Source organism: Actimicrobium sp. CCC2.4, from assembly GCF_034347385.1.
In the GTDB taxonomy this organism is placed as follows: Bacteria; Pseudomonadota; Gammaproteobacteria; order Burkholderiales; family Burkholderiaceae_D; genus Actimicrobium.
Genome location: NZ_CP133777.1, coordinates 3,620,348 through 3,678,018 on the forward strand (window position 1 = coordinate 3,620,348; position 57,671 = coordinate 3,678,018).

The 57,671-nt window shown below is 62.4% G+C and carries 45 protein-coding genes (2 of these 45 running past the window's edge); 26 read left to right on the forward strand and 19 right to left on the reverse strand.

The window, feature by feature from the left end:
- On the reverse strand, positions 1 to 409 hold the 5' portion of the coding sequence (locus RHM62_RS16715; RefSeq protein WP_322123176.1) for a lysophospholipid acyltransferase family protein. Its footprint begins 194 nt before the window's first position; only the first 409 of its 603 coding nucleotides appear in the window; its start codon is at positions 407 to 409; the stop codon falls past the left edge of the window.
- 262 nt (positions 410 to 671) lie between these two features.
- Between RHM62_RS16715 and RHM62_RS16720 the strand changes: the two genes are divergently transcribed.
- Positions 672 to 2,582 (forward strand): diguanylate cyclase domain-containing protein, encoded by a 1,911-nt coding sequence (locus RHM62_RS16720; RefSeq protein WP_322123177.1) that lies wholly within the window; start codon positions 672 to 674, stop codon positions 2,580 to 2,582.
- Here RHM62_RS16720 and RHM62_RS16725 read toward each other — a convergent pair.
- Positions 2,572 to 3,864: a M23 family metallopeptidase gene (locus RHM62_RS16725; RefSeq protein WP_322123178.1), complete on the reverse strand. Its 1,293-nt coding sequence runs from the start codon at positions 3,862 to 3,864 to the stop codon at positions 2,572 to 2,574. The two genes, RHM62_RS16720 and RHM62_RS16725, sit on opposite strands and share 11 nt — an antisense overlap.
- Positions 3,865 to 3,995: 131 nt before the next feature.
- Between RHM62_RS16725 and RHM62_RS16730 the strand changes: the two genes are divergently transcribed.
- Genes RHM62_RS16730 through RHM62_RS16745 form a run of 4 tightly spaced genes read left to right on the forward strand, consistent with a single transcriptional unit; the run spans position 3,996 to position 8,760 of the window.
- A complete protein-coding gene (locus RHM62_RS16730; protein WP_322123179.1) occupies positions 3,996 to 6,188 on the forward strand; it encodes a type I secretion system permease/ATPase in 2,193 nt (730 codons plus the stop codon).
- On the forward strand, positions 6,172 to 7,569 hold the full coding sequence (locus tag RHM62_RS16735) for an HlyD family type I secretion periplasmic adaptor subunit (protein WP_322123180.1): 1,398 nt from the start codon (positions 6,172 to 6,174) through the stop codon (positions 7,567 to 7,569). The genes RHM62_RS16730 and RHM62_RS16735 overlap by 17 nt, the downstream gene beginning before the upstream one ends.
- Before the next feature lie 39 nt (positions 7,570 to 7,608).
- Positions 7,609 to 8,460, forward strand: a complete 852-nt coding sequence (gene asd / locus RHM62_RS16740) for an archaetidylserine decarboxylase (RefSeq protein ID WP_322123181.1) — start codon at positions 7,609 to 7,611, stop codon at positions 8,458 to 8,460.
- A 9-nt stretch (positions 8,461 to 8,469) separates the two neighbouring features.
- The gene (locus tag RHM62_RS16745; RefSeq protein ID WP_416172336.1) at positions 8,470 to 8,760 is read left to right on the forward strand and encodes a 2Fe-2S iron-sulfur cluster-binding protein; all 291 of its coding nucleotides are present in this window, start codon (positions 8,470 to 8,472) and stop codon (positions 8,758 to 8,760) included.
- 101 nt (positions 8,761 to 8,861) lie between these two features.
- Here the strand turns inward: RHM62_RS16745 and RHM62_RS16750 are convergent, their stop codons facing one another.
- On the reverse strand, positions 8,862 to 9,587 hold the full coding sequence (locus RHM62_RS16750; protein WP_322123183.1) for an LrgB family protein: 726 nt from the start codon (positions 9,585 to 9,587) through the stop codon (positions 8,862 to 8,864).
- Positions 9,584 to 9,916, reverse strand: a complete 333-nt coding sequence (locus RHM62_RS16755; RefSeq protein WP_322123184.1) for a CidA/LrgA family protein — start codon at positions 9,914 to 9,916, stop codon at positions 9,584 to 9,586. The genes RHM62_RS16750 and RHM62_RS16755 overlap by 4 nt, the downstream gene beginning before the upstream one ends.
- 112 nt (positions 9,917 to 10,028) lie before the next feature.
- On the opposite strand from RHM62_RS16755, the gene RHM62_RS16760 reads away from it, so the two are divergent.
- The 4 genes from RHM62_RS16760 (at position 10,029) to RHM62_RS16775 (ending at position 16,575) form a co-directional block, all read left to right on the forward strand.
- Positions 10,029 to 10,727, forward strand: coding sequence for a cytochrome c4 (locus RHM62_RS16760; RefSeq protein WP_322123185.1), 699 nt, complete (start codon positions 10,029 to 10,031; stop codon positions 10,725 to 10,727).
- Positions 10,728 to 10,735: 8 nt separating this feature from the next.
- Positions 10,736 to 12,001 (forward strand): cytochrome c, encoded by a 1,266-nt coding sequence (locus tag RHM62_RS16765; RefSeq protein WP_322123186.1) that lies wholly within the window; start codon positions 10,736 to 10,738, stop codon positions 11,999 to 12,001.
- A gap of 61 nt (positions 12,002 to 12,062) precedes the next feature.
- Positions 12,063 to 16,067 (forward strand): Pls/PosA family non-ribosomal peptide synthetase, encoded by a 4,005-nt coding sequence (locus tag RHM62_RS16770; protein WP_322123187.1) that lies wholly within the window; start codon positions 12,063 to 12,065, stop codon positions 16,065 to 16,067.
- On the forward strand, positions 16,036 to 16,575 hold the full coding sequence (locus RHM62_RS16775; protein WP_322123188.1) for a 4'-phosphopantetheinyl transferase family protein: 540 nt from the start codon (positions 16,036 to 16,038) through the stop codon (positions 16,573 to 16,575). The genes RHM62_RS16770 and RHM62_RS16775 overlap by 32 nt, the downstream gene beginning before the upstream one ends.
- Here the strand turns inward: RHM62_RS16775 and RHM62_RS16780 are convergent.
- The 11 genes from RHM62_RS16780 to RHM62_RS16830 form a co-directional block, all read right to left on the reverse strand.
- Entirely contained in the window at positions 16,572 to 17,747 is a 1,176-nt protein-coding gene (locus tag RHM62_RS16780) for a hybrid sensor histidine kinase/response regulator (protein ID WP_322123189.1), read from the reverse strand. The two genes, RHM62_RS16775 and RHM62_RS16780, sit on opposite strands and share 4 nt — an antisense overlap.
- The gene (locus tag RHM62_RS16785) at positions 17,744 to 18,586 is read right to left on the reverse strand and encodes a CheR family methyltransferase (RefSeq protein WP_322123190.1); all 843 of its coding nucleotides are present in this window, start codon (positions 18,584 to 18,586) and stop codon (positions 17,744 to 17,746) included. Before RHM62_RS16785 ends, RHM62_RS16780 begins: the two co-directional genes overlap by 4 nt.
- Positions 18,583 to 22,056: a response regulator gene (locus RHM62_RS16790; protein WP_322123191.1), complete on the reverse strand. Its 3,474-nt coding sequence runs from the start codon at positions 22,054 to 22,056 to the stop codon at positions 18,583 to 18,585. Before RHM62_RS16790 ends, RHM62_RS16785 begins: the two co-directional genes overlap by 4 nt.
- A gap of 122 nt (positions 22,057 to 22,178) precedes the next feature.
- Positions 22,179 to 23,114: a pseudouridine synthase gene (locus RHM62_RS16795; protein ID WP_322123192.1), complete on the reverse strand. Its 936-nt coding sequence runs from the start codon at positions 23,112 to 23,114 to the stop codon at positions 22,179 to 22,181.
- Positions 23,111 to 23,956 carry a rhodanese-related sulfurtransferase gene (locus RHM62_RS16800; RefSeq protein WP_322123193.1) on the reverse strand — a complete coding sequence of 282 codons (846 nt, stop codon included), beginning with the start codon at positions 23,954 to 23,956 and terminating at the stop codon, positions 23,111 to 23,113. The genes RHM62_RS16795 and RHM62_RS16800 overlap by 4 nt, the downstream gene beginning before the upstream one ends.
- A 118-nt stretch (positions 23,957 to 24,074) precedes the next feature.
- Positions 24,075 to 24,839: a hypothetical protein gene (locus RHM62_RS16805; protein WP_322123194.1), complete on the reverse strand. Its 765-nt coding sequence runs from the start codon at positions 24,837 to 24,839 to the stop codon at positions 24,075 to 24,077.
- A 12-nt stretch (positions 24,840 to 24,851) separates the two neighbouring features.
- Positions 24,852 to 26,807, reverse strand: coding sequence for an EAL domain-containing protein (locus RHM62_RS16810; RefSeq protein WP_322123195.1), 1,956 nt, complete (start codon positions 26,805 to 26,807; stop codon positions 24,852 to 24,854).
- Between the two features lie 31 nt (positions 26,808 to 26,838).
- Positions 26,839 to 27,546 (reverse strand): transglutaminase-like cysteine peptidase, encoded by a 708-nt coding sequence (locus tag RHM62_RS16815; protein WP_322123196.1) that lies wholly within the window; start codon positions 27,544 to 27,546, stop codon positions 26,839 to 26,841.
- Positions 27,547 to 27,704: 158 nt separating this feature from the next.
- Positions 27,705 to 29,060 (reverse strand): TolC family outer membrane protein, encoded by a 1,356-nt coding sequence (locus RHM62_RS16820; protein WP_322123197.1) that lies wholly within the window; start codon positions 29,058 to 29,060, stop codon positions 27,705 to 27,707.
- Between the two features lie 273 nt (positions 29,061 to 29,333).
- On the reverse strand, positions 29,334 to 29,696 hold the full coding sequence (locus RHM62_RS16825; protein WP_322123198.1) for a hypothetical protein: 363 nt from the start codon (positions 29,694 to 29,696) through the stop codon (positions 29,334 to 29,336).
- A complete protein-coding gene (locus RHM62_RS16830; protein ID WP_322123199.1) occupies positions 29,686 to 32,523 on the reverse strand; it encodes a retention module-containing protein in 2,838 nt (945 codons plus the stop codon). Before RHM62_RS16830 ends, RHM62_RS16825 begins: the two co-directional genes overlap by 11 nt.
- A gap of 233 nt (positions 32,524 to 32,756) precedes the next feature.
- On the opposite strand from RHM62_RS16830, the gene RHM62_RS16835 reads away from it, so the two are divergent.
- Genes RHM62_RS16835 through RHM62_RS16845 form a run of 3 tightly spaced genes read left to right on the forward strand, consistent with a single transcriptional unit; the run spans position 32,757 to position 34,694 of the window.
- On the forward strand, positions 32,757 to 33,182 hold the full coding sequence (locus RHM62_RS16835) for a CopG family transcriptional regulator (RefSeq protein ID WP_322123200.1): 426 nt from the start codon (positions 32,757 to 32,759) through the stop codon (positions 33,180 to 33,182).
- Positions 33,183 to 33,194: 12 nt separating this feature from the next.
- Complete coding sequence (locus RHM62_RS16840) at positions 33,195 to 34,340, forward strand: PHB depolymerase family esterase (RefSeq protein WP_322123201.1); 1,146 nt, start codon at positions 33,195 to 33,197, stop codon at positions 34,338 to 34,340.
- A gap of 27 nt (positions 34,341 to 34,367) precedes the next feature.
- A complete protein-coding gene (locus RHM62_RS16845) occupies positions 34,368 to 34,694 on the forward strand; it encodes an NIPSNAP family protein (RefSeq protein WP_322123202.1) in 327 nt (108 codons plus the stop codon).
- 18 nt (positions 34,695 to 34,712) lie between these two features.
- On the opposite strand, the gene RHM62_RS16850 is transcribed toward RHM62_RS16845, so the two are convergent.
- A complete protein-coding gene (locus RHM62_RS16850; protein ID WP_322123203.1) occupies positions 34,713 to 36,080 on the reverse strand; it encodes an NAD(P)/FAD-dependent oxidoreductase in 1,368 nt (455 codons plus the stop codon).
- A 167-nt stretch (positions 36,081 to 36,247) separates the two neighbouring features.
- Here RHM62_RS16850 and RHM62_RS16855 point away from each other — a divergent pair, with 167 nt between their 5' ends.
- Genes RHM62_RS16855 through RHM62_RS16865 form a run of 3 tightly spaced genes read left to right on the forward strand, consistent with a single transcriptional unit; the run spans position 36,248 to position 41,804 of the window.
- Entirely contained in the window at positions 36,248 to 37,303 is a 1,056-nt protein-coding gene (locus RHM62_RS16855; protein WP_322123204.1) for an efflux RND transporter periplasmic adaptor subunit, read from the forward strand.
- Entirely contained in the window at positions 37,300 to 40,416 is a 3,117-nt protein-coding gene (locus RHM62_RS16860; RefSeq protein WP_322123205.1) for an efflux RND transporter permease subunit, read from the forward strand. The genes RHM62_RS16855 and RHM62_RS16860 overlap by 4 nt, the downstream gene beginning before the upstream one ends.
- The gene (locus tag RHM62_RS16865) at positions 40,413 to 41,804 is read left to right on the forward strand and encodes an efflux transporter outer membrane subunit (RefSeq protein WP_322123206.1); all 1,392 of its coding nucleotides are present in this window, start codon (positions 40,413 to 40,415) and stop codon (positions 41,802 to 41,804) included. Before RHM62_RS16860 ends, RHM62_RS16865 begins: the two co-directional genes overlap by 4 nt.
- Positions 41,805 to 41,920: 116 nt before the next feature.
- Here RHM62_RS16865 and RHM62_RS16870 read toward each other — a convergent pair whose 3' ends face one another.
- Both RHM62_RS16870 and RHM62_RS16875 read right to left on the reverse strand, forming a co-directional pair.
- Positions 41,921 to 43,246 (reverse strand): dicarboxylate/amino acid:cation symporter, encoded by a 1,326-nt coding sequence (locus tag RHM62_RS16870; RefSeq protein WP_322123207.1) that lies wholly within the window; start codon positions 43,244 to 43,246, stop codon positions 41,921 to 41,923.
- Between the two features lie 112 nt (positions 43,247 to 43,358).
- Entirely contained in the window at positions 43,359 to 43,805 is a 447-nt protein-coding gene (locus tag RHM62_RS16875; protein WP_322123208.1) for a DUF2721 domain-containing protein, read from the reverse strand.
- A 186-nt stretch (positions 43,806 to 43,991) separates the two neighbouring features.
- Between RHM62_RS16875 and RHM62_RS16880 the strand changes: the two genes are divergently transcribed.
- From RHM62_RS16880 to kynA, 11 genes are all read left to right on the forward strand, one after another.
- Positions 43,992 to 44,774 carry a 3-hydroxybutyrate dehydrogenase gene (locus RHM62_RS16880; protein WP_322123209.1) on the forward strand — a complete coding sequence of 261 codons (783 nt, stop codon included), beginning with the start codon at positions 43,992 to 43,994 and terminating at the stop codon, positions 44,772 to 44,774.
- A 191-nt stretch (positions 44,775 to 44,965) separates the two neighbouring features.
- Positions 44,966 to 47,056, forward strand: a complete 2,091-nt coding sequence (locus tag RHM62_RS16885) for a CHASE domain-containing protein (RefSeq protein WP_322123210.1) — start codon at positions 44,966 to 44,968, stop codon at positions 47,054 to 47,056.
- Positions 47,057 to 47,449: 393 nt separating this feature from the next.
- Positions 47,450 to 48,094, forward strand: a complete 645-nt coding sequence (locus RHM62_RS16890) for a response regulator transcription factor (protein WP_322123211.1) — start codon at positions 47,450 to 47,452, stop codon at positions 48,092 to 48,094.
- 599 nt (positions 48,095 to 48,693) lie between these two features.
- Positions 48,694 to 49,518, forward strand: coding sequence for a Crp/Fnr family transcriptional regulator (locus RHM62_RS16895; RefSeq protein WP_322125434.1), 825 nt, complete (start codon positions 48,694 to 48,696; stop codon positions 49,516 to 49,518).
- 376 nt (positions 49,519 to 49,894) lie between these two features.
- On the forward strand, positions 49,895 to 50,125 hold the full coding sequence (locus tag RHM62_RS16900; RefSeq protein WP_322123212.1) for a hypothetical protein: 231 nt from the start codon (positions 49,895 to 49,897) through the stop codon (positions 50,123 to 50,125).
- A gap of 98 nt (positions 50,126 to 50,223) precedes the next feature.
- Positions 50,224 to 51,414 carry a sensor histidine kinase gene (locus tag RHM62_RS16905; RefSeq protein WP_322123213.1) on the forward strand — a complete coding sequence of 397 codons (1,191 nt, stop codon included), beginning with the start codon at positions 50,224 to 50,226 and terminating at the stop codon, positions 51,412 to 51,414.
- Between the two features lie 11 nt (positions 51,415 to 51,425).
- Positions 51,426 to 52,178, forward strand: coding sequence for a LytTR family DNA-binding domain-containing protein (locus tag RHM62_RS16910; RefSeq protein WP_322123214.1), 753 nt, complete (start codon positions 51,426 to 51,428; stop codon positions 52,176 to 52,178).
- Positions 52,179 to 52,259: 81 nt separating this feature from the next.
- Positions 52,260 to 54,233, forward strand: coding sequence for a bifunctional diguanylate cyclase/phosphodiesterase (locus RHM62_RS16915; RefSeq protein WP_322123215.1), 1,974 nt, complete (start codon positions 52,260 to 52,262; stop codon positions 54,231 to 54,233).
- On the forward strand, positions 54,230 to 54,865 hold the full coding sequence (gene kynB / locus RHM62_RS16920; RefSeq protein WP_322123216.1) for an arylformamidase: 636 nt from the start codon (positions 54,230 to 54,232) through the stop codon (positions 54,863 to 54,865). Before RHM62_RS16915 ends, kynB begins: the two co-directional genes overlap by 4 nt.
- Positions 54,862 to 56,112, forward strand: coding sequence for a kynureninase (kynU, locus tag RHM62_RS16925; RefSeq protein ID WP_322123217.1), 1,251 nt, complete (start codon positions 54,862 to 54,864; stop codon positions 56,110 to 56,112). The genes kynB and kynU overlap by 4 nt, the downstream gene beginning before the upstream one ends.
- 7 nt (positions 56,113 to 56,119) lie before the next feature.
- Positions 56,120 to 56,956, forward strand: a complete 837-nt coding sequence (gene kynA, locus RHM62_RS16930; RefSeq protein ID WP_322123218.1) for a tryptophan 2,3-dioxygenase — start codon at positions 56,120 to 56,122, stop codon at positions 56,954 to 56,956.
- 130 nt (positions 56,957 to 57,086) lie between these two features.
- On the opposite strand, the gene RHM62_RS16935 is transcribed toward kynA, so the two are convergent.
- On the reverse strand, positions 57,087 to 57,671 hold the 3' portion of the coding sequence (locus tag RHM62_RS16935; protein ID WP_322123219.1) for a hypothetical protein. 165 nt of this gene lie beyond the right edge of the window; the window shows 585 of its 750 coding nt (coding positions 166-750); its start codon lies beyond the right edge, outside the window; it ends in the stop codon at positions 57,087 to 57,089.

Consider the following 57,671-nt stretch of genomic DNA (forward strand, 5'->3'; position numbering starts at 1 on the left):
TGTAATAAAAGCCGGTCTTCCAGTGCGTGACTTTATTGCGGGTTCCCTCCGGCGGCACAATCACGGCCAGTTGCTCGCTGCGGGAAAACGCCTCGATGGTCTCCTGCACCAGATTGCCAGCCTTGCTGCGATCGACCGCAATGCCTCCCAGCCAGCGCATCACCGGTCCGAGCGGCCCGGTAAACAAGCTCGCTTTTCCCATCCAGTAAATCCGCAAACGCAGCACCGCGCACACCATCAGCGTCACCGGAAAATCCCAATTACTGGTGTGTGGTGCGGCAATCAGCACGAATTTCGATGCTGCCGGAGCCGTACCTTCTACCTTCCAGCCCATCAGCCTGAGGCAAACAACCGAGATCCAGCGCAGCAAAATGTGAATGACGGGCGTCTCGAAAATCGTGGTGTGCATGGCGAACCGGTAGAAAGAATGGTTGTGAAATAGAAGTCTCGGCGACTTTCTGACGAGCAAGAGTGTATGTGAGTAAATACCATTAGACAACATTCGTCTGCGAGCAACATGGCGATTTACCAATTCACGACAGTGCAACAGAATAAATTAACTGTTAGTTACATGGTGTTATGATTTTCATCAACCTTTGGTGTCGCGGCAATGCGGTGCTATGCGACTTCCAGCAATCTCTCGCGCATGACTTTACGGAGACATCAAGCCCATGACACAGCAAAAAGTCCCCCCCGCATGGACGAAACCACCCTCCCGCGTTGCGTTCATCAAAGGCAATCTGACAGCGATACTGGTCTGGCCTGTCGGTTGTCTGACATTAGCGATAGCGATCTGGGTCATCACCCTGTCGATCATTCAATCCGATCATGAATTTATAGAACGTAATGCCCGCAAAAATGCGTCGTACATCGCCACATCCTTTGCACAGCAATTGACACGCTTGCTCGATCAGGCGGATCAGACCGCCATCCATTTGCGTCTGGACTGGCGGCAAAGTAATGGCCGCCTGAAACTCGACACACTGCAAGGACAGGGCCTGTTCCCGCACAACGGCTTGCTCTCTGCAACGATCCTCAATCGTCAGGGTGACGTCGTCACCAGCACCCGCAACATAAAAACAGGCGTGAACGTGGCGCAGATGGCGTACTTTCTGACCCAGCGTAATGCTACCGAAGACCAGCTTCACATCGGCCCGCTGATGTCCGGAGGCTTGTTCGACAAACCGACGATACAACTGTCACGCCGCTTGCAAGATGCCAGCGGCGCGTTCGATGGCGTCATCGTGATCTCGGCCGAATCGGCTTACTTCACCGCGTTCTTTGATAGCGCCAGCCTGGGACAGGCTGATTTGCTGGCAGTGATGGACAAAGAAGGCGGGATGCGCGGTTCACGCATCGGCAATACGTTGTATCCGGCCGATAGCCCGGCAATCCGCAAGATGCCGATGCTGGTACCGGCACAGCGCGGCGTCATCGTCGCCTCCGACAACACCATCTTTGCCGATGGCGAGGGCCGCTATCTGGCATGGCAAGCACTGTCCGCCTACCCTTTTGTCACCTTGATCGGCCTGTCGGAACAGCAATTGCTGGCACCCTATGTCGATACCTGGGACACCTATCGACAAGGGGCGATGATTGCGTCGATTTTCCTGCTGGTATTATCCCTGATTGGCATCGTCATGTCAGTGCGCATGGCACAGCGACATTATCAATCAGAGGAAATCAAACGCACGTACCGGATCGCGACCGAGGGTGGCAACGAGGGTTTCTACATGCTGCGCGGGCTGTTCGATTCCGAACAGCATCTGACTGACTTCCTGATTGAAGATTGCAACGAGCGCGGTGCGTTGTTAATCGGCAAGACACGCGAACAACTCATCGGCTCCCGTTTTACCGAGCATAACGAGGGCATCCACCAGAAAATCATGCTCGGCGTATTTCGCAAGGCCATGCAGAGCGGCTTTTACGAGGATGAATTCGAAGTGATCGACGATAGTCCGCTGCATGGCACCTGGTTACATCGTCGCCTCGTCAGGGCCGACACAGGACTGGCGATGACACTGCGCGACATTTCTGCGCTCAAGAATCACAACACGGAGCTAACCCGTGTCGCCAACGAAGATGCACTCACCTCGCTGCCAAGTCGTCACTGGCTGACCAGTTTCCTGCCCGCGGCCATCGAGCGCAATGCCAACGCCGGCACCATGCTGGCCCTGCTGTTCGTCGACCTCGACGGCTTCAAGAGCGTCAATGACACGCTCGGACATGCCGCCGGCGACGAATTGCTGCAGCAAGCGGCCAAGCGCCTGCAATCGGTACTGCGTCCGGGCGACCATGTAGTCCGGCTGGGCGGCGACGAATTCACCGCCATTCTCGAACCCATCATGTCCGAAAACGACGCCACCCGCGTCGCCGTGCGTATCGTCGAAGCCTTCAACCGGCCGTTCGAATTAAGCCAGGGAATCAAGTCGGTTGGCACCTCAGTGGGCATCAGTTTGTTTCCGCGTGATGGCCAGGAATCAGATGCCCTGCTCAGGAACGCCGATATCGCCATGTATCGCGCCAAGTCGGAAGGCAAAAACCAATACCGGATGTATGAAAAAGAAGCGGCTAGCGCCTGACGAAATGCGAGCGGGTCGAGGCCGACAATTGCGTCTCGTACCAGTGCACCAGATGATCGAAGCGTTCCAGCTGATTTGCCGGCAGCGATGCTTGCACACTGCGCAACAAGGCCGGATCGAATGGCCGGCCCAGCCGGCGTAACTCATAGTGCAGATGCGGCCCGGTCGCCAGTCCCGTCATCCCGACCGTCCCCAGCAAGTCGCCCTGGCGCACCGCCATGCCTACTTTCAAGCCTTTGCTGAAGCCTTGCAGATGGCCGTAATACGTCGACAAGTCATCGGCATGCCGGATCAGCACCAGATTGCCGTAGCCGCCCCGCACACCGGCAAACTCGACCACGCCATCGGCCGTGATCCGCACCGGCGTGCCGGCCGGCGCGGCAAAATCAATGCCGGTATGGGCGCGCCAGGCTTGCAGGATCGGATGGAATCGTGCCACCGAATAGCCCGAAGTCATCCGTGAAAACACGATGGGCGATTGCAGGAAAGTCTGTTGTACCGGATGGCCATCGGCACTGAAATACGGCCGTTCGCCGGTGCCCGCGCCATCAAACAGATACGCCGTATGCGTGCGCTGCGGCGTTACCAGCCGGGCTGCCAGAATGCGACCCGGTCGGCCGATCTGCCCCTCATTGAATTGCATTTCGAACAGCACCGTGCCCTTGAATCCTTGCGTCAGGTCCCGGTGAAAATCGAGCTCGCCCGAGAACAGCGCCACCAGCTGATCAACGATTTCTTCCGGCAAACCGATCGTATCGGCCGCCATATACAGTGCGCCGCCGGACAGCGCCGGTGGTTCGTCACCAGCCTTCGTCGCTTCGCGGATACGCAGCTCGCCACCGATCATCGTCGCCATCCGCATCTGGCGCGCCGACACCGAATAGAACACCGCCAGCGGCGTATGGAGTTCGCTCCATTCGACCCATACCTTGCTGCCGCGTACCGGACGCTGCGGCCAGTCGCGCGTAGCCGCCTGCATCAGGCGTGACGTCCAGGCATCAGCCGGTGCATGAAGACGCGCCAGGATGGTTTGCCAGGTGTCGTTCTGCGCCACCAGCATCGGTCCGCTCCAGGTCGATGCGCGGCCATCGGCTTTCGGTATACCGTCGTAGACGAAGTCCTGCGGTGCCGCTGCCGTCGGGCTGCCGGCACGACCGCCGGCCAGGCCGAACGACACCACTTCAAGCACAGGCTCGGGCGCCGCGCGCACCGCACCGGCGAAGCAGCAAAATAAAAACAAGACAAACGCCAGTTTGATGGACTGTAATTCGATTGGTCGCACGAAGACTTTCGGAATGGCCGGGGCGGCCCATGCTAACGTGATTTTCCGGCTGTCGTTTGATATCGCCCTCAATACCGCCTCTATTTACGTTTAAAATCGCGGGCACCAGAACGCACACCACAAGGCTTTTCATGCGTGACAACGAACATCCTCCCGAGGCACCGGAACCCATCCCGCCTGCCTGGTCGCTGCCCCGTGATGCGATGCAAGCCGATGATCCGCTGGCCGAGTGCCTGGTCACGCTGACCCGCTTGCGCAACCAGCCGCATTCACGCCAGACGCTGACCGCCGGCCTGCCGCTGGAAAACAACCGCCTTACTCCCGAACTATTCATTCGTGCTGCCGCCCGCGCCGGCCTGTCGGCACGCATCGTCAAACGAGCACTGCCGCGCATCAGCCAGCTGACGCTGCCGGCGGTCTTGCTGCTGATGGATGGCCAGGCCTGCATCCTGACCCACAAAGGCAACGACGGCACAGTGCGCATCATCCAGCCCGAATCCGGCGACGGCGAACTCGAGATCGACCTCGATATCCTGCAAGCGTCCTGTACCGGTCATGTGATTTTCGTGCGGCCGATGTTCAAATTCGATAGCCGCGCTGACAAGGACGACACGCCCGCCGGCGGTCACTGGTTCTGGACCCCGCTGCGGCAATCCTGGCGTATCTATTCCGAAGTCCTGATCGCCTCGCTGCTGGTCAATGTGTTCGCGCTGGTGCTGCCGCTATTCACGATGAACGTGTACGACCGCGTGGTGCCGAACCAGACCTTCGATACGCTCTGGGTACTGGCTATCGGCGTGGCCATCGTGTTCCTGTTCGACTTTGCGATGCGCAGCCTGCGCGGTTACTTCATCGATGTCGCCGGCAAAAAAATCGACATGGCGCTGTCATCGGCAATCTACGAAAAAATCCTCGCGATCCGGCTGGCGGTGCGTCCCAAGTCGGTCGGCGGCTTTGCCAACAGCCTCACCGAATTCGAATCCTTCCGCGAATTCCTGACCTCAGCCACCATCACCACGCTCATCGACCTGCCATTCACGCTGCTGTATTTGCTCATCATCTGGTGGGTCGGCGGGTCGCTCGTGCTGGTGCCGATCGTCGCGATTCCGCTGATCCTGATCCCGAGCATGCTGCTGCAACGACCGCTGGCACGGGTCATCAACCAGACCTTCACGGTCGGTTCGCAACGCCAGGCCACGCTGATCGAAACCCTGGCCGGCCTCGATACGATCAAGGCCATCTCGGCCGAAGGTCCGGCCCAGCGCCGCTGGGAACAGCTGGCCGGACAGATTGGCAAGCTCAGCCTGCGCGCCCGCCTGTTGTCGGCCGCCAGCATCAATACCGGCATATTGATCCAGCAACTGGCCAACGTCGCGCTCATCATCGTCGGGGTCTACCTGATCGCCGACAAGGCCTTGTCGATGGGCGCGCTGATCGCCTGCACGATGCTGGCCGGACGCACGCTGGCACCGCTGTCGCAGGTCGCCGCGCTGGCCACGCGCTTCCACCACGCCCGCACCGCGCTGATGGGGCTGGACCGCATCATGAACCTGCCGGTCGAACATCCGCCCGGCAAGAGCTTCGTGCACCGGCCTGATTTTCAGGGCGGCATCGAATTCCAGAACACCAGTTTTGCCTATCCCGACCAGCCGGTCGAAGCCCTCAGCAAGGTCTCGTTCAAGATCGCGCCGGGCGAACGGGTCGGCATCATCGGTCGCATCGGCTCCGGCAAATCGACCATCGAAAAACTCATCCTCGGCCTGTACCAGCCCAGCGATGGCGCGATCTGGATCGATGGCGTCGACCAGCAGCAGATCGACCCGATCGATCTGCGTCGCCACATCGGCTACGTGCCGCAGGACCCGGTGCTGTTCTTCGGCAGCATCAAGGACAATATCGTCATGGGCGCACCGCACGCCGACGATGCCGCGATGCTGCGCGCAGCCGATATCGCCGGCGTCACCGAATTCGTCAACCGCCATCCGCAAGGCTTCGACCGCGCCGTCGGCGAACGCGGCGATGGCCTGTCCGGCGGCCAGCGCCAGTCGGTCGCAATTGCCCGCGCCTTGCTGCAGGACCCGAACGTGCTGGTGCTCGACGAACCCACCAATTCCCTCGACAACCGCTCCGAAGAGAACTTCAAGACACGCCTGTCGCAGCAACTCGGCACCAGGACACTGATCCTGATCACGCATCGCGCCTCGATGCTGACGCTGGTCAATCGCCTGCTGGTGGTCGAAGGCGGCCGCATCATCGCCGATGGTCCGAAAGAGCAAGTGCTGGAAGCCTTATCCGGAGGAAAACTGCATGTCACGAAAGTTTAAATCTCCGCTCGCCGTCTGGAACAGGAAGCTCCAGCAACTGGTCCTGCCTGCCGGTACCGACGACGCCGAGCACCGCGCCGACATCGAATTCATGTCCGACAGCAGTGCCGCGCTGGTCACCGGCGCGCCGCGCTTCGGCTCGCTGATCATCCGGGGGGCGGTGCTGTTCGTCATCATCGCGGTGGTCTGGGCGGCCTTTGCCCCGATCGATGAAATCACCATCGGCGAGGGCAAGGTGATTCCGTCAGGCCAGGTCCAGGTGATCCAGAATCTCGAAGGCGGCATCGTCTCGGAGATCCCGGTACACATCGGCGAACTGGTGCAGCAGAACCAGATCGTGCTGGTGCTGGACAAAACGCGCTTCTCGTCATCGGTCGATGAAGTCACGGCCAAGTACGAAGCGCTGCAGGCGAAGATTGCCCGCCTCGCCGCAGAGACTGTCGGCAGCGCCTTTATCGCGCCGCCCGAACTGCTACGCGCCAATCCGAAAATCGTCGACGAAGAAAAACAGCTCTACCAGAATCGCCAGCGCGAACTGGAATCGGCGCTGACGGTGCTGCGCGAACAGGCCAACCAGCGCACCCAGGAATTGCGCGAGAAACGCGCCCGCATGATCCAGCTCGAAGAAAGCCAGCGTCTGGTCACGCGTGAACTGACGATCAGCAAGCCGATGGTCGCGCAAGGCGTGCTGTCGGAGGTCGAAGTGCTGCGACTGGAACGCCAGGTTAGCGATTTCCGTGGCGAAGCCGAAGCCGCACGTCTGGCCATCCCGCGCATCGAACAGAGCATCGCCGAAGCCCGCGCCAAAGAAAACGGCCAGCTCGCCAAGTTCAGGTCGGACGCCGCCACCGAGCTCAACCTGGCCCGCTCCGAGTTCGAGCAATCGCGCGCCTCGGGGGTCGCCATGGCTGATCGTCTGGCCCGCACTGAAATCCGCTCGCCGGTCGCAGGACTCGTCAAGACCCTGAAAGTGAGCACCGTCGGCGGCGTGATCCAGCCCGGCATGGAACTGATGGAAATCGTCCCGATTGCCAACAACCTGCTGATCGAAGCGCGCGTGCGGCCTGCCGACGTGGCCTTCCTGCATCCGGGCCAACACGCCACCGTCAAGCTCAGCGCCTATGATTTTTCGATCTACGGCGGGCTCGACGCGACCCTCGAAAACATCACGGCCGACTCGATCACCAACGACGAAGGCGAAAGTTTTTATCAGGTGCGGGTCCGTACCATCAAGAACAACCTCGGTGCCGGCGACAAGAATCTGCCTATCATTCCGGGCATGATGGCTACCATCCACATACGCACCGGCAAAAAAACGGTGCTGAACTACTTGCTCAAACCCGTCATCAAAGCCAAGCAGGAAGCATTGCGCGAGCGCTGATGCCGGTACAATCCGGCCATCATTTTTTTGAAAGTTGCCGTGGCTGATCCCGCTGTCCTGCTCCAATACCTGCTGCCCAAGCAAGCCATCACCTGGTTTGCCGGGAAAGTCGCCAACGCCGAAGCCGGCAGCATCACTACCGGCATCATCCGGCGCTTCATTGCGCGCTATCAGGTCAACATGGCCGAGGCCGCCAATCCGGACATCAGCAGTTACGCCAGCTTCAATGCCTTCTTCACGCGGGCCTTGCGCAGCGATGTGCGGCCGATCGCCGCTGCCAGGTTCATCTGCCCGGTCGATGGCGCAATCAGCCAGTTCGGCCCGATCGAGCGCGACCAGATTTTCCAGGCCAAGGGCCATGCCTATTCGACCACCGCGCTGGTCGGCGGCGACGCCGCGCTGGCCGCACAATTCCAGGATGGCAGTTTCGCCACCATCTATCTCAGTCCGAAGGATTACCACCGCATCCACATGCCCTGCGATGGCCGCCTGCTGCGCATGATCTACGTCCCGGGTGAACTGTTCTCGGTGAACCCGGCCACCGCGCGCGGCGTGCCCGGCCTGTTCGCCCGTAACGAGCGCGTGGTCTGCGTATTCGAGGGTATCGATGGTCCGTTCGTGCTGACGCTGGTCGGCGCCACCATCGTCGGCAGCATGGCCACAACCTGGCACGGCGTGGTCAACCCGCCGCGCACGAAAGCCGTGCGCGAATGGCGCTACGACGACCAGCAGATCGTGCTCAAGAAGGGCGACGAGATGGGACGTTTTCTGCTCGGCTCGACGGTGGTGCTGCTGTTCCCGGCCGGACGCCTGCAATTCAATCCGGCGTGGCAGGCGGTGTTGCCGGTGCGGCTCGGCGAACCGATGGGCGATGCCGCCGGCATGGCCTAACAGCCGGGAATTCAAGTGCTGTTTTCTGCCCTGCTCAAGGACCAGCAATGGCGCTTCGAAGTCCCGTCATCACTGACGCTGATGGAAGCCGCCCGCCTGGCCGGCATCACGCTGCCCAGTTCCTGCCGCAATGGCACTTGCCGCACCTGCCTGTGCCGCTTGCACAGCGGATCAGTGCGCTACACCGTCGACTGGCCCGGACTCAGCGCCGACGAAAAGAAGGCCGGCGACATCCTGCCATGCGTCGCGGTACCGCTGTCGGATGTGGTGATCAGGGAGCCGCGGGCGAGCAGACAGTGATGGTTAGAGGATTGATGGCGGCAACCAGTGCATTTGGTGCAATAACCGAAGGGCATTGCACCGCGTGCGCCTCAAGCGCATCACGCCTACAAATACTCCCACTAAATCACCCCCAGCAGCTTCAACCCCAACGGCAACAACAACGCCGTCATCACCCCCGACAAGCCCATCGCCAGCCCGGCAAACGCGCCCATTTCTTCGCTGACCTGAAAACCGCGCGCAGTGCCGATGCCGTGCGCAGTGACGCCGAGCGCGAAGCCCATCACCTTGTGATCAGTGAATTTCATCCAGGTCAGGATGGTGCGTGCCAGCGTCGCCCCGAGGATGCCGGTGGCGATCACCATCACGGCGGTCAGCGACGGCAAGCCACCGATTTTTTCGGCGATACCCATCGCGATCGGCGAGGTGACCGACTTCGGGGCCAGTGACAGGATGGTCACCGGCGACGCGCCCAACGCCCAGGCCACTCCCATTGCCGTAGCGATCGCCGCCGTGCTGCCGGCCAGCATGCCGACGAGCAGCGCAAACCAGTCGCGCCGCAAAGCCGGCAATTGCTGATACAGCGGAATGGCCAGCGCCACCGTGGCCGGTCCGAGCAGAAAATGCACGAATTGCGCGCCATCAAAATACGTCTTGTACGAGGTACCGGTCAGCGTCAGCACCAGCACCAGAATGGCCACCGCGATCGCCACCGGATTGGCCAGCGGATTAAATCTGGCGCGCTGGTAAATGAGTGACGCTAGCTGATAGGCCAGCAATGTCGCGGTCAGTCCGAGCAGCGGCGACGCCGCCAGATAGACCCAGATCTCGTTGAGCTTGGGCGTCATTTCTGCAAGGCCCGCACGACCGCTGCGGTAACCGCAATCGACACCACAACGCTAACCAGCAGCGCCATCGAAATCGGTAGCCATTCGGCCGCGATCAGCCTTGCATGGACCATGATGCCGACGCCGGCCGGCACGAACAGCAGCGACAGATGGCGCAACAAACCCATCGCCGTCGGTGCCAGTTTGTCGACCATCGCAGGGCGCATCATCAGGTACGCCAGCAGCAGCACCATGCCGATCACCGGACCGGGTATCGGCAACGACAACGCGTACGACAAGCCCTCACCGAGAGCCTGGAAAACCAGCAGCGTAGCGAATGTGGCGATCATCAAACCTCCGGATTATTCAGATGAGCGAGTCTAGCATTGGCGCATTTGCCGGCCGGCGTCAACGGGAGCAGTAGAATGCAAGCCCCGATCATCCGGTCACATCGCTGCTGACATGACATTCACCGATCTATCCCGCGTTCTATTTCCATTGCTGCTGGCAGCGGGCACCGCCTTCGCGGCTCCCGCCCTCGAAGACAGCATCGCGCAGCGTGCTCTCGCCTGCATCGGCTGCCACAACGTCGACGGCAAGCGCGGCGCCGATGGCTACTACCCGCGTATCGCCGGCAAGCCGGCCGGTTATCTGGCCAACCAGCTGATCAATTTCCGCGAAGGCCGGCGTGCTTATCCGCAAATGATCTATATGGTCGACAACCTGTCGGATGCCTATCTGCATGAACTGGCCGGCTATTTCTCGGCACTGGAAGTGCCGTACCCGCCGCCGCAAGCGCTCGCCGTCCCGGCCAGCGTGGCCGCCCGCGGACAACTGCTGGTGCAGCACGGCGATGCCGCCAAAAACATCCCGGCCTGCATTGCCTGCCACGGCAGCGCACTGACAGGCGTGTCGCCGGCCATTCCCGGCCTGCTCGGTTTGCCGCGCGATTATCTGGCAGCGCAATTCGGTGCCTGGCGCAACGGCACGCGTCACGCCGCCGCCCCCGATTGCATGCATAAAATCAGCCTGCAACTGAGCACCGATGACATCGGTGCCGTCGCCGCCTGGCTGTCGGCGCAACCGGTACCGGCGGGTGCCAGGCCGGCCACTTCGCTGCCTGCGACCATGCCGCTGACCTGCGGCAGCGCGCCACAATGATGACATCCATGAAACGATTCCTACTGGTCGCCCTGTTCCTGCTGCTGGCGATACCCGCCTTGCTGATCGTGAAAGAGTTCATCCACACTCCCGGCCATGACGCCACCGGCGTACCTATCACCGGCTCCGCAGTCCAGGTCGCGCAGGGCAAGTACCTGGCGCTGGCGGGCAATTGCATGGGCTGCCATACCGCGCGCGGCGGCCAGCAGTATGCCGGCGGACGGCCGATCGCGACCCCGTTCGGCACGATTTATTCGCCCAACCTGACCCAGGACCGCACCAGCGGACTGGGCACGTGGTCGGCCGATGATTTCTGGCAGGCGCTGCATAACGGCAAATCGCGCGACGGGAGCTTTCTGTACCCGGCGTTCCCGTACACCAATTACACACGGATGACGCGTCCCGACAGCGATGCGATGTATGCCTACTTCAAGACGCTGGCACCGGTAGCGCAGGGGAACATTCCGAACACGCTGCGCTTTCCGTACAACCAGCGGCCATTGCTGGCGGCGTGGCGCGTGCTCTACTTCACGCCAGGCACGCAGCCGGTCGATGCCGGCAAATCAGCCGAATGGAATCGCGGTGCCTATCTGGTCGAAGGCCCCGGTCATTGCAGCGCCTGTCACGCCAGTCGCACCACGCTCGGTGGCAGCCGCGGCGGCCTCGACGGTGGTCTGATTCCGGTGCTTGACTGGTATGCGCCATCGCTGACTTCGAGCAGCGAAGCCGGCCTGGGCGACTGGCAGCAATCCGACATCGTCGACCTGCTGCACACCGGCATCTCGGCGCGCGGCGCGGTATTCGGTCCGATGGCCGAAGTGGTTGGTGCCAGTCTGCAGCATCTGTCGACACCGGACTTGCAGGCGATGGCCGGCTACCTCAAATCGCTGCCGCAAACCAGCGAGCCGGCCTTGCCACAGGTGGTGCTCGATGAACGCACACAGCGGCTCGGTAGCAAGCTCTACGAACAGCATTGCGTTAATTGCCACCGCGCCGATGGCAACGGCATTCCGCCTAACTATCCGCCGCTGGCCGGCAACCGTGCCATCACGATGGCGTCTGCCATCAATCCGATCCGCATCGTCCTCAACGGCGGCTTTCCGCCCAGCACCGGCGGCAATCCGCGGCCGTATGGGATGCCGCCCTTTGCGGCCGTGCTCAGTGATGACGAAGTCGCCGCCGTGGTGTCTTATACGCGGGCGTCGTGGGGCAATGCGCGGTCCGCCGTGACGGCCTTCGAAGTGGCCCGCAACAGGGCGGTTCCGGGCGACTGACTTCCAGCGTTCGCGCCATCGGCGGCATGCTACCCTCTGCGTTTTCCGTCTTTGGTTTCAGATGAATTCCTCGCCGCTTTCCGATGCACTGCCTGACATCCTGCACGGCCCGTCCCGGCCCGACCTGATCCGCAACGAAATCCTGGCCGATCTGTTCGAAGCCAGCGCGCAGCGCACGCCGGAGCAGGTTGCCCTGATCTTCGACGAGCGCCAGCTGACCTATGCCGAACTCGACGCCGCTGCCGACCGCATTGCTGCCGGACTGATCGCCAGCGGCGTCGGTGCCGGCCAGCTGGTCGGCCTGTGGCTGCCGCGCGGGATCGACCTGCTGATTGCCCAGCTCGGCATTGCCAAGAGCGGTGCCGGCTGGTTGCCCTTCGATGCCGATACGCCGGTCGAACGGATCGCGGTCTGCCTCGAAGATGCCAACGCCGCCGGCATCGTCAGCTGCCTGCACTTTGCACCGCAACTGGCGATCGCCCCCTGCCCGGCCTGGACCATCGACACCCTGCTCGCCACCACCACTGATGCCAGACGCAGCGGGGTGCGCGCGCACGATCCGGCCTATGTCATCTACACGTCCGGCTCGACCGGCAAACCGAAGGGTATCGAGATCAGCCAGGGCGCGATCTGCCATTTTCTGCGCAGCGAAAACGCGGTGTTGGGCGTGTGCGAGTCGGACCGTGTCTATCAGGGTTTTTCGGTCGCCTTCGACATGTCATTCGAAGAAATCTGGATCAGCTATCTGGTCGGTGCCACGCTCTGGCTGGCCCCGAAAGAACTGGCCGCCGATCCCGAAGCCTTGCCGCTGGCGCTGGCCAATAACGCGGTCACGGTGCTGCATGCGGTGCCGACGCTGCTGGCCCTGTTCAGCCACGACGTCGACAGCCTGCGCCTGATCAACCTCGGTGGCGAAATGTGCCCGCAGGCGCTGGTGGCGCGCTGGGCCAAGCCCGGTCGCCAGCTGTTCAATACCTACGGCCCGACCGAAGCGACGGTGTCGGCCAGCCTGGCCGCACTGCAGGCCGGTGAGCCGGTCACGATCGGCCGGCCGCTGCCCAACTACGGCCTGATGGTGATCGATCCCGATCCGGTCCATGCGCTGACGCTGCTGCCGCGCGGCGCACTCGGCGAACTGGCCATCACCGGTCCCGGCGTGGCGCTCGGCTATCTCGGCCGGCCCGACCTGACCGCAGAAAAATTCCTGACCAATCCGTGGTCGACCGGTGAGCATGACCGCCGCCTGTACCGCACCGGCGACCTGGCCCGCATCGACGAGCACGGTAATGTCGATTGCCTCGGCCGCACCGATTCGCAAGTCAAGATCCGCGGCTTTCGCGTCGAGCTCGGCGAGATCGAAGCGGTACTGGTCGAGCAGGCCGGCGTCGGTACCGCCGCCGTGCTGCTGCGCCAGGAAGCCGGTATCGACCAGCTGGTCGCCTTCCTGGTCGCCGATGGCGCCACGGTGCCGACACCGGCTGCGCTGCGCGCCGCACTGATGCAGGTGCTGCCGCCCTACATGGTGCCGGGGCACTACGAAACCCTGGCCGAGATGCCACGCCTGACCTCCGGCAAGATCGATCGCAACAGTCTCAAGGCACGTCCGCTGGCGTTCATTGCCGTCGATGCAGCAGCGTCGGACGCGCCGCTGAACATGGCCGAAGAAGCGCTGTTCGGCGCGCTCGGCAAGCTGTTCCCGGGCCAGCCGATCCGGCGCACGCTGGACTTTTTTAGCGACCTCGGCGGCCATTCGCTGTTTGCCGCGCGACTGGCCTCGGCCTTGCGCGCCGACCCGCGTTTTGCGCATGTGACCGTCAGCGATATTTATAGGAACCGGCTGGTCGGCCGCATCGCCGACGTGCTGGCCGAAGCGCCACCGGCGACTGTCGCGCCGGACCTGAACTGGACCCCGCCGGCGACCTGGCGACGCTGGTTGTGCGGTGCCGGCCAGGCCGCAGCGATTCCTGCGCTGGTCGCCTTGCGCATGGCGCAATGGCTGGCACCGTTCTTCACCTACCACTACTTCACCGGCGATCCGGGTGACTCGATCGTGCGTGCCATTGCCATCTCGGTCGGTGTGTTCATGCTGGCCACGCTGCTCGAATTCGGCTTTGCCATCGTCGCGCATCTGCTACTGGTACGACGCCTGAAACCCGGCCGCTATCCGCTCTGGGGACTGACCTATTACCGCTGGTGGCTGGCCGACCGCGTGATCGAATCCGCACCGGCCTATCTGCTGAGCGGTTCGTCGCTGTATAACGGCTGGCTGCGTGCGCTCGGTGCGCGCATCGGCCGTGATGTCGTGATCGGTTCGATGACGCTGCGCGCCGCGCATTTGTTGACCATCGGTTCCGGCAGCAGCATCGGCAACGCCACCAACTTCGAGAACGCACGGGTCCAGCACGGCGAACTGATCATCGGTGCGATCACGCTGGGCGAACACACTTGCGTCGGCTCGTATTCGATTTTGGAAGGCAATACCCGCATCGGCGACTACGGCCATCTGGATGCCCAGTCCGCCCTCAGCGATGGCATGGCGATTCCGGCCGGCCGCAACTGGAGTGGCTCGCCGGCCAGCGATACCGGCCCGTTCGACATGACATCGAACCCGCCGCGTCCACCGGTGTCGCGCTTGCGTCTGAGCGGCGAAGCGGTTTATTTCGTGTTCGGTGCGCTGCTGATCACGACGTTGTTTTTCCTGCCGGTGTTCCCGAGTTTCATGCTGATCGACTGGCTCGATGATGCCGACCGGTCGCCATGGCTGCAGAGTTCCAACGAAGCCTTCCAGCTGACCAAGTACTTCATCATGGCCTGCCCCGCAGCCGCGGTGATGATCCTGTGTACCGCGCTGCTGTCGGCCGGTATCCGCTGGGGCTTGCTGCCGCGCTTGCAGCCCGGCACCTGGCCGGTACACAGCAATGTCTACTGCCGCAAATGGCTGGTCAACCAAATCCAGGAGTCCAGCCTGCACGTGCTGCACGGCGTCTATGCGACGGTGTTCGCGCCGGTCTGGTACCGGCTGCTCGGTGCCAAGGTCGGGCGTGATGCCGAGATCTCGACTGCGCTCGGCGTGGTGCCCGACATGCTGACTCTGGGCGATGAAACCTTCATTGCGGACGCCGTGCTGCTGGGCGACGAGCAGATCGATGGCGGCTGGATGACGATGCAGCCGACCGTGATTTCGCGGCGCAGCTTCGTTGGCAATTGCGCCTACATCGCCGACGGCACCATCCTGCCCGAGAACGTGCTGATCGGCGTCTATTCGCGCGCTCCGGAAAACCATCTGATGAAAGACGGCGATACCTGGTTCGGTTCGCCGCCGATCAACTTGCCGGCACGCGAAACCGTCGCCGGTTTTCCCGAACACCTGACCTACCGGCCATCACCGCAACGCCGGCTGGCGCGCGGCCTGGTCGAATCCTTCCGCATCATCGCGCCGCATGCGATCGTCACCGCCGTCGGCTACACCGTCGTGCTTGACCTGATGCCGCTGGCCGGTGCCGGCGTCTGGTGGCCGGTGCTGCGCAGCCTGGCGCTGACCGGGCTGGCGTATGGTGCCGGCAGCTTCCTGTTCGTGGCCTTGCTCAAATGGCTGGTGCTGGGGCGTTACGGCAAACGTAGCGTGCCGATGTGGACGCCTTTCGTGTGGCTGTCGGAAGCGGCCTCGAACCTGTACGAAGGCGTCGCGGTGCTGAACTTCATGAACTACCTGCGCGGCACGCCGATGCTGCCGTGGGCGTTCCGCCTGCTCGGTTGCAAGATCGGCCGCGGGGTCTACATGGACACCACCGACATCACCGAATTCGATTGCGTGACGATTGGCGACTATAGCGAAATCAATGCACTGGCCTGCCCGCAAACCCACCTGTTTGAAGACCGCGTGATGAAGATCGACCACGTCATTATCGGCAAGCGCGTCTACATGGGACCGCGCAGCTCGGTGCTGTACGGTGCGGTCGTCGGTGACGATGCGCGGCTGGGTGCGCTGACACTGGTGATGAAAGGCGAATTCATTCCGGCCGGATCAAGCTGGCGTGGCTGCCCCGCTGCACCGGCAATTTTCTGACATGACGCTGGCAGTGCAGCACTGGCCGGGACCGCTGCTGATGCCGGCATCGGGTTTGCTGCTGATCGGCCTGCGCACGCCGCAGGGCGAAGACCGTACGCAAGCGCGCTTGCTGGTGCGGCAGGCGCTGGCCAGCGTGGCAAATGTGAGCGCCGGGGCTGGTGTGTCGATCTCGCATGCATCCGGCTTCTCGGTCGCTGCCGTGCATCGCCATGGCCCGGTCGGCATCGACCTGATGCGTCTTGAGGGCGGGCTGATACCGGACTGGAAAGCCGTAGCGCGGGACTATCTCGGACCGGCTGCGGTGGCGCGGATTGCTGCTTGCAATGACGACCGGCGGGCCCGCTGCTTTGCGCAGGAATGGACGCGGCGCGAAGCGCAGCTCAAGCGGCACGGCTGCGGGCTGGTGGAATGGGCCGACGCGCCGCTGATGCGGGATGGCAGTTATTCGCCACTGGCGCTGCAGGAGAGCTATGTCGGGGCGGTGGTGATCGGATCACCGGATTAAGCCCCGGTCGCTGGCATCGGCAAGCTCAGCGCAAACAGCGCACCGTCGCCCTCGACGCTGGCGACCTCGAGCGTGCCGCCATGCGCTTCAGCGAGCTGCCGCGCGATGTATAAACCCAGTCCAAGGCCCTCGCGCACGGTGTTCGTGCCGACCCGTTCGAACGGCGCAAAGATGCGCTGCTGATCCTCCAGCGCGATACCGCCGCCATGATCACGTACGGTGACGATGGCATGACCGGAATCGGTGGCCAAGCTTACTTCGACCGGCTTGCGCGCGCCGTAGCGCAGCGCATTAGTGAGCAGATTGATGATGATTTGCTCGACCCGGAAGTCATCCCAGCTACCGCAGATTCCATCAGTCGCCAGCAAGGTGATACAGCTGCCGGCGATATCTGCCTGCGGCTCGAGATCGCTGACGACTTGCTGCAGCAGTACCGACAAATCGACCTCCGTCGCGCGAATCGACAGCTTGCCGCTGCGAATGCGCGAGACATCGACCATATCGTCGATCAGCCGGATCATGCTCTTGATCTGGCGGCCGTCGCGCGCCACCATGCGCCGCAACTGGGCCGGTGCAAACGCATCGGCATTGCCCCGATCGAGCTGCATGCCACGCAGCTGGCTTTCCAGTAGCAAGGTATTGAGCGGCGTGCGCAGTTCATGCGCGACCATCGACATGAAGTCGTCGCGCAGCTGCAGCGAATAACGCAATTCCTCTTTCATGGCCAGCAGTTCGCGCTGGCTTTTTTCCAGGGCATCGACCTGGCGCGTCATTTCATCCTGCTGCCGCCGCATCGCCACGAAGACGTTGACCTTGCTTTGCACGGCGGCGATGTCGAGCGGCTTGTACAAAAAATCCACCGCGCCGGTCTCGTAGCCCTTGAACGCATGGTTGAGTTCCTTACCGGCCGCGCTGACAAAGACGATCGGGATGGCGCGCGTGCGTTCGGTACCGCGCATCAGTTCGGCCAGCTCGAAGCCATCCATCCCCGGCATCATCACGTCGAGGATGGCGAGGGCAAATTCATGCTCGAGCAGCAGTGCCAGCGCGGCTACACCGGAGCGCGCCTGATAGATGATGCGGTCGTCCTGCTCGATGATTTTCGACAGCGCCAGCAGGTTCTCCGGCAGGTCGTCGACGATCAGTACCTTGATGCCGGCAATGGTCGTCATTGCGCCTTCTCCGGCACGCTCTTGCGATAGATGCGCTCGCTCCTGGCGACTGGTTCGAACAGCGCGGCGTGGCCGGAAAAATCGACACTTTCCTTGCTGCCGAGTCCCAGGAATCCGCGGTGGCACAAGGACTCGTGGAACAGCCCGAGCGCACGCTCCTGCAAGCCGCGGTTGAAGTAGATCAGCACGTTGCGACAGCACACCAGATGGGTCTCCGAAAACACGCTGTCCGTGGCCAGGCTGTGATCCGAAAAACTGATGCGCTCGAACAGCGACCGGTCGAACAGCGCCGCGCCATACGCCGCCGTGTAGTAATCCGACAGGCTGGCACGCCCGCCTGCCCGCTGGTAGCTCAGCGCGTACTCGCCCATCCGGTCGAGCGGATACACGCCTTTGCGGGCCCGTTCCAGCGATTGCGGATTGATGTCGGTGGCGTACACGATGCAGCGTTCCAGCAAGCCTTCTTCATGCAACAGGATGGCCATCGAGACGACTTCTTCGCCGGTGCTGCAACCGGCAATCCAGATCTTCAGTGACGGATAGGTTTTCAGGATCGGCACGACCTGCTCGCGCAGCGCCAGGAAATACGCCGGATCACGAAACATTTCGCTGGTCGGGATCGTCAGGTATTGCAACAGGCGGGCAAAGGCATCGGCATCGTGCAGCACGCGCGACTGCAGCTCGGACACCGTCGCGCACTCCATCTGCGCGGCCGCATGCAGGATGCGCCGCGCTTGCGACGCGCCCGAATAATCGCGGAAGTCGTAGCTGTAGCGCAGATAGATCGCCTCGACGAGCAGGCCGATTTCGATGTCACTGGTCGATAGCGCCGGCCTCACAGTCGCTCCATGTTCGGCAGCCAGACCCGCAGCAGCGAATACAAGCGGTCCAGGTCAACCGGCTTGGCCAGATAATCCGAGGCACCGGCATTGATGCAGTGTTCCTGGTCATCCTTCATAGCCTTAGCCGTGATCGCGATGATCGGCAGGTGGCGAAAGCGCGCGTCGGCGCGGATGCGGCGGGTCGCTTCGAGGCCGTCCATGCCGGGCATCATCACGTCCATCAGTACCATGTCGATGTCGGCGATCAGCTCGAGCTGGCTGATCGCTTCGAAGCCATTGCGACCGACCACCACCTCCAGGCCCTGGTGTTCGAGCGCGCTGGTCATCGAGAAAATATTGCGCACATCATCATCGACCAGCAGCACGCGCCGTCCCTCGAAGACGCGATCGCGGCTGCGTGCCGCCCGGAGCATGCCCTGGCGTTCCAGCGACAGTTCGGATTCGACCTTGTGCAGAAATAGCGTGACTTCGTCGAGCAGGCGTTCGGGTGAGCGCGCGCCCTTGATGATGATGGAGCGCGAATACTTTTGCAGACTGGTTTCTTCCTCGCGCGTGAGGTTGCGACCGGTGTAGACAATCACCGGCGGGAAGGCGCTGATCAGGTCGGTGCCCATCCGCTGCAGCAGTTCGTGGCCCTGCATGTCAGGCAGCGACAGGTCGATGATCATGCAGTCGTACGTGACGCTATGCAGTAAGGCCATCGCTTCTTCGCCGGACGCCACCGCGGTGATTTCGACATCGTCGTCGCCGATCAGATGCACCATGCTTTCGCGCTGGCGCACGTCGTCCTCGACCAGCAGCACGCGCTTGACGGTTTGCGTGGTCTGCCCCTCGATCTGCGTGAAGATCTGTTCGAGGCGCGCCCGCGTGGCCGGCTTGGTCACATAGCCTGCAGCGCCCTGCTGCAGCGCCGTGCGGGCGCGATCGGAACCCGAAATGATATGGACCGGAATATGCCGCGTGGCCGGATCGGCCTTCAGGCATTGCAGCACCGCCATGCCGGAACCGTCCGGCAAACCGAGGTCCAGCAGCACGGCATCAGGCAAAAAAGTACCGGCCATCTCCAGCCCCTCGGTAGCACCATGCGCCACCAGGCACTGGTACTGCATGTCGTGCGCGAGATCGAACAGGATGCGCGCAAAATCGGCATCGTCCTCGATCACCAGCAGCGTGCGGCCATCGCTGAACAGGTGCTGGCGGTCGTCGCTGAAGGCGGCCGGCGGTGCCGCCGGTGCCGGTGCCGGTACCGGTGCCGGCGTAGCGCGCGCGGCGGCGACTGCCGATGGCGGCCGCAGCACCGTGACCGGCTCGGCCACAGGCGCCAGCGTCGCCATCGCCGGCAACACCAGCGTGAAGGTACTGCCCTCGCCGGCCACGCTGGCCAGCGTGATTTCGCCGCCCAGCAGTGCAGCAAGATCGCGTGAAATCGACAGTCCCAGTCCGGTGCCGCCGTAGCGCCGGCTGGTCGTGCCATCGGCTTGGCGGAATGCTTCGAAAATCACTTCCTGCTGGTCGGCGGCAATGCCGATGCCGGAATCGCTGACCGCAAACCCCACCCTGCCATCGGCCTGCTGGTGTACCGTCAGCGCGACCTGCCCTTCGCCGGTGAACTTGATCGCATTCGACAACAAATTCTTGAGAATCTGCTCGACGCGCTGGCGATCGGCAAAAAAACTGGCCGGCGCATCGGCCGCGAGCTGTGCCGAAAACCCCAGCTGCTTCTGACGGGTCATCGGTTCGAAGGTCATCCGCAACGACGCCATCAGCTGCTCCAGCGGAATCACGTCCGGTGCCAGTTCGAGCTTGCCGGCTTCGACTTTTGAAATGTCGAGGATGTCATTGATCAGGTCGAGCAAGTCATTGCCAGCCGAATAAATCGTTTCAGCAAACCGGATCTGCTCGTCATTGAGATTACCGGAGCGGTTGTCGGCCAACAGCCGGGCCAGGATCAGCGAACTGTTGAGCGGCGTGCGCAGTTCATGCGACATGTTGGCGAGGAACTCGGACTTGTAATTGCTGGCGCGCTGCAGCTCGGTGGCACGCTCTTCAAGCTCGGCCTGGACAATGCCGAGGTCGCTGTTTTTCTGGTCCAGCACGACGGCTTGCATGCCGAGCTGATGGTTGCTCTGCTCCAGCTCGGCCTTCTGGTTTTCCAGCACGACCTGGGCGACTTCGAGTGCGCGCGACTGTTCTTCCAGTTCGTCGTTGGAGGCGCGCAGTTCTTCCTGCTGCGCCTGCATTTCTTCATTGAGCTGCTGGGTTTCGGCCAGCACTTCCTGCAGGCGGGCGCGATACATTGCGGCTTGTAACGCGCTGCCGATACTCGCGGCCAGCAATTCCAGCAGCTCGACACTGCGTTCGGCCGGTGCCTGCAAAAAGCCCAGCTCGAGCACGCCATTGACTTCGCCATCGTGCGTCAGTGGCAACAGCAGCACATGGCGCGGTGAGGCCCGGCCAAGTCCGCTGCTGACTTTCAGGTAGTTGTCCGGCACCGCATCGAGGCGCAGCAAACGAACGCCGAGTGCAGCCTGACCGACCAGACCCTCGCCCGGCCCGACCGTCCGGCCGAGTTGCGCGTCGTCGTTGGACAGGCCGTAATTGGCGGCCCGCTGCAAGCTGCCATCGATCTGCCGCACATACAGTGCGCCGACCGTGACATCGATGGTCCCGGCCAGAAAATCGAGAACGCTGTGCCCCAGCTGCGGCATCGTCATCTGGCCCAGATTCCGGCTGGCCAGCCGGCTCTGGCCGCTGCGTTGCCAGGCCTGGCGTTCCAGCAGCGCGGCATGAAGCTGGTGCTCGGACAGCGTGCTGCCGTAGACCGCCGACAGCCGCATCAGGTCGCGCCGTCCGAGGAAGGCCAGCAAGCCGGTGATCGACAAAATCAGGATCAGGTACAGCACGACGACATTGATGGTGGCGTCGCGCGCGCTGTCCATGCGTTCGCGCCGCAAGCGCTGCTCGACGTCGAGGAAGAGGCTCAGTTCGGTGCGGATCAGGTCGAACTGCAATTTGCCGCGACCGCTGCGCACCATGCCGACGGCATCGCCGCCCTGACGACGCAGCATGATCGCGTCCTGTGCGAACAGGTCCCAGTCGGCAAGCCGCTTGGTGATCATATCCAGACGGGTGACCTGGGTCGGATTGTCGCCGACCAGCACGGCCAGAGCGGCGATGTCGACCTTGATTCCCGGGCGGGCGGTGTCGTACGACGACAGAAAATTTTCATCGCCGGTGATCACGAAGCCGCGTATGCCGGACTCCATGTCGACGGCCAGCTTACTGATTTCGTTGGTATTGCCGATGACCCGCTGCGAGTGGTCAACCGACTTGAGTTCAGATAGCAGATACAAGATCAGCGCGACGAAAATCAGGGCGCTCAAGCCGCCGCCGGCCAGCGGCAAAGTGATGTTGCGCGCGAGGATGCGGCGAAAGCTGGTTTGATCCAAAGCAGAAGCGTCTGGCATGTTGATCCCGAAGTTAGGCTGCGAAGTCTAACGTACAAAAAGGTACGCATGAACAAACAAATCGATACTTTGCGTAGTAAATGTTACCGCCAGGAAGTTGCCTGAAGCGATACGGAAAAGGTCTACAGGGGATCGTTGCAACCCGTCCCGAAATGCAGCGCGAAGCGGCTGTCGAAATGGCGCGGCAAACCCGATAACGGGTCGGTGAACTCCAGCGACTTCGCCAACAATTGCAGCGGCTTGCTGTAATCGGGTGGCATGCCGGATGCCGCTTCGGGCAGGAGATGCGGGTAGATCCGGTCATGCAGGATGGGAATGCCAAGCGCCTCCATCTGCACCCGTAACTGGTGGCGCTGCCCCGTCGACGGATGCAGCGCATAGCGGGCCAGCTTGCCCTGCACTTCGAGTAATTCGATGCGTGTTTCGGCATTCGGTTCGCCATCGACTTCACGCATTTTCATGAAGTGCTCCGCATCGATCAGGCGGCTGCGCACCTGCATCGGGAATTGCAGCGCGGGCAGCCAGGGCGCGATTGCTTCGTAGTGCTTGGTCACGGCGCGGTCACGAAACAGACCCTGATACACGGCGCGGGTGGCGGGCTGTATCGTGAACAGAACCAGGCCGGCGGTTTCGCGGTCGATCCGGTGCATCGGTGCCAGCGTCTCGATGCCGAGCTTGCGCTTGAGGCGCACCAGCAGCGTCTGTTGCAAATAGCGGCCGGCCGGTGTGACAGGCAGGAAGTGCGGCTTGTCGACGACCAGTAGCGTGTCATCCCTGAACAGTACGACTTCATCGAACGGGATCGGGGCTTCGGCCGGCAGGCTGCGGAAATAAAACACCTTGGTATGGGCGCGATACAGCGACTGCGCATCGAGCGCCACGCCGGCCGTATCGAGTACGTCGCCTTGCGCCATGCGCGCCTGCCAGGCATCGCGCCCGATCGCCGGGAACTGATACACCAGAAAGTCGAGCAGCAATGGCCAGGGACCGGGCGGCAAGGCAACCGCACTGGCACCGACGCCGTCCCGCACCGGCAGGCTGATCGCCGTGCGTGTCACGAGCCGGACTGCGCGAGCCGGCGCGCGCGCTGCAAGCGCCACTCGCCATCGGGCTCGCCGTCGTAGACATCCTCGAGCGTGGTGGTGGTTTCATTGAGGTGCGTGTCGAGCGCAATGCGGTTGTCGAAGACGAAGCACTCGCCTTGCCAGTCTTTGCCGGCGTCCGGCATGGTCTGGAAATAATTCAGGATGCCGCCGTCGAGCTGGTAAATCGCTATGCCCATATCCTGCATCCAGGCGCTGGTTTTTTCGCAGCGGATGCCGCCGGTACAGTACATCGCCACGCGCTTGCCGGCAGCTTGCCAGGCCGGAGCATTGGCTTTGATGTACTCCGGAAAATCCCGGAAATTGGCAACCAGCGGATCGACCGCGTTGTTGAATTTGCCGAGGCGGTATTCAAAGCTGTTGCGGTTGTCGATCACCACCACATCATCGGCGGCGATCAGTTCGCGCCACTGTTGCGGGCTGACGCTGATGCCGGTCGGGCGCACCGCATCGATGCCGGGCACGCCCATGAAGACAATCTCGCTCTTGCGATGGATTTTGAGCCGGCCGAACGGCGGCGTGACACAGCCGCTGCGCTTGAAGACGATGCCCGTGAACCGCGGGTCGGCCGCCAGTGCCCCCTCGAATGCATCGAGGTCTGCAGCGGTTCCGGCCAGCACGCCATTGATGCCTTCTTCGGCCACCAGGATGCTGCCGAGCAGCGCGCTGGTCAGTTCGCGCAAGTGCAGGACAACGGCATCGGGATCGGGGAGTACGACAAATTTGTAGAAGGCGCTGTGCTGGAGTGGCTGCGCGGAACCGGAAGAAGCAGGGGAGTCGGGAGTAGAGGAAGTCATATCCGGATTGTCGCAGATTGCGACTATGGTCGACCATCGGCAATGTCACCGGCACGTGCCCCGTCCAGACAATCGGTTGAAGGTCGATTCGATCGGTGCCGATTTTCAAGCCGCGACATCATGCTGCAATACCGGCCTGCGCCAATGCCACAGCGAGCGAACCGGCCGGTAGATTTTTTTCGCGTAACGGGATGCAAACCAGCCTGCCGGGTGATGCCACGGTCCATGGTTGCGGCACCTCCCCGCACAGCACGATGCGCGGCGGCAGCGGCCAGCCTGACCGATCTGACGCAGTGCGCACGGGCCGGTCCAACCGGTCCGGCATACGCATGTCGTCCTCGGTCAGCGACTGCTGCATCAGCGCGATCATTTTCCCGTTGGCACGGCTGATCAGCATCAACCGGCCATCATGTACGGTCCCGAACCAGTCGTCGCGGTCGAGCTCGCCCTGCCAGCGCGTCCATGCCGCCAGGCAATGCGGCATCAGTTGCACACCCCGCAGCCGGTTCCGGGCAAGGATGTCCTGCAACGCACTGTGCACGTGTACGGGCAAGGCTGCGGACAGGCAGGGCTTGCGGGAGCGGGTGCGGGTGCCGGCGCTGGTCTGGAAAATCCAACCGGCCACCGGCGTCAGCGGTGGCGTCACGATGCCAAGCCGGAACCAGTCATCGGACAGCACCAGCGTGACCCGCTCGCCGGCGCAAGCGGCCTGGTCCAGCGCCGCTTGCAGCTGGGCTGCCAGAAATAACTCCGGACTGGTTCCGCCCTGCCAGGACCGTTCGACCGGCACGCCGGTGTGATGGCCGAAGCGGTCACGCCGCACCAGCGCAAGACCGGACTGCGAACACCCGATATGCCAGCGCGGCCCGAACAGGTCAAGCACGTGACAGCACGATCACATCCCGGCTGGCATGCCAATGCCGTAACCTTGTACGCCATCGACTTTCAGGGTGGCTAGCATCGCACGCTCGGCGTCTGTCTCGACCGCCTCGGCAATCACCTGCACATCCAGGCCGTGGGCAATCTTGCAGATGGCTTCGACCAGGAACTGGTTGTCGCGCTGCGTATCAATGGCGCGGATGAAGCTGCCATCGATCTTCAGGTAATCGAGTTTGAGCGTAGCCAGATAGCCGAACGAGGCAAAGCCGCGGCCGAAATGGTCCATGCCGAACTGTCCGCCATGCCGGTGCACGAGATTGACCAGCGTGCGCAAGGCCTCGATATGATCGAGTGCGCCGTATTCCGGCACTTCGAAAGCAATCCGCTTTGCCGCCACCGGATCGGCTCGCAGTGCGGCATCGAGCCACGTAATGAAACCGGGATCCTGCAGCGTCGCCGGGAACAGGTTGACGGCGACGATGCTCTCGCCATAGCGGCGCTGCTGCAGCCGCGTCAGTACCTCGGCCACCACCAGCCGGTCGATCTGCCGGATCAGCCCGAGCCGCTTGGCCATCGGCACGAACACCACTGCCGGGATCAGCTGACCATCCTCGCCGGTGACCCGTAGCAGCGTCTCGTAATGCAGCACGGTGCGCTCACCGCTATTGCGCAAGACCGGTTGCAAATGCAGCACGATGTTCTTGCGCTCGATCACGTCGCGCAGGAATTCGCTCCAGCGCGTGGCCGTCAAGGCAACCACGGCAGCGCCGCGACTGACATGGACATGAATGGTGTTCGGGCCCTTGGTCTGCGCAGCACGCAGGGCCGTATCGGCTTCGGACAGAAACTCACTGACGCTCTGATGCCGGTACATCGCCAGACCGATGTGACCGACATCGTCGCTATCGGCCAGGCCGCGCTGATGCAACTGCGGCAGCGCGGCCGCCAGCCGTTCGCCCAGCGCGATGGCTTCGTGTTCGCTCACGTTCGATAGCACCAGCGCAAAAGTGGCACCGGCCAGATGTGCCACGAAACAGTCGGGACCGGCATCGGTTTGCACGACCTCGTCAATGACATGGACGGCACCGCGCAGCAATTCGTCGCCGGCGGTGTAGCCGCGCCGTTCGTTGAGTGCCTTGAACTCCTTGAGCTCGAACAGCAACAGCGCGCCGGTATGGAATTCCTCGTCCGATGCCAGTAACTGCTGCAGCTGCAAATCAAAATAGCGCCGGTTCGCCAACCCGGTCAGCGCATGCCGATAGCTATCGGTGCGCAAGCGCTCCATCGCGTCGGCCTGGTCGTCAAACATCGCCTTGATCTTGCGGGTCATGCGGTTCATCGCGACGACGACACTGCGCAATTCGAGCGTCCACGGCAGCTTGTCCTGGACCGGATATTCGCGGTCGCAGATTGCACGGGCTTGCGCTTCGACCAGATGCAGCGGTCGCAATATCAGGCGCAAGGCGAGCATGGCCAGCAGCGAGGTGATCACCAGTACAGCAAAGAACCACCAGAACGACTTGACGCTGCTGGTCCACAGCGTGGCATAGGCGGACGCCGGATTGGCGGCCACGGTGATGGTACCGGCCTGCTGCCAGCCGGCCATGATCAGGGCCTGGCCGCGCGGCGTCTCGATCGGCAATGCGCGGACAAACCAGGCCGGCACATCCGGTATCCGCGCCGGTGCCAGGCGCTGCACCAGCGGCTTGCCATCGAGTCCGGCCACCGTCACTTCCTGGTAGTAGCCGCTGTCAAAAATCAGGCTGACCTTGCTATCGACCAGGATCATGTCGCGCTCGGCGAAGTCCTGCGACAGGCTCAGACCGAGCGAGGTCGCCGTGTCCTGCGAAATCGTCTTGAGCTGGTTGTCGAGGTAGGTGCGCGCATCCGATACGCTGATGGCGACGGTGCCGGCAAACAGCAGCAGGAACAGCGCGATGATCACGGCGGTAAGTTGTCGCAGGAGAGTCATGATTTCCTCGGGAGGTTGTTCAGGCGATGCATCAGTCGAATTCCTTGCCCATGCGCGCAATGAGTCCGCGCCACAGGCTGATATTGCCCGAGCCGCCCTTGACGGCCTTGCCGTCGCCGCGCGCCTTGGCCAGCCACAGGCCGTCACCATTGAAGCTGTAGACCGGCGTCAGGTCGGGTCGCTGCGAGGCCGGCTTGATCTCGGGAATCAGGTTATCCAGCACCAGCGGCATGGCCCCCGGCGTGGCGTAATAGGTCAGCACCATGTGCGCCTGGCTGACCGGGTTGATGTCTCGTGCCTTGACATACGTGATGCGCAATTTGTCGATCGACACGCCGAGCGCCACCAGCGAAAAATACTTGGCAATCGAAAAATCCTCGCAGTCGCCGCCATTGCTGGCCAACATTTCGGTCGGCGTCGCCCAGTAGTCTTCGCGGCCCCAGTGCTCGAGGTCCGAGACGAACGGTATCGTATTAAAAAAATCATTGACCAGCCTGAGTTTGTCGGCTTCGGGGAGCCCGTGCGCGCCACCGACCAGCTGCTGCCACGCCACCAGTCGCTGGCGCGCACCCGCACCGTACTTGAGTTCGGCTCCGGCCAGCACGCGTGCCGGCAAGACGATGTCGGACTCGACCGAGCGCACGCCGGCGATGTCGCTGCACAGCAGCGCCAGCAGCAACAGGCAACGGCCGGCCAGCTGACCAATCCGTCCCGGATCAGGCATCGGCTTGGACGACACGCGAGCATGAAAAAGCGGCAGCGCGCCGGCGCGACCGCGAAGCTGTTTCCGGCATTGTCATCACCATCGTGGATGCGCCGCGTGACTGCATGAAGCCTGCCCTGTCATGAAAAATGCGCTGTCCCGGTCCGGGAACAGCGCATGCGGCCGGTCCGGAACTAGTTCTTTGCGGTAATGTTCGACCCCGAGGTCGCCAGCATACTCTCAGGACGCGGCGCCACCCCTAATGCATTGAGCAATTGGCCCATGTCAGCCAGCACGCGGTACTTGGCAAAGACTTCCAGGTACTGTCCGTTGACGTAATTCGAGGCCGCCGTGAAGGTCTCGTTTTCCGAATCCAGCATGTCGAGCAGCGTGCGCTGGCCGATGCTGAATTGCTTGGTGTAGGCATCGCGGGTCAGTGCGCTGGACTCGGCATGCTGGCGCAGCGACGGCATCCGGATTTGCGCCGATGTCAGTGCATTCCACGACAGCCGCGTGCTCTGGTCGACCTGCCGGTACGTGCGGTTCATGATTTCACGCGCTTCGCCGGACAAGGCAACGGTTTCATTGAGGCGCGCCGTATCCGAGCCGCCGTTAAAAAGATTCCAGCGCAGTCGCAGCATGGCGAAGCGGGAGTCGTTGCGACCCGGTACGCCATCGATATTGCTGTTGACCGTAGCACCGAGTTGCAGGTCGAGGCGCGGCGACATGGGTGACTTGGCACCGGCGATCTGGGCATTGGCGGCATCGAAATCGGCTCGAGCCGACTTGAGCGTCGGATGGTTGTCGATGGCCGTCGTCAGTGCGGCTTCCAGCGAGGCCGGAATCAGGCTGGCGGGTGGTCCGTCGACCTTGCCCAGATTCACAGGCGCACTGCCGACGACCCGCAGAAAGTTGATTTCGGCATCGCGCAGGTTGGCTTCGGACGAGGTCAGGTTGGCCTTGGCCAGACCCTGCCGTGCACTGATCTGTTCGAGGTCAGCTTTGCGCCCGACGCCACTGTCGCTGCGGATCTTGATCTGGTCAAAGGTGCGCAAGTGGACGTCGGCATTGGCGGTCGTCAGCACGACCAGATCGCGGTTACGCAACACCTCAAGATACGCTTCGATGGCACGTAACGCGGTTTGCTCTGAGGTGCCGCTGAGCTTGCTGGCGGAAGACGCGACACGCGCCTGGTTGCGATCGACTTCGCTCTGGACCTGACCACCATCGAGCAGCATCTGGTTGAGCGTGAGCGAAGCTTCATTGCGGGTAAGCAGCGAGGTACCGCCGGCAAAGCGGGTGCTCACGTTATCGGCCCATTCGCGCCCCGTGCCGATACCGAGATCGACCTTGGGCAGAAAGCCGCCGCGGGCGGCCTTGAGTGCTTCATCGGTCGACAGACGCCGATTGGCGTCCACCAAGACATCGGGATTGGTTTGCAGCGTCTGTTCGACGGCTGCCTTCAGCGACTGGCCGGATACCGGACCGGTAAAAAGAAAACCGGCAGCAATGACGGTCACGGAAAATGAGATGCGCGCGCGAGCAGTCATGGGAAACGCCCTTTCCAAGATAAAAAACACCAGGGGGGAATTGACAGACGAATTGTCAATTCGGCACTGAATATAGCAGAAGTTATTTTCAATGGAAATGGCACAGACATATGCGTGACATATTTGAGTCTCGAATGAAACAGTCGGCGACTGGCGAAGGTTTCCATTCAGATTGGTAGTTTTCCATGAGCATGAAAAAAATCCCATGTAACGTTTGCCATTGGAAATGCCGCACTGACGCACGCGGTCAACAGCTGCCACACACCGTGATGATCAGCCCGCGGGGCCGTCCGGCACGATCAGCCCGAGCAGGCTATTGAGATCAGGACCACCCGCGAGAGTGCCGATGTCGAACAACTGGTGGTGATCCGCGCCTTCGAGCAGGACGCGCACCAGCATGCTGCCGGGCGTGTGCTGGTGCTCGAACAGGACGAAGCCGCCGGCAACGGATAGCCCCGCGTTGCCGCCATCGAGCAGGTCGGCCAGTTGCAAGGTATCGGCATGGACTACCGGCACCGGTGCCACAAGGGGCGGTGACTCCGGTAACGGCATCGGCACGCCGGCATCGGCAAGCAGGTCCGCGTGCCGCAGCACGCCATCCTGGCCGTCGGGATGGCTGACCGGATCAGACGCCATGGATCTGGTCATGTGCCAACAGGCCGTTGAGGGTGACGCCCGGACCCACGTTATCGAGCGTCGCCAGCGGGACCGACGGCGCACCGGTGCCGCCGCCACCGGTGGCATCAAACTGGATCGACGTCACGCCGCCGGTAGTGGTCACCTGCAGGAAATTGGCTTCGTGGCCGGCGAACGCCGTGTGGTCGATGCCGTGCCCTGACAGCAGGTCGCCGATATCGAGCACATCACCGGCGGTCGACGCGGTGGCTACCTTGAAATCGAGGATGTGGTCGCCGCCACTACCGGCCGCGAGGTCGCCGTTCTTGTAGACAAAGGTATTGATGCCCGGACCGCCGCTCAGCATGTCGTCGCCTGGCCCGCCGCTGATGATGTCGTTGACGGTGGTGCCATGGACGATATCGGCACCGGCTGTACCGCTGAAGCTGGTCGCGCTGTAATTGAGAACGAAATCATGCGTCGCCGTCGTGACCGCGCCGCCTGTTCCGCTTTCGGTCGCGCTGGCTGTTGCGGTCAGTTGCAGTGCCCCGGCGTAGCCCGCCGGTGCGCTCACCGAGATCGTGCTGAGGTTCCAGTTCGCCCCGGCCGCAGAGTCGGCATTGAAAATCTCAATGGTCTGACCGGTGGTGGTAGCGACGAAGGTATGCGCCGCGGTACCGTCCGTCACGCTGGTGCCGACCGGCATCCCGCTGAGGAAAATCGTGTGGTTCGCGGCATGGCCGGCGGCGTCACTGAATACGCCGGTGATCGATGGCAGCAAGGCGGCATGATCCTGATACGCGCTGGCGGTTTGCGTCAGGCGGAGGTTATCGATTACCCCGCCCAGGGTGTCGACCTTGCCATCGAGCGCACGGAATTCGACCAGGTCGTTGCCGCCGGTGCCGGCAAATGAAAACGTATGGTGCAGCAAGCCGAAACTCTCGCCACCGGGCATCACGCCAATCACCGCGCCGTTGACCAGCACTTGCAAGGTGCTGTTGTCGCCTGCCGCACCCGGCGTCGTGCGCGCCGAAAAGTCGACATCAAGCTGGTACACGGTGCCGCTGTGGGTGGCAAATACCTGTTGCAGCGAATTGATGCCGGGTGTCGATTCGACTTCCAGCACCCGGTTGGTCGTCGACAGGCCGCCATAGACCGATTCCGGATTGATCTCGACCGATCCGGTAGCGCCCGTGACCGTATTATGCGCAACCCAGCCGCCGGCACTGCCGCCATTGAAATCATTGAATGCGCTCAGCACCGGCACTGCGCCGGTTTTCAGCGACACGGCGCCGGCATTGACGTCGGTCACCGGCAGGATGAACAGCGATACCGTCGTTGCTTTGCCGAGCGTGATGCCATCGGTAGGACGATAAATGAAGCTGTCGCCACCCACATAGCCGGCAACCGGCACGTAATTGAACGAGCCATCCGCATTGAGCGTCAATGATCCGTGCTGGACATCGCGCGAGAGCACCGCTGTCAGGACAGCAGAGTCAAGGTCCGTATCGTTTTGCAGCACGCCCGGGCCCGACACCGACAGCGTGCCGCCCTGCTTGAGGCCGTACTGCTCCTTGACACCGACCGGGCTGGCATTGACGTCGATGGTAACGGTGGCAACGTTGCTGTTGGCCGTACCGTCATTGGCCCGGTAGGTAAAACTGTCGGGACCGTGGTAGTTCGCGACGGGCGTGTAGGTAAATGTCCCGTCTACATTGACGACCACCACGCCGTGCGCAGCTTGCGTGACCAGGCCGGCAGTCAGCGCATTACCCTCGACGTCGGTGTCATTGGCCAGCACCGTGGTGCCGTTCAGCACCAGGTTTTGCCCTACGACATAGCTGTCATTGACCGCCACCGGCGCATCGTTGACCGGATTGACCGTCACCGTCACCGTCGCCGAACTGACATTGCCGAGCGCGTCGGTCAGCTTGTAGGTGAAGGTGTCCGGTCCGTTGTAATTGGCTACCGGCGTGTAGGTGTAAGACCCATCCGGATTGATCACTGCGGTGCCGTGGGTCGCGCCGGCATCGATGGTCCAGACATTACCGCCGGCGGATCCGGGCGTGTCGTTGGTGGCCACCGAGCCACTGACGGGGGTGTCTTCGTTGGTCGTGATGGCGTCGTTGGCAGTGGCTGGCGGCGTCGGTACTACGGGTGGCACTTCGGGTGGCACTTCAGGCGGCACTACGGGTGGAACTTCGGGTGGCACCTCCGGTGGCGTTACAGGTGGCACTACGGGCGGCACTACGGGCGGCACTGCGGGCGGCACCTCGGGCGGCACTACAGGTGGTACTGCAGGCGGCACCTCGGGTGGCGTATCGGCCAGTGCTGCCACCGGCTGCAAGCCGCCATTGACAAGAGGAATGGGCGGGACGGCAAAACCGCCTGCGGTATCGAAGCCGCTCGTGACATTGCCACGTGCCGCATTCTGGTCCACGACGACGAAGCTGCTGCCGCCGTCGTCGGTGGCACCGGCACCGGCTGCCGTTGCCGGTACCAGCGTGGTCGGATCGGCACCGGCGGCAATCGCGGCCTGGATGGCGGCGATGTCGCTTTGGTCGGTCGCCGCCTGGCGCGGATCGAAGACGCTGTCATCCAGCGCGATCTGTGAACTCCGACCAAGATCAACATGGGTGTTATTGACGAACTGGATATCGACCGCGCCATTGGCGGAAGTCTGGATCAGCTCATTCGCACTGACCTGGTCGCCTTCATGCAAGACCCGCTGGACACCGCTCTGATCGGTCGCCGTGACTTCGCCAACCACCAGCTTGACGGTGCCGATGCTGCCGGCCTTGGTGCCGGCGGTGACGGGCTTGACGGACGTATTCGCTGCAGTGGCCATGGGGATCTCCGGAAAGAAATACAGTTGATGAATTGACAGCATGGTAGCCGACCACACCGGCATTGCCATTGGACCAAAGTACTACCCGAACTAAAACGGGACAGCCGGGCACGGCGGCTTGATGCGCATGACGGGTTGACGTGTACGCGCATCCGCCTATAATTCCATCCAATCAGATGGCGCACAGATGCCATGCAGATGCCATTATCAGAATTCACCCGAAGAAAGCTCCCATGCGCACACCCGGCAGCCCCGCCCGAGTCATACCGAAAATCGCCGAAAGCGAAAAAATCACGATCAATCTCGGCCTGATCGACCTCGGACAAATCGATTTGCTGGTGCAGGAAGGCTTTTACTCGAACCGCACCGACCTGATCCGTACCGCAATCCGCAACCACCTTGGCACCCATGCCGACATCCTGCGCCAGACCGTGGCGCGCAAGAGCCTGGTTCTCGGGCTGCATCATTATTCCCGCAGCGACCTCGAGGCCGCACAACTGGCGGGCCAGAAGCTACAGATCCAGATCCTCGGACTGGCCAGCATCGCCACCGACGTCAGCGCCGAACTTGCGCTGGCTTCCATCGAATCTATTGTCGTGCTGGGCGCGCTGCATGCCAGCGATGAAGTCAAGCGCGCCCTGGCAGACCGTATCCACTAACGAAGGACACCCATGAAACTGAACGACGACATGCAAGAACTCATGCGCAAGGCCAATAGCCTGCTGCAATCCGGCCCGAAGGGTATCGCCACCAGCCTGGTCCAGCGCGTTCTGCAACGCGCCCTGCCCGGCCTGGTGCCGCCGCCGGAACGCCCGGTCATGAAGGACATCAATCCGCCACCGCCGGGACGGGAGTTACCACCGGCACCGGAAGTCATTACGCCAGCGGGAGTGCCGGCCTTCGTGGCGGACCTGCTGGACCGCTTCGGCGTACGACCGCCGGCGGGCACGCCGCCACCGCCTGCCACCGAACGCGGCCAGTTCCTGTCCGGCACGCTCACCAATGCCGCCGGCACCCGCCAGTACAAGCTGTACGTCCCCGCTGCTTATACCGGACAGCCACTGCCGCTGGTGGTGATGCTGCACGGCTGCACCCAGAATCCGGACGACTTTGCGGCCGGCACCGAAATGAATGCCCAGGCCGAACTGACGCCCTGCTTCGTGCTGTATCCGGCGCAATCGAAATCGGCCAATGGCTCGCAGTGCTGGAACTGGTTCAATGCCGTCGACCAGCAGCGCGAACAGGGCGAGCCATCAATCATTGCCGACATCACGCGCAAGGTCATGGCCGACTACCGCGTGCTACCAAAGCAGGTGTATGTGGCCGGACTGTCGGCCGGCGGCGCGATGGCTGCCATCATGGGGAGCACCTATCCTGAGCTGTATGCCGCCGTCGGCATCCATTCCGGCTTGCCCTACGCGGCAGCCACTGACCTGATGTCGGCGATGAAAGCGATGCGCAATGGCATGAACGAAACCCGCTCGGCACAATCGCTGCCCAGCGGCACGCGACCGATCATCGTGTTTCATGGCGATCACGACAAGACCGTTCATCCGCGCAATGGCGAGCAGCTCATCGAGCAGCATGTGCGCAGCGATACGCCGTCGTCGACCGAAAACGGCCGGGTCCCGAACGGCCATTCGTACACCCGCACCCTGCACCGCAAGCGCGACGGCTCGCCCCTGGCCGAGCAGTGGCTGATCCATGGCGCTGGCCATGCGTGGTCGGGCGGCAGCAGCAAGGGCACCTACACCGATGCCCGCGGCCCGCACGCGACCCGCGAAATGATGCGATTCTTCGCCACGCAACAAGGCTGAGCTCAGCCTTCAACCACAAGGAATTTCATGATCCACGAAATGCGCACCTACCATTGCGCGCCGGGCAGACTGCCGGCGCTGAACCATCGCTTCCAGACCATCACGCTCGGCTTCTGGGAAAAATACGGCATCCGCCAGGTTGGTTTCTGGACCACGCTGGTCGGCCAGAGCAACCAGACGCTGACCTATATGCTGCAGTGGGACAGCCTGGCCGAACGCGAAACCAAATGGAATGCTTTTGCCGGCGATCCCGACTGGCTGGCGCAGCGCGCCGCCACCGAAGCCGAGGGCATCATTGTTGAACGGATCGAAAACCAGTTGCTGGTGCCGACGGCGTATTCGGCACTACGCTAAAGCAAGCGCCTGCACGCCTCAGTGCAACTTGATGCGCGGCACCGTCTTGCCGCGCAGCCATTGCGCCAGCAAATCCAGCAGCATCCGCATTGGCCCTAGCAGCACCATCCGGTGCGAGCGGTACAGCGCCGCATACAGCAAACGGGCCAGCAAACCTTCGATCAGCAAGCTCTTGCCGGTCAGTTTTCCCATCAGATTGCCGACTGCATTGAAGCGCCCGAGCGACACCAGCGAGCCATGATCGAGAAATCGAAAAGCCGGCAGCGGCTTGCCGTCCAGCTGCAAGCGCAGCGCATTGACCAGAAAACCGGCTTGCTGATGCGCCGCCTGCGCGCGCGGCGGCACCGTGGTGTTTTTTTCCGGCCAGGGGCAACTGGCGCAATCCCCCATCGCAAAAATCGCCGGATCGATTTCGGTCTGCAAGCTGGCCAGCACCGGCACCTGGCCCAGCCGGTTGACCGGCAAGCCGAGCTCGCCAAGAATCGGCGCGACCTTGATACCGGCCGACCAGACGATCAGGTCGGCCGGCAGGGACTTGCCGCTGGCGGTCAGCACTGCGTGCGCCTCGACCTTGACCACCGCTTCGCCGGTCAGAACGGTCACGTTCAATTGCTCCAGTAGCTTGCCGGTCTGCAGCGCGACACGCTCCGGCAACGGCGCCAGAATGCGTGGCCCGGCTTCGACCAGCGTCAGGTGAATATCGCGCTGGCCATCAAGATGATGCAGGCCGTAGGCACCGAAAACTTCCGCGGTATTGCGCAGTTCGGCGGCCAGCTCGACACCGGTAGCACCGCCGCCGACGATGACGACATCGACCCGCGAGGCGGCACCGGGCGTGGCCGCGCTGGTGTTTTGCGCGCGCATGCAGGCCGAAATCAGGCGACGGCGAAAATGTTCGGCCTGGCCCAGCGCATCGAGCGCCATCGCATGCGTGGCGGCACCCTCGACGCCAAAATAATTGGTCATGCTGCCGATCGCCAGCACCAGCGTGTCGTAGGCCAGCGTGCGCGCCGGCAGTACCTCGATGCCTTCGTCATCGATCAGTGCCGCGACGCTGAGCTGCTTGGCCGCGCGGTCGAGTCCGCGCAGCTCGCCCTGCTGGAATTCAAAATGATGCCAGCGCGCCTGCGCGACATAATCGACCTGATGGGTATTGGCATCCATGCTGCCGGCAGCGACTTCGTGCAGCAGCGGTTTCCACAGATGCGACGGCGAGCGGTCCACCAGCACGATCTCGGCCCGCCCCGACTTGCCGAGCTGTTGCCCGAGACGCGTCACCAGCTCCAGCCCGCCGGCACCGCCGCCGACGACGACGATGCGCGGCACACCGTCGGTTTTTTTGGAAGTGGAAGGAACAATCGGTTGCAGCGTTGTCGGGGCAGTCATCGGCGAGCCTTGGCTATGAAGATCAGAAAACCATGATGCCATGATGCGGGCAAACGCCGCTGCTGCGTCTCAATCGCCTATCTACCTATCTGTTACTCTGCGCGCACTGATGGAGCGCGACTCCAGACTCATCCCTTGCGGGTCCACTCCTTCACATCCATCACGCTTTGCTGACTATTTTCCCTGCCCCCGCCCTCATTCTGACTGCGCTGCTCCTGCTGCCCGGCCCCGCGCTGGCGCAAGCCGCGCAGGTCGCGGCCGGTGCGATGCCCGTGATCGTGGCGGCCAGTACCAGTGCCCGCGACAACGTCGATCTGGAGATCATCGGCAGCGGTTCTGCGCAGCACTCGGTGGTGATTTTTCCGGCAGTTGCCGGAGAGGTTGTCGAGGTCGCGTTTGTTACCGGCCAGGCCGTTCGTGCCGGACAAGTGCTGCTGCGCCTGCTGGATCGACAGGAACGCCTGGCCGTTGAGCTGGCCTCGGCACAGGTCGATGCGGCCAAAGTGCTGGCCGATCGTTACGAGGCCACAAGAGGAACCGGTGCAGTGCCGGACCGTGTTCTCGACGAAGCACTTGCGGTGTTGCGTGCTGCCCGGATCACCCTGGCGCAAGCCCGCGTCGCCCTGGCCGACAGGGTCGTCCTCGCGCCGTTTGCCGGCATCGTCGGTTTGTCTGATATCGAGCGCGGCGACCGGGTCACGACCGGCAGCGCGCTGACCACCATCGATGACCGGCGCGTGCTGCTCATCGACTTCGCGGTCCCCGAACCCTATCTGGCACGTATCGCACCAGGCCACCTGATCGCGGCAGTCAACCCCGCTTATCCCGATCGTTCATTTGCCGGCAAGGTGTCCGGGATCGACAGCCGCGTCGATCCGGTGTCGCGCAATGTGCGGGTGCGGGCAAGCGTCGCCAACACGGCCGATCTGCTGCGTCCCGGCATGTCTTTCGCGGTGCGGCTGTCGATGCCCGGAAAAACATTCGTCAGCGTGCCCGAACTGGCCCTGCAGTGGGGCCGCGACGGCTCTTTTGTGTGGGTCATCCGCGAAGGCAAGTCGGCAAAGGTGGCGGTTCGTCCGGTGCGGCGCACGTCAGGTCACGTGCTGGTCGACGGTGCGCTGACCAGCGGCGAGACCGTGGTGGTGGAAGGCGTGCAGCGACTGCGTGAAGGCAGTGACGTGCGGGTTGTGGGCAAGCCGGCCGATAGCAGCGCCGCCCGATGAACGATGATCGTGCCAACGATCTGCCGGCGCTGTCGATCCGCCGGCCCTGGCTGATCATCGTCATCAACCTGCTGATCGTGATCGCGGGTATCGGTGCCTTGCTGGGTGTTGAAGTGCGTGAGTTGCCCAACATCGATAGACCGATCGTGGCAGTCCGCGCGGACTATCCCGGTGCCGCTCCCGAAACTCTTGACGCCGAAGTAACCCGTCTGATTGAAGGCGCCGCCTCCCGTGTACCGGGGGTCTATCTGGTGCGCTCTGCCAGCGAAGAAGGCAATCTGCGCGTGATCATCGAATTCAACCCGGACGTCGATCTGGTGACTGCGGCAAATGATGTGCGCGACGCGGTCGCCCGCGTTGAACGCGATCTGCCGGAAGGCGTTGAAAACCTCACCATCGTGAAAGCCGATGCCGATGCCGAGCCGGTGCTGCAGTTGGCCGTGTCCAGTCAATCCCTGGCGATTGACGCGCTCTCGCGCGTGGTCGAAGAACAGATCGAACCGGCGCTGATTGCGGTCGAGGGCGTGGCCGACATCGCGCTGTTCGGCTCGCGTGAGCGCGTCATGCTGGTACGTATCGATCCATTGCGGCTGGCGGCGCACCAGCTTGCGGTGAGCGACCTCGCCACGCTGCTGCGCACCGCGCCCTTCGATGTTCCTGCCGGGAGTCTGGAGTCGCCCAACCAGCAGGTGCTGGTGCGCGCCAACGCCTCGGTGACTTCGCCGGAAGCCTTGCGGGCTTTGCAACTGCGTCCGGGCCTGGCACTCGGCGAAGTCGCTGACATCTCCTACAGCCCGGCCAAAGCCACGTCCTATGTGCGGCTCAATGGACGAACCGTCATCAGCCTGGGCATCGTGCGACAGGCGCAATCGAATACCGTCGCCATCTCAAAAGGCGTGCGCGCCGTGGTGGACAGACTCAACCGCGACGGCGCTGATCTGCAAATTACCGTGGTGTCGGATGACGCCACGTTCATCAGCGGCGCCATTGCTGAAGTGCTCGGCAGCCTGGCGCTGGCGGTGCTGATCGTGGTGGCGGTAGTGGGTATTTTTCTGGGCCAATGGCGGGCCACGCTGGTACCGGTGGTGGCGATTCCGGTTGCCCTCATCGGCACCCTGGCGGCGATCTGGTTGCTGGGGTATTCAGTCAACTTGCTGACCCTGCTGGCGCTGCTGCTGGCGACCGGCATGGTGGTGGATGACGCGATCGTCGTTCTCGAAAATATCCAACGTCGACGCAGCCAGGGTTTAGGTCCGAGAGCGGCAGCGGTGCTGGGCACGCGGGAGGTGTTTTTTGCCGTCGTCGCCACCACCGCCACGCTGGTCTCGGTGTTCGTTCCGATCTCGTTTCTGCCGTCGGCGGCGGGCCGGCTGTTTGCCGAGTTTGGTTTTGTCATGGCCATCGCGGTGGCGATTTCTTCCTTCGTCGCGCTGACGCTGGGGCCGATGATCGCCTCGCGCCTGCCCGAAGAAAAGCCCCCCGGACCACTCTGGCGCAAGCTGTCGCACTGGGGAGAACGCGCGGCCAACGCTTATGCCCGATGCCTGGCCATTGCCTTGCGCCGGGCCTGGTGGGTGGTGGCTGCTTGCGGCTTGCTCGCCGGCGCTGCCGTCTGGAGCTACACGCAGCTCAATTCGGAACTTACGCCCACCGAGGACCGCGGCCTGCTGTCGATCCGGATGGAGGGGCCCAGCGGCGTTGGCCTGGGCTACATCGACCGCCAGCTCGAGCAAGCGCTGGCCATCGTCACCCCCTTGCAGGACGAAGGCCTGGTGCAAAACATTTTCACCATCACCGGGCGCTATGACTTGAACCGCGCCGAAATCGTCGCTCCCCTGACCGACTGGAGCAAGCGGTCGGTATCGCAGGCGCAACTCACGGCAAGGCTGCAACGCGAGCTGGACCAACTGCCCGGCGTGCGCGTGCGCATCCGTAGTGGCAACAGTTTGGGTGTAGGCGGCGGCGACGGCAGCGTGCAAATGGGCGTGACGGGCGATGACTACGCGCGCATCGCCGACGCGGCTTACGGTTTTGCGCAAGCCATCGAACGCGATCTGCCCGGTTTGCGTGACGTGCGGGTCGAGTACACCGTGGCCCAACCGCAGCTGACACTGAAGATAGATCGCCAGCGCGCCACCGAACTCGGCGTGTCGATCGAGGGACTCGACCTCATGCTGCGGGCCCTGGTCAGCGGCACCGAAATTGCCGAGCTGACGGTCGACGACCGCAACTTGCTCGTGATGCTCGATTCGAACGCCTATCGGGCGACCGATCCGCAAGACCTGCTGGCGTACAGCGTACGCGCCGGCGGCGCGGGCGGGGAGCGTCTGGTGCCCTTGTCGCAGTTTGTAAAACTCGAAGAAACCGCCATTGCCTCCGAACTTGAGCGCCTCGGCCAGCGCCGTGCCGTGCAGCTCAGTGCAGTAGCCATCGACGGCATGCCACTGCAACGGGCGGTCAATGATTTGCGCGCGCTGGCCGCGAAGGAACTGCCCTCCGGCATGGGCCTGCTGTTTCGGGGTGATGCAGCGACGCTGGAACAAACCGGGCGCGATGTCGCCATCACCTTCGCCATTGCCTTGCTGGTCGTGTTTCTGGTGCTGGTGGCACAGTTCGAGGGCATCACCAGCGCTGCCGTGGTGATCATCACCGTGCCATTCGGCTTGGCTGCGGCGGTATTTGCGATGACCTTGAGCGGCACCTCGCTCAATATTTACAGCCAGATTGGACTCTTGCTGCTGGTCGGCGTCATGGCCAAGAACAGCATCCTGATGGTTGAATTTGCCGACCAGTTGCGCGACGCGGGGCGCAGCGTGCTCGAAGCAGCCCAGGAAGCCGCAGTCACGCGCTTGCGTCCCATCATGATGACCATGGCGTCGACCGTGCTGGGTGCACTGCCGCTGGTGCTGGGCAGCGGCCCCGGTGCCGAGTCGCGCGCATCCATCGGCTGGGTGATTTTTGGCGGATTGTCATTGGCGTCGCTGTTCACGCTTTTTCTGACGCCGGTGATCTACCTCGGTCTGGCACGCTTTGCCAAACCGCGCGCCAGTCAAGGGGCGCTGCTCGCCGCGGAGATGAAGCTGGCGACGGCGCAGGAAGGGGACTCCGCATGAGGCACCGCATCGCCCTGATCGCTTTGACCTTGACATTAGGAGCTTGCGCGAGCGTGACCGCGCCGCCCGCGCCGGTCACGCTGGGGCTCACCGGCGCAGATCGATTTGCCGCCGCGCCGCCCGGGGCACCAATGCCGCTGGCGTCGGACCTGCTGTGGTGGCAGCGTTTCGACGACCCGGTGCTGGGCCGCTGGGTCGAGCGCGCGCTGGCCGACAATCCGGGCGTCGACATCGCCCGCGAACGGGTCGTGCAAGCCCGGGCGCTGCTGCGCGGCGCGCGGGCGCAGCGCCGGCCATTGATCGGTGCAGCAGCCGGCCTTGAATCCCGCAGCGGCAGCACATCCGGCCAAGGTGCCGGCGATGCCAGTGTGGAAGTGACGCTGGATTGGGACCTTGATGTGGGCGGTGGTTTGCTCCAGGCCGAAAGGTCGGCGGCCGCATCCGTGTTGCGCACTGAAGACCTGGTGCAGGCGGCGCGTTTATCCGTGGCTGCCTTGACGGCGCGGGCGTATGTGGAATGGCAGGAAGCGCGCCTCGATCAGGCGCTGCTGGCGGACGCACTCGCCATGCAAGCAGAGGTGCAGCGTGTCGTGCAGGTGCTGGTGCGCACCGGGCTGGCACCGCAAATCGACCTGGACCGCGCGCGCGCCGATGCCGCCACGATCGAGGCCGATAGCGCTGATGCCTCGGTGCGTGTGCGACAAGAGACGGCGGCCTTGCAAGTGCTGGCGGGCGAGCGACCGCAAGCAATGGACGGTGCCAACGGTCTTGTCCGCTTACCCGGGCTCCGGGGCCAACAGCCGGTGCCACGCCCTATCGACCTGCTGCGCCTGCGGCCTGATTTGCGCGCTGCCGAGCGTTCCCTGGCCGTGGCTGCAGCCAATCTGGGCGTCGCCGAATCTGCTTTTTATCCGCGTCTGCGCTTGCCCGGCACGCTTGCGCTGACCGCCGCCGGGCTGGGTGGTGGCGTACTCAGCATCGTCAGTCAGAGTGTGTCTGCGGTGCTCGACATGGTCTTGTACGATGGCGGGGAGCGCAGCGCCGGAGTCGATCTTGCACGCTCACGGGTGCGCGAGGCCGGCCAGTTGTATCGCCAAACCCTGCTGCAGGCGCTGCAGCAGGCCGAAGCTGCGCTGGTAGCCGCAGAAGGTCTCGACAGACGGATAGCGGCATTGCAGCGTGCCGGCACCGCCGCCGACGCTGCCCTGTCTCAGGCGCGCACGCTGTACAGCAATGGACTGACCGGATTCATCGATGTGCTCGATGCACAGCGCATCGTACTGACCAACCGCCAAAACCTGCTCCGCGCCCGCGCCGATGCGGTCCGTCAAGCCATCACCTTGTTCGAGGTCATGGGGATGATTGCGGCTGAGGAGATACCCCGATGAGGTCGCTTACCTTGTTCACCGTGACCACTTAGCGCTGATGAAAACCGCCATGGTGAACATGGCGGGCGATGCCAGAGAGCTCCGGCATGCAGGGGCAACGACGAACCCACCCGTGATTACAACGGCGCTTGCGGCACGCCGTGGGTTTTCTCGGCCAGCACTTCCGGCTCGTCGGTTTCAGTTGCGTTCGGATTGTCGAGCGTGTGCTTGAGCTTATCCATGTCGACATCGCCGGTCCATTTGGCGACTACCACGGTGGCAACGCCATTGCCGATCAGGTTGGTCAGGGCCCGCGCTTCCGACATGAAGCGGTCGATGCCGAGGATCAACGCCAGACCGGCAACCGGCACGCCGCCGACCGCCGACAAGGTCGCTGCCAGCACAATGAAACCACTGCCCGTGATACCGGCGGCGCCCTTCGATGTCAGCAACAGTACGGCCAGCAGCGTGATCTGCTGCATCAACGACATTGGCGTATTGGTCGCCTGGGCAATGAACACGGCTGCCATCGTCAGGTAAATCGACGTACCGTCCAGATTGAAGGAATACCCGGTCGGTATCACCAGGCCGACGACGGATTTTTTAACGCCGAGGTTTTCCATCTTGACCATGATGCGTGGCAGGACCGATTCCGACGACGACGTCCCCAGCACAATGAAGAGTTCTTCCTTGATGTACTTGATGAACTTCCAGATGCTGAAGCCGTGCGCCCGCGCGATCGAACCGAGTACCAGGAAAATGAAAATCAGGCAGGTACCGTAAAAAGTCCCCATTAGTTTTCCGAGCGACAGCAGCGAACCGACACCGTACTTGCCGATGGTGAAGGCCATCGCGCCGAATGCACCTATCGGGGCTAACTTCATGATCACGCCGACGATGCCAAACAGGACATGCGAAGTCTTTTCGATGAAATCAAACACCAGCGTGCCGCGACCGCCGACCCGGTGCAGCGCGAAGCCGAACAGGATGGAAAACATCAGCACTTGCAGGATTTCGCCCTTGGCGAACGCATCGACGACGCTGGTCGGGATGATATTGAGCAGGAAGTCAGTGGTGCTCTGCAACTTGCCGGGGGCGATATAACTGGCGATGCCTTTGGTATCGAGCGAGGCCGGATCGATGTTCATGCCCGCACCCGGTTGCAGCAGGTTAACCATGACCAGGCCGACGATCAGCGCGATCGAGCTGACGACTTCGAAATACAGCAATGCCAGGCCGCCGGTCTTGCCGACCTTTTTCATGTCTTCCATACCGGCGATGCCGATCACCACGGTACAGAAAATGATAGGCGCGATGATCATCTTGATGAGCTTGATGAAGCCATCGCCGAACGGCTTCATGGCCGCGCCGGACTCAGGATAAAAATGGCCCAGGGCGACGCCGATGACGATAGCGGTCAACACCTGGATGTACAGGGATTTGTAAAGCGGGGGGCGGGACATTGGAACTCCGGTCAGGAATGGGCGGAAAAAATCGCCCGTGGAAAACAAGCGGCGGATAGTGCGGGTGCCGCATGATATCGGCAATAGCGGTTTTCCACAGTCACCGGACCGGTCAGCGCACCCGCAGCAGCAGGCGCCGCATCGTGAGGGTTTTGGTAGCGATGAAAATTTCACGCATGAAAAAGAAATAACTGCCGATCAGCGACAGCATCCCGAGTACGAACAGTACCGCGATGAATTTACCGATATTGAGTTCGAATGCGTCACCCATGAAGAGCGTCGCAATGACCAGGCAGACCAGCAGGGCACAGGCGGTACTGAGGGTGATGGCGACATTGATCAGGTGGCCGCGCTGGTACAGCACATTGATTTCCGCGCTATCGGCCGGGTCGGTCGCATCGCCCGGCCTGATCCGTTCTTCGAGTACGCGCGACCGGTCGATGATGCGCGAGAGCCGGTTGGTCAGCACCACCAGATTGGTGCCGACACCGGTCAGCAGAAAGACCGGCGCAATCGCCAGTTGAATAATGTGTCCGACATCGCCGAGCTGGATTTCCATGGTGTGGTCGATCAGGAAGAAGTAGAAAAGAGGAGAACATCTGCAAGGTCAGGCCGGCCCGCGCATCGCGCAGCAGGGTAGCGGCGAAGTGCGTCAGCGTCAACGCCCGCTGTAGCTCCAAGCGCGGTAGTTATACTGTGTCGCGCAGGTCCACGACGCCCATACAACAGCCACAAAGGATAACTCATGTTACTCAAGGATAAAGTTGCCGTGATCACCGGTTCCGCCAGCGGAATCGGTAAGGAAATTGCATTTGAATACGCCAGGGAAGGCGCCCGCGTCGTCATCGCCGACCTCGCGCTGGAGGCTGCACAGGCCACCGCCGACGAGATCATCAAGAACGGTGGCCAGGCCATGGCCGTGGTCATGGACGTCACCAGCGAAACCCAGGTCGATGACGGCATCGCTGCCGTCGTAAAAGCCTGGGGCGGCGTTGATATCCTGATCAGCAATGCGGGCATCCAGATCATCAGCCCGATCGTCGACCTGTCGCTCGACAAGTGGAAAAAAATGCTGGCGATCCATCTCGATGGTGCCTTCCTGACCACCCGCGCCTGCATGCGCGCCATGATCGCCGGTGGCAACGGCGGCGCGATCATCTACATGGGTTCGGTCCACTCACACGAAGCCTCGCCGCTGAAAGCCCCGTATGTCAGCGCCAAGCATGGACTGATCGGCCTGGCCAAAGTGGTCGCCAAGGAGGGTGCCAAGCATCGCATCCGTTCGAACGTGATCTGTCCCGGCTTCGTACGCACACCGCTGGTCGATCGCCAGATCCCCGAGCAAGCCAAGGCACTCGGCATCAGCGAGGAGGCAGTCATCAAGACTGTGATGCTCAAAGATACCGTCGACGGTGAGTTCACTACCACCGCCGACGTCGCCCGCACCGCTGTTTTCCTGGCTTCGTTCCCGACCAGCGCCCTGACCGGCCAGTCGGTGGTCGTCAGCCATGGCTGGTTCATGCAATAAACCACCGCTGCAAAGGTGTCCGCAGCACCGGCAAATTGCTGGTGAGTGGCTGCAACGACGCGCTGCGGCCACAGCACTGTGCATGAGCGCGCAATCGACGCGCCCATCCGGAACGACTGTTGGTAAGATCGCCAGACGTTACCGGGCCAACCCGGCCCGGTAACGCTCCAACCACGATCCGTGCACCCTTCATGTCATCGTCCACTCCCGACTTCCGCTCTTCCTCACACTTGTTCCGCAGGCGACGCAAGTGGCTGCCCGGCGACGTCATCGCCGAGGGTTCCTGGCTGTTGCCGGCACTGGTGCTGATCGTGACAGTGCTGCTGTTCCTCGTGGTGCGCGGTGCCGAATTACGCATCGCCCGCCTCGATACCGAACAACGGACACAGCACACGATTGCGCACTTGCAGCGCCACCTTGACAGCCAGGTCCAGCTCTTGCGCAGCAGCGCCGCCATGCTGATGCTCGATCGCATCGTGCAACGCCAGCACTGGCAGTCCTATCTGCAGCAGCTGCAACGACTGGGTTTGCCGGCCGGCATGCAGCAACTTGGTTACGCTCAACATATCGCCGATAGCGACAAACTGGCGCTGATCAGCGCGATGCACGCCGATGGCAGCACCGGCTTCCGGATTTTTCCTTCCCGTACCCGCGAAGCGGCACTGCCGGTGCTGTATGCCGCGCCGGAAAACAACAATCCGTTGATCCGTGCCGGCTTTGACCTGATGTCGGACGCGCTCCTTGCCCCCGCGCTGCAGCGTGCCACCGACAATGCCACGGCCACCCTCGCCAGCGTGCCGGAACGTGCTGGCATGGCGGGCCAGTTCCTGCTCGTCGTGCCAGTTTTTCCCGGCAATGTGGTGCCGGAAAACATCCCGCAGCGCCGCGACACGCTGGTTGGATTTGTCTTCACCGTCGTGCAGATCGATGCTGCATTCATGGGGCTGGCAGGACAATCGGTCTCCGACGGCACAGCCACCGTGTCGCTGCGACTATTCGATCAGCCCGCCACCGGTCACCGCGCATTGCTCTACCAGAATCCCGGAACTTTGCTGACCACGCACCGCACGCTGCGACCGGTCAATCTGTATGGCCAGACATGGACGCTGGAAACCGGCAGCCCCGGCATTCCCGCCACCACCTCGATCGGTGTTGCCGTCACCGGCCTGCTGCTGGCTGCCTGGCTATGCTGGCTGACGCGGCAGGCGCTGCAACGGCGCAGCAACATCCGCCGGAGAGCACGTGCCGAGGCCAGCGACACCCGGCAGGCCAAACTGCAACTCGCTGCACTGACCGCGCTAAGCCAAGAGGCGATCATCGCCATTGACCGTCGTAACCGCATCACCGTGTTCAATGATGCAGCCCGACGCCTGTTCGGCATTGGCGACGACAACCTGATTGGTAGGCCGCTGCGGGAACTGCTACCGCACCGGCTCAAAGGTGCGCGACCGGTCACGCCGCTGGAACTCCAGGCCGGACAGGTTGCCGTCTACCGGCTGTGCGGACAACAAGGCCAGCAGGCGCGACGGCGCAACGGCAGCGTCTTCGGCTTCGAGGCCACGCTTTTTATGAACGGCGGTGAACGCCAGCACGGCTACACCATTCTGCTCAATGAACTCCCCTCCGGCAACGCCAGCGACACTCCCCGGGACGACTGGCAAAAACATCTGGTGCAGGAAATGCACGATGACTTCGGCCAATTGCTGACGGCCATGAAAATGGACATGGGCTTGCTACGGACGCAACTGGCTGGCGCGCCGGCACCACCCCTGCCAGCCACGCTGCAGCAACTGGACCGCATCGACGGGCTGGTCGATAAGATGATGGATTCGGTACGTCGCATCCTGGCCGATCAGTCAGCAGAACAAGTTCACGACAACGACTTTTTCAAGGCACTTGCCCTACTGGTCGACGGCCATGCCAAGCGCTACCAGATTGCCTGCCAGCTTGATCTGCCATCCGCCCCGCCAGCGTTAGGCGCGGCGCTGGCCAACCCCTTGTACCGGATCGTGCAGGAAGCCCTCAACAATATTGCCAAGCATGCCGCCGCCAGTGCGATCACCATCGATGTCGCGGCCCCGCCCGGCTATTTGCTGCTTGCCATTACCGACAATGGCTGCGGCTTCGTCCCGCAACAACCTTGCGGCCCCGAAGCCTACGGACTGGCCGGCATGCAGAAACGGGTAGATGCGCTGGGCGGCGTATTGCACATCGAGACCAGGCTCGATCGCGGTACCGCGATCCGCATCAAACTGCCGCTGGACTCCTCGAATACCTCCTGACACGCCACAGTGCGTTGACCAGCCGGGCATTTTTTACAGCCCGGCTTGTTCCATACCCGCTTGCAGGGCTCAACCCGACCTGCCGCCGCAAAAACTCCACATCGACACGCAGAAATCCACTGGGCCTTGAGGTTTATCAATCAGCCGGCATTAATTTCAGATAGCGTGTTGCGAGGGAAAAAACCTGACTCATCGTAGTAATGACACATGCTTTTTCCAGCCGGGCCGCACGCTTTCAGACCGACTCTCATCAGGAAACCAACCGACCATGTGTGACTCACCACATCACTGCCCGCCCGTTCCGGATAGCCGGGTCGGATTCGATGTTGACCAACACGCGACAATTGCGCATGGTCCGATCCGACGATCTTCCTTGTTGCGCCGATCCGCCGGATGATCCGACTCCTGATTGCAGATGACCACACCATCATGCGCGAAGGGCTCAAGCGCATTCTGGAAGGTGCCGACGATATCGACGTTGTTGGCGAAGCAGTGGACGGCTTCGAGGTCCTCGCCCAGGTGCGCAAAGGCGGTTTCGATCTGCTGATGCTGGACCTGTCGATGCCCGGACGCAGCGGCGTAGAACTGATCCGCCAGATCAAGGATGAAGCGCCCCGGTTACCCATCCTGATCCTGACCATGCATGAAGAAGAGCAATACGCGATCCGCGCCATTCGCGCTGGTGCCCGGGGCTACCTGACCAAGGAAAGCGCAGGAACACAATTACTGAGCGCTATCCGCAAGGTCGCCTCCGGCCGGCCGTACATCAGCAATGAAGTCGCAGAACAACTCGCCATGGATGCCATGCCATCCGACGATGACTATCCCCACAAAAAATTATCCGATCGTGAATTCGAAGTATTCAGCCTGCTCGTCAGCGGCAAGACGATTACCGACATCGCCGACATGCTGCGTCTCAGCGCCAAGACCGTCAGTACGCACAAGACCCGCATCCTGCACAAGATGGGCATGAGCTCGCTGGCTGAACTGGTCCAGTACGCAGTAGCTTGCCGGCTGCTAAAGCCCTTCAAGATATAGCCATCAACACTGGAGCAGTGCATCAACATCCGGACGACATCACACGGAACTACAGGCAACATCACGCCACCTACCCGCAGCAGGAAAATCGCGAATTCACCGCAGAGGGCAAGTATTCCGGTACGCAGAGAATAGACCGGACGTAAGTCGCCAGTACGGTAGGAATAACCCTACAACAAGCAACCAAACCCTACGTTTCTATTCAGCGCCTACCGATAGTATTTGACCTTTACAGTTGCCATAATTCCAACTTCTCAACAGGGGTCAACAATAAGAACCTGGCCGTTCCAGCTGTCGTGATCAGGTTCATCAATAGTAAAAAATGCAAGCTGGCAGATATCGTTTCCGGATTTCAGTGCGCCACCACCGAACAGCCTGAAACGCCGGAACCCATGTATTCGGAGGTTTCCTCCACAGAAGCAGGTGCGGTTCCGGTGATTGTTGATACCGCCCTCCCTGTCCGCGATATACCGAGTGCGCCGTCTCACCGGCCGCATCAATGAAGTCTGCTTATTTAGGAATAGGAGTCGGTTATGCTGTCTACGCAACTATCTGCCATCCGAACGGAAACTACCCCGCCCGCACAGAACGCCACGCCGATCGAAACCGGGTGGCAACGTCAGGGCAAGCTCTGGTCCAACCTGAAGGAATTGTGCGATGTCTTGCGTATCCCGCCGACTTCTGCCTCATTAATCGCCGACGAAGAACTCCTGTTCCAGCACGTACAGTTCAAAACCGGACAGCGCATACACACAATAGGTCAGCCGTTCGATGCGCTCTACATCGTCCATTCCGGTTTCCTGAAAACGGTACTGATCGATGAATACGGCAACGAACAAGTCCTCAGTTTTCCCATGAAGGGCGACCTCTTCGGTGTCGACGGCATCCACACACGGCGCTATGCCTCCGAAGCCGTGGCTCTGTCCAACTGCGACCTGATCCTGCTTCCTTTCAAAAAACTGACCGCACTGGGTCGTATCCATCTTGAATTCGAACACGCGATCTACAGCGTCATGAGCCGCGAACTGGTCCGCGAGCAAGCGATGATCAGCATGCTCGGTGCGCTCAGCGCCGAAGCGCGCGTCGCCCGATTCCTTGTCTCGCTGTCAGATCGCTATGCCGAAATGGGCTACTCGAGCAAACTGTTCAACCTACGGATGACACGCCACGAAATTGGCAGCTACCTCGGGCTAACACTCGAAACCGTCAGTCGCACCTTGTCGGCATTCAACGAAATCGGACTCATCACCGTCGATCAGCGTTCGATAGGCATCAAGGATCCGGAGGCACTGAAAACCTTGCGACGTCTTCCGCCATCCAGCGCACGCGCAAAGCAAGTCGCTTCACGCAAAGCTCGACAGCAACCCCGCGACGTCGCCTCGCCACGAACGCCGTGTAACGAATCCATTCCGGCCTCGATGTAAGACCTCTACATTTATCCTCCAACCACCAACTACGACGCCGCCGATCCTGTTCGGGTTGAGCTTGTCGGGAATGTACCGGTAGGTGCGCCTTCGACAAGCTCAGAAAGAACGGTTTTCGTAGATTGTCATAGGCGGTCTTATGTTGTCGAAGCTTGCCGTGTGGATTGCGATGCTCACGGCCCAATGATGGAAAGTGATACCGGCCATCAAGCAACCGCCTCCGCACCAGGCAAACGCCCCTCCCCGGCAACACAGCCCATCCCGCATTTTCGCACCCTCATGCCATCGAAACTGCAGATCGTCACAATCGCATGGCAACCGTAATGGCCTTTACCTACAGTGTGTTCATCACAACGAACCCCTGGAAGGAAGCCAAATGAAACCGCTCCGCACACTCCTCAGCCTCATCCTGCTCGCTGCTATGGCCACCACCGCCGCTCACGCCGACGACCGGATCCGCACCACCCCCATTGCAGTCCAGACTACGGTCATCGTATTGCCGCCCGTCGTCATCATCGGCAAGCGACTTGACCCCGCCGAAAAAAATCGCCTGGCACAAACGATCCCGCAAGGCCGTAACGTCCGGTCTACCGGCCACAAGAGCTAAACCGGCATTGCATTTTCCCAATACCCGCACGCCATACCTCCACGGTGAAAGTTACACTGAGGTCCAAACAAATTGCATGTCCCATTCCGGCCCACACCATGAACCCGAACTTCACCGCGACCTGCAAGCAATTCCTGACAACCCTGCCTGACAAACTGGCGCGGGCATTCGATACCACCGCGACCTGGGTCACGCAACTGTCGTGGTGGAAATTTTTCCTGTTCGCAATGCTGGTACTGGCGGCCGGCGCGATCACGCAGGAAACCCTATTTACGTCGAGTAACAAGGTCAACGTGTCAGGGCACGGACCATCTGCCAAGCCGGTCAGCGGCCGTTCGAAGCTGGTCAATAACGGCGAATCCCGGATCACCATCGATTCCACCGGCATCCATATCCACGATAACAAGCCGGACAGCGCCAGCGCTCCCGACAATGACGATGTCCACATCAAGCTGCCGCCCGAAGTGAGCCAGCAAGTGCAGGGAGTCATCGCCGACGCCGTCGATGATGCAGCCACCCGGAAAGCCGAGACCTGGCGCGAAACCTCGTCCGACTGGTTCATGAATTTTGTGCTGTTGCTGGTACTAGGTCTGTTTGGCACGAAGGCCCTGATGGGTGGGAAAAAACGCGCCGAAGCCCAGGCCGTGATCGCCAACGCCGCCGCAGAGCGCGAAGCAATGCAGCGCCAGGTCAGCGAAGCGCGCATGCAGATGATGCAGGCGCAAGTCGAACCGCACTTCCTGTTCAACACGCTGGCCTCGGTCGAACACCTGATCGAAACCGACCCGCCGCGTGCCGCGCGCATGCAGCACAGCCTGATCCAGTACTTGCGCGCCGTCCTGCCACAAATCCGCGACAGCGCACCAGTGACCAACCTCGGTCGGGAAGCCGACATGGTCAGCGCCTACCTCGAGTTGCTCAAAATGCGCATGGAAGAACGGCTGATCGTCGATTGCCGTATCGCCGAGGGCCTGCGCAGCGCCGCCTTCCCGCCGATGATGCTGCAGTCGCTGGTGGAAAACGCCATCAAGCACGGACTCGAAGGCAAGCCGGAAGGCGGCAGCCTGCGCATCTCGGCCGAAGTTGCCCACAACAGATTGCGGGTCTCGGTGGCCGATACCGGCCTCGGGTTTGGTGCGGTTGCCAGCGACGGCACCGGTCTCGGCTTGCAGAACATCCGCGAGCGGCTTGCCTTGATGCATGGAAACAACGCACAGCTGATCATCATGCCCAACCCGAGCGGTGGCGTCATTGCCACCATCGAAGTTCCTTACACGCTGGCCCGCTAACGAGTCCCCCTATGCCTACTGCCCTGATTGCCGACGATGAACGCCTGATGCGCGACCAGTTGCGCTTGCGCCTGACCCAGGCCTGGCCGGAACTCGAGATCATCGCCGAAGCCCGCAACGGCGACGAAGCCATCACGCTGGCGGCCGAACACCGGCCCGACTTCGTGTTCCTCGATATCCGCATGCCGGGCAAGAACGGACTCGACGCGGCGCAGGCGATCGGCAATGCCAGCCACATCGTGTTCGTGACCGCCTACGACCAGTACGCGATCGATGCCTTCGAGCGCGGAGCGATCGATTACTTGCTCAAACCGGTCGAACCGGAACGCCTGCGCCTGACCGTGGCGCGCCTGAAAGCACGGCTGGCAACACCGCCTGCCGCACTCGACGGCGTGCTGGCCCAATTGACGCAGCAGCTCGGACTGGCGGCCAAGCCGGTCTATCTGCAGTGGATACAGGCATCGGTCGGGCAGGAAATACGGCTCATCGCGGTTGCCGAAATCCTGTTTTTCCAGTCCGATGACAAATACACCCGGGTCCAGACCATGCGTTTCGAAGCGCTGATCCGCAAACCGGTGCGCGAACTGGTGGCCGAACTGGATCCGGCCCGGTTCTGGCAAATCCATCGCTCGACGCTGGTCAATGCCGATGCCATCGACGGCGTCACCCGCGACCTGCGCGGACGCCAGCTGGTGCTGGTCAAGGGACGACCCGACAAGCTGGAAGTGAGCCGCAGTTTTGTTCATCTGTTCAAGCAAATGTAAGGACGGCTGCATGGTAAGGTGCGTTAGTGGTGTCGCTTTGACACCGCGACGGCTTTCACCTCCTGCGAGAGACCTCCGGACATGCGCTTTCTGGACCTGTTTTCCCTGACCACCCGCACTGCGCTGATCACCAGCCTGGCAATACTGCTGGCCACGCTAGCCGGCATCGCACTGATTCCGGCCAGTCCCGCCGTACTGTCCGGCGACGGTCTGTGGACTGGCGTCGGACAAGTCATCCTGGTGGCAGCCCTGTTACTGGCGACATTCTTCGGCGCGCTGGCCCTGCGGACCATCCATCACCAACTCGTCCCGTTGCAACAGTTGCGCCAGCTCATGCAGGCACGCCATCCGGAGATCCCGGATACGGGCGACGTCGTCGCCGACCTCAGCCTGGCCTTCGATATCCTGCGCCAGGAGCAGGACAGGACTCTCCGGCACCACGAAACCAGCCAGCAGCGCTTGCGCCTGATTGCCGACAACATCCCGGCACTGGTCGCGTATGTCGACACCGGCTGCAAGGTGGTCTTTGCCAACCGCATGTACGAAGCAGCCTATGGCGTCGCCCCCGGCCAGGTCGAAGGCATGGCTGCGGCCGACCTGCTTGGTGCCGATGTGTTTGCCCAGAGCGAACCGTTCATGCGCGATGTCCTGAGCGGCAAAGCTGCCACCTTCGAGCGACTGGTCACCCATACCGGCACACTGCGCTGGGAACGCGTCAGCTACATGCCCGAAACGGCGGCCGACGGCAGCATTGCCGGCTTCATTGCGCTGGCCGAAGACATCACCGAACTCAAACGCGCGCAGCACACCTTCGCCCGCAGCGAGATGCGCTTGCGCATGATCACCGACAACATGCCGGCGCTGATCGCTTACATCGACGCCGATCAGCACTACCGCTTTTGTAATGCCTACTACGAAACCATCCTCAACTTGCCCCCGGCACAAGTCCTCGGCCTGACGGTGCGCGAGGTCACCGGCGACACCGGATATGCCGCCATTGCCGCTGACATCGACCGCGTTTTAAGGGGTGAACGGGTCAGCTTCGAACAGCATTCCGGCCAGCCCGGCGGGCGCTATTTTCTGCATGACTACCTGCCCGATGTCGATGCCGGCGGCGCGGTCATCGGCTTCTATTCGATGGTGCTCGACATCACCGAACGCAAGCAGGCCGAACTGCACCGGCGTGCCAGCGAAACCCTGCTGCGCAATGTCACCGACAGCCTGCCGGCGCTGGTCAGCTACATCGATAACGACGAGCGCTACCGGTTCAACAATCTGCCGCACGAACAATGGTTTGGCCGGCCGCTCGCACAAATCACCGGCCAGCGCGTCGCCGACCTGCTGACACCCGACGAATACGCGCGCCACAAGCAGTATTACGACCAGGCCCGCGAGGGCAAGGTCGCCCGTTTTGAATTCGAGGCGCGCCAGGATGGCAGTCCGCGCTATTACCAGGCTGCCTACCTGCCGCAGTTCGACGACCAGCAACAGCTCAGCGGCGTGTGCGGCATGATCAACGACATCACCACGCTCAAGCTGGTCGAAAACCAGTTGCGCGTGCTGGCCCGTCACGACACGCTGACCGGCCTGCCCAACCGCAACCAGTTCGATGAAAAACTCGCCGAAGCGATGGCGCGCAGCCGCCGCAGCGGCCATGCGATGGCGCTGATGTTCCTTGACATCGACCACTTCAAATCGATCAACGACACGCTCGGCCATCACAGCGGCGACGAAGTGCTGTGCGAATTTGCGCGCCGGTTGCTGCACGCGGTGCGCCAGACCGATACCGTCTCGCGCCTGGCCGGCGATGAATTCGTCATCATCCTCGAAGGCCTGCAATTACCCGAAGAAAGCAGCAAGGTCGCCGCCAAGATCATCAGCGCCATGAGTACCGATTTCGACATCCTCGGCGTGCCGCGCCGCATCAGCACCAGCATCGGTATCGCAGTCGGCAAGATCAATGACAACGATGGCAGCGTGCTGTTGCGGCGCGCCGATGAAGCGCTGTACGCGGCCAAGGCAGCCGGCCGCAACACCTTCCGCAGCGCACCGTGAGCACGGATCTGTGGGACATCAGCCCGCTGCTCGGGCCGTCGATTCCGGTCTGGCCGGGCGACTCGCCATTTTCGTCGGCCACCACCTGGGAGATGGCCGATGGCTGTCCGGTCAAGGTCAGCCGCATCACGCTATCGACGCATACCGGCGCCCACTGCGATGCGCCATCGCATTACGATGCCAACGGCGACAGCATCGATGCAGTAGCGCTGCTGCCTTACCTCGGACCGTGTCGCGTCATCAGCTGTATCGGTGTGTCCGTGGTCGAGCCGCAGCACATCGCGCACGCCCTCGCCGACCTGCCCGCGCGCGTCCTGCTACGCACCTATGCGCAGGCACCGCAAGCCAGCTGGGATAGCGCGTTTGCCAGTGTCTCGGCCGGCACCATCGCACTGCTGGCCACGCACGGCGCGCTGCTGATCGGCATCGACACGCCCTCGCTCGATCCGCAGAGCTCAAGCACGATGGACGCGCACCACGCAGTGCGCCGCCACCGCATGGCGATCCTCGAAGGCATCGTGCTCGACGACGTCCCCGATGGCGATTACGAACTCATTGCCCTTCCCCTCAAACTGCAGGGACTCGACGCCAGTCCGGTCCGTGCCATTCTCCGGACATTGAAGCACCCATGATGCAGCGTACTGATACCCTCACCCTCGACCAGCAGGATCCGCTGGCACCGCTGCGCGACCAGTTCGCCTTGCCCGATGGCGTGATTTACCTCGATGGTAATTCGCTGGGCGCACGCCCGAAAGCCGCGCTGGCCCGCGCGCAGCAAGTCATCGAACACGAATGGGGCCACGACCTGATCCGCAGCTGGAATCAGGCCGGCTGGTTCGACCTGCCATCGCGTCTGGGCGACTTGCTGGCACCGCTGATCGGTGCCGCTGCCGATCAGGTCGTCGTCACCGACACCACCTCACTGAATCTGTTCAAGGCACTGGCCGGCGCCCTGCAACGGCAGGCCGGCAGCCCGGCCAACGCAGCGCGGCGCCTCATCGTCAGCGAACGCAGCAACTTCCCGACCGACCTGTACATGGCCGATGGCCTGGCGCGCTGGCTCGATCGCGGCTACCAGTTGCGGCTGGTCGATTCGCCCGATGAGCTCGCCGGAGCCATCGATACCGACACCGCCATCGTCATGCTGACCCATGTGAACTACCGCAGCGGCCGCCTGCTCGACATGGCCGCGATCAATCGACTTGCCCATGCCCACGGTGCACTGACGGTCTGGGATCTGGCGCATTCGGCCGGTGCCGTGCCGATCGACCTGCAAGGCGACGATGCCGATTACGCCGTCGGCTGCACGTACAAATACCTCAATGGCGGACCTGGCGCACCGGCCTTCATCTGGGTTGCGCCGCGCCATCAGGCCAGCTTCGATCACCCGTTGTCGGGCTGGTGGGGCCATGCCGCACCGTTCGCGATGGACCCGTCTTTCGTCCCCGCCGCCGGCATCCGGCGCGCGCTATGCGGCACCCAGCCGATGGTCTCGCTGGCGCTGGTCGAATGTGGGCTGGCGCTGTTCGGCCAGACCTCGATGGCGGCACTGCGCGCCAAGTCGCTGGCGCTGACCGACCTGTTCATCACGCTGGTCGAACAACGCTGCGCCGCGCATCCGCTGCAACTGGTCACCCCGCGCGCGCATGCGCAACGCGGCAGCCATGTCAGCTTCACGCATCCGCACGGCTACCCGGTCATGCAGTCACTCATCGCACGCGGCGTCATCGGCGACTACCGCGAACCGCACATCCTGCGCTTCGGTTTCACGCCGCTGTACACCCGCTATGTCGATGTCTGGGACGCGGTCGACACACTGGCACAGATCCTCGACAAGGCCGATTACGACCTGACCGGCGAGCGCGCCACGGTCACCTGAGCCAGTCATGAGTGACGACAAAGCCGCACCGTGGCACGACGCGCAAACCGACTTCAGCACATCGATGAGCTACGGCGATTACCTCGCCCTCGACCAGCTGCTGTCAGCCCAGCATCCGTGCTCGCCCGACCACAATGAAATGCTCTTCATCGTCCAGCACCAGACCAGCGAACTCTGGATGAAACTGATGCTGCACGAACTGCATGCGGTGCGCATCCGGCTGCAGCACAACGACCTGCCGCCGGCCTTCAAGATGCTGGCCCGCGTGGCCCGCATCATGGACCAGCTGGTGCATGCCTGGGATGTGCTGGCGACGATGACGCCGACCGAATACAGCGCGATCCGGCCCTACCTCGGCAGCTCGTCGGGCTTCCAGTCAGCACAATATCGCGAAGTCGAATTCATCCTCGGCAACAAGAATCCGGCACTGCTGGCGGTTCACGCCAGCCATCCGGTGGCGCATGCGACGCTGGACGCGGCACTGCATGCGCCATCGATCTACGACGCGGCGATTGCCTTGCTGGCGCAGGCCGGTTTTGTGATTGACACCGACCGCCTCGCAAGCAGCACGACCCTGCCCACCGTCGCCAACGCGTCGGTGCGGCAAGCATGGCTGGCGGTCTACCGCGACCCGGCTGCGTACTGGGCGCTGTACGAACTGGCCGAAAAACTGGTCGACCTCGAAACCGTCTTCCGCACCTGGCGCTTCCGCCATGCGACCACAGTCGAGCGCATCATCGGCTTCAAGCCGGGCACGGGCGGCACGGCCGGTGTCAGCTATTTGCGCAAGATGCTCGATGTGGTGCTGTTTCCGGAGTTGTTTGAGATGCGTACGGCGTTGTGAGCTTGTGCGGCAGATTCTTTTGAATGCACTCCGATTCAGCAAGTAGGGTGCAATAACCGCAGGGCATTGCACCGAGCGCACCGTCTACCGTCGCCAATACCGCTACAGCGCACGACGGTTGCCAAGACGCTTATCCATGCAGCTCCAGCTCCCGCCAAGGCGAACCTGCATCCTCCACCCCGAACGTCACCTGCAGCCCTTCCAGCCACGGCAAGCTCGAATGCCGTATCTGCCATTCGCCGTCAACACGGATACCAAACGAAATCTCAATATCCAGCAGGCTGCGTTGCTGCGGCAACGGCAAGGCCGGCAGCAGCTGCGTCAGCGTCGTGCCGGCAGCGACGCCCTCCGGCCAGGCACTGCGGCGATCGCACACGCGCATCACGTAGTTGCCGGCGACCAGCAGTAATTGCAGGCGGTCCTGATCGCCGCCGCAGCGATACACCGCGCCCTCCCCCTGCGACTGTGGCAAGGCAATCCAGTGCTCGATATACGGGCCGTGCACGCCGGTCTCGATCAGGCACGCCGGTGTGAATTCCATGACGCCGGCGTCCGCAGTCAGGCCGGGCGGCTGCACGTCGACCAGCCGGTGCCATGCGCAGACTTCGTCTCCGGAGGTCGTGACGACTTCGGTGATGCCGGCAAAACCCTGTTGCGTCGCCAGCCATGCCAGCTGATCCGCGCTGCAGTCGTCCAGACTGACGACGCCCGAAAA

Excerpts from the sequence above, each read along its gene's own strand:
- RHM62_RS16720 (WP_322123177.1), top strand. The coding sequence starts at position 672 with ATGACACAGCAAAAAGTCCCCCCCGCATGGACGAAACCACCCTCCCGC.
- RHM62_RS16730 (WP_322123179.1), top strand. The coding sequence starts at position 3,996 with ATGCGTGACAACGAACATCCTCCCGAGGCACCGGAACCCATCCCGCCT.
- RHM62_RS16735 (WP_322123180.1), top strand. The coding sequence starts at position 6,172 with ATGTCACGAAAGTTTAAATCTCCGCTCGCCGTCTGGAACAGGAAGCTC.
- RHM62_RS16750 (WP_322123183.1), bottom strand. The coding sequence starts at position 9,587 with ATGACGCCCAAGCTCAACGAGATCTGGGTCTATCTGGCGGCGTCGCCG.
- RHM62_RS16755 (WP_322123184.1), bottom strand. The coding sequence starts at position 9,916 with ATGATCGCCACATTCGCTACGCTGCTGGTTTTCCAGGCTCTCGGTGAG.
- RHM62_RS16760 (WP_322123185.1), top strand. The coding sequence starts at position 10,029 with ATGACATTCACCGATCTATCCCGCGTTCTATTTCCATTGCTGCTGGCA.
- RHM62_RS16765 (WP_322123186.1), top strand. The coding sequence starts at position 10,736 with ATGAAACGATTCCTACTGGTCGCCCTGTTCCTGCTGCTGGCGATACCC.
- RHM62_RS16770 (WP_322123187.1), top strand. The coding sequence starts at position 12,063 with ATGAATTCCTCGCCGCTTTCCGATGCACTGCCTGACATCCTGCACGGC.
- RHM62_RS16780 (WP_322123189.1), bottom strand. The coding sequence starts at position 17,747 with ATGACGACCATTGCCGGCATCAAGGTACTGATCGTCGACGACCTGCCG.
- RHM62_RS16790 (WP_322123191.1), bottom strand. The coding sequence starts at position 22,056 with ATGCCAGACGCTTCTGCTTTGGATCAAACCAGCTTTCGCCGCATCCTC.
- RHM62_RS16800 (WP_322123193.1), bottom strand. The coding sequence starts at position 23,956 with ATGACTTCCTCTACTCCCGACTCCCCTGCTTCTTCCGGTTCCGCGCAG.
- RHM62_RS16810 (WP_322123195.1), bottom strand. The coding sequence starts at position 26,807 with ATGACTCTCCTGCGACAACTTACCGCCGTGATCATCGCGCTGTTCCTG.
- RHM62_RS16820 (WP_322123197.1), bottom strand. The coding sequence starts at position 29,060 with ATGACTGCTCGCGCGCGCATCTCATTTTCCGTGACCGTCATTGCTGCC.
- RHM62_RS16825 (WP_322123198.1), bottom strand. The coding sequence starts at position 29,696 with ATGGCGTCTGATCCGGTCAGCCATCCCGACGGCCAGGATGGCGTGCTG.
- RHM62_RS16830 (WP_322123199.1), bottom strand. The coding sequence starts at position 32,523 with ATGGCCACTGCAGCGAATACGTCCGTCAAGCCCGTCACCGCCGGCACC.
- RHM62_RS16835 (WP_322123200.1), top strand. The coding sequence starts at position 32,757 with ATGCGCACACCCGGCAGCCCCGCCCGAGTCATACCGAAAATCGCCGAA.
- RHM62_RS16840 (WP_322123201.1), top strand. The coding sequence starts at position 33,195 with ATGAAACTGAACGACGACATGCAAGAACTCATGCGCAAGGCCAATAGC.
- RHM62_RS16845 (WP_322123202.1), top strand. The coding sequence starts at position 34,368 with ATGATCCACGAAATGCGCACCTACCATTGCGCGCCGGGCAGACTGCCG.
- RHM62_RS16850 (WP_322123203.1), bottom strand. The coding sequence starts at position 36,080 with ATGACTGCCCCGACAACGCTGCAACCGATTGTTCCTTCCACTTCCAAA.
- RHM62_RS16860 (WP_322123205.1), top strand. The coding sequence starts at position 37,300 with ATGAACGATGATCGTGCCAACGATCTGCCGGCGCTGTCGATCCGCCGG.
- RHM62_RS16865 (WP_322123206.1), top strand. The coding sequence starts at position 40,413 with ATGAGGCACCGCATCGCCCTGATCGCTTTGACCTTGACATTAGGAGCT.
- RHM62_RS16870 (WP_322123207.1), bottom strand. The coding sequence starts at position 43,246 with ATGTCCCGCCCCCCGCTTTACAAATCCCTGTACATCCAGGTGTTGACC.
- RHM62_RS16875 (WP_322123208.1), bottom strand. The coding sequence starts at position 43,805 with ATGGAAATCCAGCTCGGCGATGTCGGACACATTATTCAACTGGCGATT.
- RHM62_RS16880 (WP_322123209.1), top strand. The coding sequence starts at position 43,992 with ATGTTACTCAAGGATAAAGTTGCCGTGATCACCGGTTCCGCCAGCGGA.
- RHM62_RS16885 (WP_322123210.1), top strand. The coding sequence starts at position 44,966 with ATGTCATCGTCCACTCCCGACTTCCGCTCTTCCTCACACTTGTTCCGC.
- RHM62_RS16890 (WP_322123211.1), top strand. The coding sequence starts at position 47,450 with ATGATCCGACTCCTGATTGCAGATGACCACACCATCATGCGCGAAGGG.
- RHM62_RS16900 (WP_322123212.1), top strand. The coding sequence starts at position 49,895 with ATGAAACCGCTCCGCACACTCCTCAGCCTCATCCTGCTCGCTGCTATG.
- RHM62_RS16905 (WP_322123213.1), top strand. The coding sequence starts at position 50,224 with ATGAACCCGAACTTCACCGCGACCTGCAAGCAATTCCTGACAACCCTG.
- RHM62_RS16910 (WP_322123214.1), top strand. The coding sequence starts at position 51,426 with ATGCCTACTGCCCTGATTGCCGACGATGAACGCCTGATGCGCGACCAG.
- RHM62_RS16915 (WP_322123215.1), top strand. The coding sequence starts at position 52,260 with ATGCGCTTTCTGGACCTGTTTTCCCTGACCACCCGCACTGCGCTGATC.
- kynU (WP_322123217.1), top strand. The coding sequence starts at position 54,862 with ATGATGCAGCGTACTGATACCCTCACCCTCGACCAGCAGGATCCGCTG.
- kynA (WP_322123218.1), top strand. The coding sequence starts at position 56,120 with ATGAGTGACGACAAAGCCGCACCGTGGCACGACGCGCAAACCGACTTC.